The organism is Sphingomonas zeicaulis (assembly GCF_050433225.1).
Taxonomy (GTDB): Bacteria; Pseudomonadota; Alphaproteobacteria; order Sphingomonadales; family Sphingomonadaceae; genus Sphingomonas_D; species Sphingomonas_D zeicaulis.
Genome location: NZ_JBNPXQ010000001.1, coordinates 1539850 through 1597520, shown reverse-complemented (window position 1 = coordinate 1597520; position 57671 = coordinate 1539850). Strand labels below are relative to the sequence as shown.

Sequence of the window (57671 nt, the reverse complement as noted above, 5' to 3'; positions counted from 1 at the left end):
ATTTGCCGCGCCGAAGCCGCCGCCCACGCTGAAGCGCACGCGATCCAGCACCTTGGGTGTGTCGTACATCAGGTTGGCCATCACCGTCGTCACCGACTTGCGGCCCTGCAGCAGTTCGCGCTCCTGACCGTTGAGGATGAGCCGGCTGACCGAATTCTTGCTTGCGGCAATCTCCGCTTCTGCGCGGATGCGACCCCACGGGGCATCCTTCACCACGGCACCGAGCACGGCACCGCCAATGACGCCATCTTTCGTCGGCGATTCGATCACGCGGGGCAGGCCGGTAAGCGTCTCGCCGCGGAAGGTCTGGTCCTCACCGAAGCGATCGCCCACGAAGATCGCGCCGTAGATCTGCCCGTCCTCGGCGCGCGCAGGAGCGGCGGCCATGGTCGTGAGAACCACTGCAGAAAGGATGAAGTTGAGAAAGCGCATCGATAAACCCTTTTCTTGGTCGGCTGCCGCATGCTGCGGCTGCATCCTCAATCGATTGCGCACCCTTCAGTCATGTAACCGGAAACAGCCTATTGATTTCAGAAGAAATATTCACAGGCCCGTATCTATGCGGCTGTCTGCCGGATCGCGTCGGCATGTGCGAGCGCGGTCAGCGAACGCGTTCCAAGCCCTTGGCCGCCGTCGATCGAGAGGCACTGGCCGGTGATCCAGCCGGCCTGCGGCGATGCGAGGAACAGGATGGCCGAGGCGATCTCATCGGGTTCCGCAAGGCGGCCCCGGGGAATATCCGCCATCGTCGCCTCATAGACCTGCGGCACATGGTTGCGCACCACGTCCCAGATCGCCGTGTGTGTCGAACCCGGCACCGCGCAGTTGATACGAACACCGTCCTTCGCATGGCGCAGCGACGCGCTCGCGGTGAAATGCTCTATCGCCGCCTTCATCGTGCCATATGCCAGGCGCTGCGGATCGGGGCGGCGCGTTACAACCGAGGAGGTGAGCACGATCGCACCCGCCCGGCTGCGGCGAAGATAGGGAACGGCCTGCTCCACCACCCGAACGCTGCCCATCAGGTCGGTCTCGAAAGCCATGCTCCAATCAACCTCGGTCTCGCCGAGCGTGAAGCTCGATGCGCAGTTGATGACGGCATCTATCCCGCCCATCGCGTCCGCCGCGGCGGCCAGGAATTCGACGATCGCGGCACCCGAGCGAACATCGCAGCCGGGCAGGGCCAACTGGCAGTCCACCCCCTCCAGCACGCCCTCGGCACGTCCCGCGCTGGAGACGATTGCGCCGCGCGCGAGCAGCGCGGTGCGCACGGAACTGCCGATCCCACACGTGCCGCCAATCACGACTGTGCGCAGATCAGCCAAGTCTGGGGTGGCGGACGGTAAGAAAAGCATGGGCAAACTCCTGCGGCTGTCAGAAGCGCGGAAGGTGCCGGGCACGGGCTACGCGTCCATGTCCAAGGTGACGTGCCGCTGTTGCTGCCGTAATCAAGAAGACGAGCCTACCGCCGTAACCGCGCAGCGGCGTGACGTAGCACGCCGGTAGCCGCAGGCGCCGAGACGGGCAGGCCGACCAAGGAGAGTGACATGGACCTAGCCTCGCCCCTCGCCAGCGACGATCGCGATCTGGAAGTAGCGCTTCGCGACCTGCCGATCGACCGCATTGACGTTGCCCAGCCGCGCCTGTTCGAACTGGGTTTCGCCGAGCGCTATCTGCAGCGGCTGCGGCGTGAGGCGCCCGTCCATCATTGCCGCGACGGTTTCTTCGGATCCTATTGGTCGATCACGCGCCATGCCGATATTTCGGCGATCGAGCTCGATACCGAACGCTTCTCGTCGGATCATTTCAATGGCGGGATCACGATCCGCTCCTCGGCCACCGACGAGGAGTTTCTACCTTCCTTCATCTCGATGGACCCGCCCGCGCACACCGCGCAGCGCCGGGTGGTGGCCCCGGCCTTCGCTCCCAGGCAGGTCTCCCTGATCGCCGATCAGGTGCGCGTCTGGTCGCAGGAAATCCTGGATGGTCTCCCCGTCGGTGAGACCTTCGACTGGGCGGATCGCGTTTCGGTGGAACTCACCGCGCGCACGCTCGCCTGGCTGCTCGGCTACCCGCAGGAAAACGCACGCGACCTGATCCATTGGTCCAACGTGATGGTATCGATGCCTGGCGCCGGTGTGGTTGAGACGCAGGAGGAAAAGCTGCGCATCATGCGGGAGTGCTTCGGCACCTTCGAGGCGATGTGGCAAAGACGGCTCGCCGAACCCGGCGGCGATGACCTGATCTCGATGCTGGCCGGTGGCGCGGAGACCCGCGACATGGCCCGCCCTCTGTTCTACGGCAACATCGTGCTGCTGATCGTCGGCGGAAACGACACGACGCGCAATAGCCTGAGCGGCAGCGTCGTCGCGCTGGATCGCTACCCGCAAGAATTTGACAAGCTGCGCGCCGATCCTTCGCTGACGCGCAATCTGGCGAGCGAGATCATCCGTTGGCAGACGCCGCTCGCCCATATGCGCCGCACGACCACCTGCGACGTGGAAATCGATGGGCAGCGCATCCGGGCGGGCGAGAAGGTCGTGCTCTGGTATCTCTCCGCCAATCGTGACGAGACGGTGTTCGAAGAGGCCGATCGCTTCATCCTTGATCGACCCAATGCGCGCAGGCATCTGTCGTTCGGCACCGGCATCCACCGCTGCATCGGCGCGCGGCTGGCCGAACTGCAGGTGGAGATCCTGTGGCAGGAATTTCTTGGCCGATTCCGCACAATCGAATTGGCGGGAGAACCGCAGCGAACCTTCTCGACCTTCGTCAACGGCTACACCACCGTGCCGGTGCGCATACCCGCTGATGCCGTGATCAGGTGACCGCGCCCCGGACCCGGAACCGGGAATCATCCCACGTCCGGCTGTCCATCACGTCACCGAGGATCTCGACTGCCCGCCAGACATCCTCGAACCGCGTATAAAGCGGCGTAAATCCCATCCGCAGCACTTCGGGGGCACGGAAATCACCGACCACACCCCGCGCGATCAGCGCCTGACAGATTGCGAACGCATCGTCGTGCGCAAAGCTGACGTGGCTGCCGCGGCGGCAGGCCTCGCGCGGGGTGATCAGGGCGAAGCCGTGCCCCGCGCAACGCGTCTCGACGCCGACGATGAACATGTCGCACAGCGCCGCCGATTTGGCCTCAAGTTGCGCCATCGTCACGCCGTCGAAGCTAGCGATGCCGCATTCGAGCGCGGCCATCGCCACGATCGGCGGCGTGCCGCACAGGAAGCGGCGGATGTCGGGAGCGGGTGCGTAGGCATCGTCGAACGCGAAGGGCGCGGCGTGGCCCATCCAGCCTGACAGCGGCGATTGGAGCAGCGCCTGATGGCGCTCGGCGACGAAGAGGAACGCCGGCGCGCCTGGACCGCCGTTCAGATATTTATAGCCGCAGCCAACCGCGAGGTCGGCATTGCTGCCGTTGAGATCGACCGCGACAGCACCCGCACTGTGGCTGAGATCCCAGAGGGTGAGCGCCCCGCGCGCCTGCGCGGCGGCGGTGATCGCCGCCATGTCATGCCGATGGCCCGACTTGTAATGGACATGGGTGAGCAGCACGACCGCCGTGTCGTCGTCGATCGCATTGACCAGCGCTTCGGCCGGCACGGTGCGCAATTGGACACCCAATGTCGCGGCGACGCCGCTGGCGACATAAAGGTCGGTCGGGAAATTGCCCGGTTCCGACAGGATCGTGCGACGGCCCGGGCGGGCGCGGCAGGCGGCAACGGCGAGCTTGAAGATGTTGGAGGAGGTCGAGTCGGCCACGATCACCTCATGCGGCGCTGCGCCCACCAACGGCGCGATGCGCGTGCCGAGCCGCGCCGGAGCGTCGATCCAGCCATGCGTGTTCCAGCTCGCGATCAGATGCTCGCCCCATTGCCGGGTGACGAGGTCGGCGACCGCGCCGGCGGTGCGGCGGGGCAGCGCGCCCAGCGAATTGCCGTCCAGATAGATCAGCCCATCGGGCAGCGTGAAATCGGCGCGGCGGTCGCGCAGCGGATCGGCGGCGTCAAGCGCGCGCGCCTCGTCGAGTGTCGGAAACGCGGTCATGATGCTGCATAGGGCGGCGGGCCCCTGCGCGTCCATCATGCTCAGCGCGTCCGAAGATGCGCTTCCAGTGCTGCGATGAACGCGCGGACCTTGGCAGGTACGAAGCGCGTGGTCGGCTGCACTGCCCAGATCGCCAGCGGCGCGATCTGGGCGTCGACCAGCGGCACATGTACCATCCGGCCTTGCAGAACCTCGTCATGCGCATCCCACGCGGCGAGGCTGACAATGCCGAGCCCTTCCAGGCACGCGCGATGCAGCGCTTCGAACGAACTCGACGTGAAGCGGCCATGCACGCGCTGCCGCACCGGCTTGCCGTCGACCAGGAAGCGCCAGTGCGTCATGTCGGTGGCGCGCAGGCATTCATGCCCGGCAAGGTCCGCCAGCGTATGCGGCACCCCGAACCGTTCGATGTAGGCGGGCGAGGCATAGAGCCCGCGCGGACCATCCGCCAGCTTGCGCGCGATCAGCGTACTGTCCCGCATCGCCGCGATGCGGATGGCAAGGTCGACGCCTTGCGCCACGATATCGACGATGCTGTCGGTCAGCATCAGGTCGATGCGAACCGCCGGGTTGGCCGCAAGGAAGGCGGGGACCATCGGGGTCACTACCTTGCGTCCGAACGGCTGCGAGGTGGTTATGCGCAGCAGCCCGGATGCGCCCGCACTCGCGGGGCGGATGGCGCCCAGCGCCTCCGCCTCGTTTTCCAGCATTGCCTGCGCATAGGGTAGAAAGGCTTCACCCTCCGGCGTCAGCGCCAGCGCACGAGTGGTCCGATGGACGAGCCGCGTGCCCACTGCGGCTTCGAGCGCGGCCAAACGGCGCGATGCGACCATCGGCGTGATCACCAGCCGCCGCGCCGCGCCGGCAAGGCTGCCGCTGCGCACCGCCTCCACGAACACTGCGACCTCGCCAAGATCCATTATATCGCTTTCCGATATGCGGGCCTACCGATGTCGCCCACTACAGCGAAAAGCGTGATCGGCCTAGATGCGCATCAACACTTCTGACAGCGAGTTTCCTCCGATGACGCAGACCGTTCATTCCGACCCGCTTTTCCGTCCGCTCCAACTCGGCGCAATCGCCCTGGGCCACCGTGTCGTGATGCCGCCGCTCACCCGCCAGCGTTCGTTGCAGCCCGGCGACGTGCCGCACGCGATGAACGCGGTCTATTATGGCCAACGCGCCAGCGAAGGCGGCCTGATCATCACCGAGGCGACCAACATCACCGAGCAGGCGCGCGGCTATCCCGCGGCGCCGGGCATCCACAGCGCGGCGCAGATCGCCGGCTGGCGACTGGTGACCGAGGCGGTGCATGCCAAGGGCGGCCGCATCGTCCAGCAGCTCTGGCACACCGGCCGCATCTCGCACCCGACGATGCAGCCCGGAGGCACCCCCCCGGTCGCGCCGAGCGCCGTGCTGCCCGAGGGGCTCGCGCATATCGACGCCAGCGGCGACCCCGCCGACCTCGTCCTGCCGCACGCGCTGACCACCGACGAAATCGCCGGCATCGTCGCCGATTTCGCGCAGGCCGCGCGCAATGCTCGGGAGGCGGGGTTCGACGGCGTCGAGATTCATGGCGCCAATGGCTATCTGATCGACCAGTTCTTGCAGGATTCGAGCAACCGCCGCGAGGATGGTTATGGCGGCGCGATCGCTAACCGGGCGCGCTTCCTGCTCGAAGTGGTCGATGCGGTTGCCGTGGCCTGGTCACCCGACCGCGTCGGCGTGCGCCTTTCCCCGTGGGGCAGCTTCAACGGCATGGGCGACAGCGATCCCGCGAGCCTCTATGCGCATGTCGGCACCGAACTCGGCCGCCGCGGTCTTGCCTATCTCCATGTCGTCGAGCCGCGCGCCGACCAGACCAGCGACGTCAACGCGATCGATGCCTCCGCAGCCGATGCGGGCAAGCTGCTCAAGCGGAACTTCCCGGGTGCGGTGATCTCCGCCGGCGGCTATGTCGGCGACACCGCGCGTGCCGCGATCGAAGAGGGAAGCGCGGATGCGATTGCCTTCGGACGTTTGTTCATCTCCAATCCCGATCTGCCCCGGCGCCTTGCCGAGCAGGCGGCGATGAACCGCTACCACCGTCCGAGCTTCTATGGCGGCGATGAGCGCGGCTATATCGACTATCCGACGCTCGACGCGGTCGCCGAACCCGAACAGGTTGCCGCGTGAGCCGCGCCGGCACTGCCCCCATGCCGACCGCCGGCATGGAGCGCGGACTGACCTTCGCGATGGCCGCCGCGTGCGGCCTCGCGGTGGCCAATATCTATTACAACCAGCCGATGCTCGGCGTGATCGGGCACGAACTGGGTGACCGGCTGATCAACCTGGTGCCCACCGCAACCCAGTTGGGCTATGCGGCCGGCCTTTTTCTGTTGGTGCCGCTGGGCGACCTGCATGAGCGGCGGCGGCTGATCATGCTGCAATTCGGGCTGCTGGCCGTCGCGCTGGCCGCGGCGGCGCTCTCGCCAAGTGCTGCCGTCCTGATCCTGGCATCGCTGATCGTCGGCGCGGCGGCGACCGTCGCGCAGCAGATCGTGCCCTTCGCGGCGCATCTTGCCGCGCCCGAAAAGCGCGGCGCGACGGTGGGCGTCGTCATGTCCGGGCTGTTGTGCGGTATATTGCTCAGTCGCGCGATCGCGGGCCTTGTCGCGGTTCAGTTCGGCTGGCGTGCGATGTTCTGGCTGGCGGTGCCGGTCGCACTGGCGGCGGCGGCATGGATGGGATCGCGGCTGCCCCGCAGCGCGCCTGACACGCAATTCAGCTATCCGGCGCTGCTCGGTACGATGGTGTCGCTGTGGCGCGAATTCCCCGCTTTGCGGCTGGCGGCGATCACGCAAGCGCTGATGTTCGGCGCTTTTTCGGCGTTCTGGTCGATGCTGGCGTTGCACCTCGCCGAGCCGCGCTTCGGCTTCGGTGCCGACATCGCCGGCCTGTTCGGGGTGATCGGTGCGGTCGGCGTGCTCGCGGCGCCTGTCGCCGGGCGGATCGCCGACCAGCGTGGGCCGCACGGCGCGATTTTGATCGGCACGTTGCTCGCGCTTGGCTCCTGGGCCCTGCTGGGGCTCTGGACCTCGATCGTTGGGCTTGCGATCGGCGTGGTGCTGCTCGACTTCGCGGTGCATGCCTCGCTCGTCTCCAACCAGCACATCGTCTACGCGCTGCGCCCCGAGGCACGGGCGCGGATCAACACCCTGTTCATGGGCACGATGTTCCTGGGCGGAGCGGCCGGATCGGCCGCCGCCAGCCAGGCTTGGGCGCATGGCGGGTGGGGCGGGGTGGCCGCCCTCGGCGTCGTCTGCGCCGCAGGGGCGGCGGCGCTGCAACTGCTCGCGCGCCGCCCCGGCAGGCGTGTCGTCTAAAGCACCCAGCCGGCGGTCAGCGTGGTGACGTTGCCGGTGAACAGGATCGAGAAATCGCCGACGCCGTCACCATCGGTGTCGCCGAGCAAGGTCGTCTGGTTGGTGCCGGCATCGAACGCGGCGGTCAGTTGGCCCGCCACGCCGGTGAAGGCGCCGACCAGCGTGAATGCCTCGTTGCTCGCCCCGCTCGTCGCGTCGGCATCGACGCCGGCAAGGTCGAGTATGTCGCCCGCGGCATAGTCGGCAATCCGGTCGGCACCCGCGCCCGCCACGCTGTCCGACGCGGCGAGATAGACGAAGCGGTCATTGCCGCCACCGCCGGCCAGAACATCGGCGCCACCGGCACCGGTCAGCACATTGGCGCCGGTGCTGCCCGTCAGCGTATCGCCGAAGGCCGACCCGGTGACATTCTCGACATTGACGATCGTGTCGACGCCCTGGCCGCCGCCCACCGCCTGCGCCGTCGCGAGTGCGAGGTTGACCTTCACCCCCGCGCTGGTGACCGCATAGACGATCGTGTCGACATTGGTGCCGCCGTCGATCGCATCATTGCCGGTGCCGCCGGTGATGATGTCATTGCCCACACCGCCATTGATGCCGTCATTGCCACCCCCGCCATCGAGCGTGTCATTGCCGCTGCCGCCATCGATCTGATCGTTCCCCAAACCGCCGACGATGAGATTGGCCTGCGCGGAGCCGGTCAGCACATCGTCGAAGGCGGACCCGGTGAGGTTCTCGACCGAGATGAGGGTGTCGATGCCACCGCCGCCGGTATCCTGCGCCGTCGTCAGCAGCAGGCTGACCGTCACCGCTGCGGCGGTATTGGCATAGCTCGTTGCATCGGTGCCGGCGCCGCCATTGAGCGTATCGTTGCCGGCACCGCCCAGCAGCGTGTCGTTGCCAGCGTTGCCGGTCAGCACATTGTCGCCGGCATCGCCCGTCAACTGATCGTCATGAACCGATCCGGTGAGGTTCTCGAAGCCGGTGAGCGTATCGGTGTTCGCGCCCAGCGTGTTCTGCACGGTGGTGATCGCCAGGCTCACGCGCACCGCGGCGGTCGCGGTGCCATAGCTCGCCGTGTCGATGCCGGCGCCTCCGGACAGGATGTCATTGCCGACGCCGCCCTCGATCAGGTCGTCGCCATCGCCGCCGTTCAGCGCATTGCCCAGCGTGTTGCCGGTCAGCGTATCGGCGAACGCCGAACCGATGAGATGCTCGATGCGGGTCAAGGTATCGGTGCCCGCGCCCATCGTGCCCTGCGCGGTGGTGATCAATAGGTTGACGCGGACCCCGCCCGATGCGTCGGCATAGCTGGCGGTGTCCAGATTGAGGCCGCCATCCATCACATCATTGCCGGCGCCACCGATCAGCAGGTTGACGCCATCATTCCCCGTCAGCGTGTCATTGAACGCGGATCCAATCAGGTTTTCGATGCCGACCAGCCAATCGCCGCCCGCGCCGCCGCTGACGAATCCGGTCGCGATATTGGCGACGACATTGTAGCCGGCGCTCGCATAGCTCACCGTGTCGATCCCGTTGCCGCCGGAAATGATGTCATCGCCGAGGCCGCCTGCCAGTAGATCATCGCCATCGCCCCCCGTCAGCCAGTTGGCGGCATTGTTGCCGGTCAGCGTGTCGGCAAAGGCCGATCCGGTCAGATTGGCGATCGACACCAGGCTGTCATCGCCGGCGCCGCCCGTCGCGGTGTTAGTGACGAGACTGGCTACCACGGCTGCTGTTGCCTGCGCATAGGTGACGGTGTTGCTACCGGCGCCGCCGTCGAGGCTGTCGTCGCCCGCGCCGCCGTCGATCACGTCATCGCCAAGCCCGCCGCTGATCGTGTCATTGCCGTCACCGCCGACGATCGTGTCGTTGCCCGCCTCGCCGAAAAGGGTGTCGTTGCCAGCGCCACCGCTGATGCTGTCATTGCCGTCGCCGGCAGCGATGCGATTGACCCCGCCATCACCTTCCAGCGTGTCGCCGAATGCGGATCCGATCAAATTCTCGAAACCGGTCAGGCTGTCTGTACCGGCGCCGCCGGTCGCGGTGCCGGTAAGCAGGCTGACGATAACGCCCGCGGCCGCTCCGGCATAGGAGGCGGTATCGATGCCGCCTCCGCCGTCGAGCTGGTCGTTGCCGCCCGCACCCTCGATCAGATTGGCAACTGCGGTGCCGGTCAGCACATCGTTGAACGCCGAGCCGATCGCATTCTCGATGCTGTTCAGCGTATCAACGCCGGAGCCGCCAGTGTTCTGCGCGGCGGTCACCGCCAGCGCCACCGTCACGCCCGCCGCCGCGTCGAGATAGGAAACGGTGTCGACGCCATCATTGCCGCGCAATGCATCATTGCCGGCGCCGCCGATCAGCACATCGTCGCCATTGCCGCCGGTCAGCACGTCATTGCCCGCCGCGCCGTCGAGAACGTCGTTGCCATCCAGCCCGAGCAGCGATTGCACATCGGCACCGCCGGTGATCCGGTTGGCGAGCGCATTGCCCGTGCCGACGCGATAAGCGCCGCTGAACTCGAGATTTTCGAGACCGGCGGCGAGCGTGTACGACATCGCTCCCGCGCGCACCGTGTCGATGCCCGCGACTTCCGTGATCGCGTCGCCCGCATCTATGATGTAGATATCGTCGCCGAGACCGCCGATCAGCATGTCGGCGCCCGCTCCGCCATCGAGAACGTCATTGCCGTTTTCGCCGCGCAGGATGTTGGCGCCGGCATCGCCGATGAGGGTGTCGGCGAACCCGCTGCCGATGATGTTCTCGATGCCGACCAGCGTATCCACGCCCGAGCCCAGCGTGTTCTGCGCGCCGACGATCGCAAGGCTCACCGTCACGCCCGCACGATTTTCGGGGTCGCTATAGGCAGCGGTGTCGTTGCCGCTGCCGCCGTCAATCAGGTCGTCGCCCTCGCCGCCGTCGATCCAGTCGTCGCCGGCCTCGCCATACAGCAGATCATGCTCGCTGTAGCCGAAGCCGGGAAAGGGCGGGTAGCCCTCGCTCCAGATCGGGCGGACGTAGAACACCTGGCCATTGCCGTGCAGCACGTCATTGCCGTCGCCGCCCCGCAACGTGTCGTTCTCGCTTACCGGGTCGCTGCCGGGGAAGGGATAATAGTCGTACGGATCGTAGGGATCGAAATTCTCGCCATTGCCGAACAGTTCGTCGTTGCCGGCACCCCCATCGATCTGATCGTCGCCGAACCCGCCCCTTACCGTGTCCTCCAGGCTGCCGCCGATCGCGATGTCATTGCCGGCGTAAAGCAGCACACCATTGCCGAGATAGGCGTAGAGGGTGGAGGTGGCATATTCGCCGGCCGCGACGAAATCGCTTTCAAGGCTGCCTTCGATCGTGATCAGATCCTCGATATTGCTGACGGTCGCTCCGTTCAGTGTGCCGACGCCGCCTGACCAGAGCGCCCTGAAATCGAGATTGAGCACGCTGCCGCCGTCATAACTGACGCGAAGCTGGTCGAAGCCATTGCCACCATCGACCGTGACCGCGCCGCTATAGGCGTGGATGATATCGTTGCCGCCCAGGCCGTTGACCGTGTCGCCGTTCCGCCCGATCAGGGTATCGTTCCCCGCGGTGCCATTGATGACAGGCATCCTCTCCGCTCCCTCATGTCCGTGTCGTCAGACGATCGGGATCATGACCAACATCGATGTATCGATCATGACGACTGCCAATCGTCTACAACCGGTGCGCTGCTCTCGGCGGAATATCGGAAGCGATTATCGAAGCGAAGTCAATGAATGCTGTTGTTCACTATTGGCGGTACCCAATAGCGAAAGCATATTCGCATGTATTTCCAAGAGAATAAGTCTTTGCGCTCAACGCGCCGGACCATTCGGCCGCTGCGACCGCATTTCCGAACACGCGGTGCCGACATCGCCGAGTCGTCCACGCTTCCCGCAGAGGCGGGAGGCGTGGACGAGAATCTTATAGAGTAACGCCGCGCTTCCAGATCGCGATGCCGCGCTCGCCATTGGTCTCGTTGCGCGCGGGCGTGCCCGAAGCGATGGCGAGGATCGTGTCGAGCGCATCTTCGAACACCGCATCCATGCCGGCATCGAGCGCATCGCCCGCGTTGATGTCGATCCAGCGCGGCTTGGCGGCGGCAAGCGCACTGTTCGAGGCGACCTTCACCGTTGGCACCGGGCTGCCGAGCGGGGTCCCGCGGCCGGTGGAGAACAAGGTGATCGTCGCGCCGGCGGCGGCGAGCGCGGTGGTTGAGACCGCGTCATTGCCCGGCGCCTCGAGCACGGTCAGGCCGGTACGGGTCATGCGCTGGCCGTAATAGATGACGTCGGTCACCGGCACATGGCCGCCCTTCTGTACGGCGCCGAGCGACTTTTCCTCCAGGGTGGTGATGCCGCCGCGGATGTTGCCGGGGCTGGGATTTTCGGAGACCGGCTCGCCATGATCGGCGAAGTAGCGCTTGAAGCGGCCGACCAGCGCGGCGAGCGCATCGAAGGTCGGGCGGTCGACGCAGCGGTCCATCAGCACCTGCTCGGCGCCGAAGATCTCCGGAATCTCGGTCAGCAGCACATGGCCGCCCGCATCGCCCACCGCATCGGCGAGGCGGCCGATCAGCGGATTCGCGGTGACGCCGCTCAGGCCGTCCGAACCGCCGCACTTCACGCCGAGGCGCAGCGCCGAAAGCGGCACCGGCTCGCGCTGCTGGGCGGCGTGGCGAGCGAGTTCCTCGATCGCTTCCATGCCGCGTTCGATCTCGTCGTCGACGCCCTGCGCGGTGAACCAGCGGACATGGTCACGCCGCCCCTCCGGCAGCCGCTCGATCATGCTGGCGAGCTGGTTCGATTCGCAGCCGAGGCCGAGCAGCAGCACGCCGCCGGCATTGGGGTTGCAGGCGAGCGCCGCGAGGATCGCGCCGGTGCCTTCGAGGTCGTCGCCAAGCTGCGAGCAGCCGAACGGGTGCGGGAAGGCGTGGACGCCGTCGATCCCGTCGAAGCTCTGGCGTTCCGCCATCGCGGCCAGCTTGTCAGAGGTACGACCGACGCAGCCGACGGTCGGGATGATCCAGATCTCGTTGCGCGTGCCGACGCTGCCGTCCGCGCGACGATAGCCCATGAAGCTGCGTTGCGCGGGGGCGTGTGCCTCATGCTCGGCGGGCTGTTCGTATTTGTAGCTGCCATCGATGGCAAGCGACGTTGCGACATTATGGCTGTGGACATGATCGCCCGGCGCGATCGCCGAAACCGCATGGCCGATCGGGAAGCCATAGCGGATCGGCGATTCTCCGGCGGCGATCGGCACCAGCGCGATCTTGTGGCCGGATGGAATGTACTGTGCGGCGCGTACGGTGATCCCGCCGGCGGTGATTTCGTCGCCGGCGGAGATCGGAGACAGCGTCACGGCGACGCTGTCGGCAGGGTGAATGCGAACGGCAGTGGTCATGGTTCAGGATCGATCCCGATTACGCCACGCTGACGCGCCCGAGGCGCGGCGACAGCAGGTGGACGGTCAACAGGGCCAACATATAGGCAGCCGCGCACACCGCGAACAGGACCGAGTAGTTATTATTGGTCGCTTCGAGGATGTAGCCGGTGAAAATCGACATCGCCATGCCGCCGATCGCGCCCATGGTGCCGCCGATGCCGATCACGGAGCCCACTGCACTGCGCGGGAACACGTCGGACGGGAAGGTATAGAGGTTCGCCGAGAAGGCCTGGTGCGCGGCGGTGGCGATGCCGATGATCAGCACGGCCATCCAGACGCTGTCGATGCTCTGCGCGAAGAAGATCGGCAGCACGCACACGGCGGCAATCAGCATCGCGATTTTGCGGGCGTAGTTGACGCTGTAGCCGGCCTTGATCAGCCGCGACGAAAGCCAGCCGCCGGCGATGCTGCCGCCGTCGGAGATCAGATAGATCGCGGCGAGCGGCAGGCCGAAGGTCTTGAGATCCATATCGTAGCGCTCGAACAGATAGCCGGGCAGCCAGAACAGGAAGAACCACCAGATCGGGTCGATGAAGAACTTGCCCAGCGCGAACGCCCAGGTTTCCTTGATCGTCAGGATCTTGCCCCAGCCGATCTTCTCCACCGTGTCCTCCGGATCCTGGCGGATCCAGGCGAGTTCGGTGGCGCTGATCTTCGGATGCTCGCTGGGGTGGCGGTACAGCGCCCACCAGGCGATCAGCCACAAAATGCCGAAAATGCCGGTGACGTAGAAGGCGACGCGCCAGTCGAACCACAGCACCAGCAGCGGCACGAGCAGCGGGGTGATGATCGCGCCAACGTTGGCACCTGCGTTGAACAGACCGATGGCGAAGGCGCGCTCGCGCTGGGGGAACCAGTCGGCGACGGCACGGATGCCGGCGGGGAAGTTGCCCGATTCGCCGATGCCCAAGCCGAAGCGCGCCATGGCGAAGGTCGTGACGCTAGAGGCGAGGCCGTGCGCCATATGCGCGATCGTCCAGATGATGATCGCGACGGTATAGCCGACGCGCGCGCCGAGTACGTCGATGATCTTGCCGAAGCTCAGATAGCCGACCGCATAGGCGAGCTGGAAATAGAAGACGATGGTGGCGAAGTCGCTCTCGGTCCAGCCGAGATCCGCCTGCAACGTCGGCTTAAGTACGCCGATCATCTGTCGGTCGATATAATTGATCGCTGTCGCCGCAAACAGCAGCGCGACGACGACCCACCGATAGCGACCGACCTTGGTGGTCGCCTTATCCACGCTCTCCATTCTTATCCTCTCGCCTCGTCCAACCACGACTAGCGCGGCTGCTGCGCCCCGATCGTGCAGCCAATCTTTCCGAACCGCCCGAAGTCGGCTTCGACACGCTGGCCGACGGTGACCTTATGTACACCGGTAACCGCCCCCGTCGAGACCCATTGGCCCGGGGTGATCGGTAAACCGCGTCGCGCGAGGTTCTCGAACAGGAAGCGCACCGACCCGATCGTGCCGTCAACGAATGCGCTGGCCTTGCCGGTGCCGACCACGGTGCCGTCGATCGTTGTGGTCACCTCGACGTCCTCGAAGCCGCTGGCGCGCCAGTCGGTGATGGCGGGGCCGATCAACAGTCCGTTATTGTTGCCGAAATCGCTGATCGTGATCGCCGGACCATGATCGTTGATGCCGGGGAAGGGCGAACTGGCGATCTCGAAGCCGATATGCACGGCATCGATCAGCGCCGCGGCTTCTTCCAGCGTGAACTCGGTCTTGCCCGCTTCGGGGGTTGCGCTCACGCGAAGCAGGAACTCTGCCTCGGCAGCGCCGAAACCCGCCTCGAAGATCAGCGCCGGGCTGTCGTCACCGAGCTCGAAGATGGTGCTCGTGAAGATCGGTCCGGCGAGGTGGTGCGCGCCGCCTGTGCGGGCGACCCAGTCGCCCAGAATGCGGCCGACCTTCCAGCCACCGATCGTGCCGCCCATCCGCGGAATCGCTTGCGCCTGAATGGCATAGGCGTCGCTCAGCGATTGTGGCATTTCGCCCGGATAATTGGGCACCACGCCTGCGCTCAGCCGGGCGTCAACGAATTGATGGGCGATCCCCTCTGAGGTCACACCTGTTCTCCACTTGATGGTCGTGGCACACGTGGTAGGAGAAACCGGTGTCACTTACAAGACAACGCGGCAGCGATGATTGGGAGAGGATCGTTTGTGCCGCGCAACGTCGCGCGATAAGGTCAGCTATGGCGAACAAAGCACAAGACGAATCCGTCACTGCCAAGCTCACGATCAACGACATCGCGCGGATGGCGGGGGTGTCCAAGAAAACGGTCAGCCGCGTCATCAACCGTTCGCCCTTGCTCAACGAGCAGACGCGCGAGCGGGTCGAGGCGATCATCCGTGAGACCAACTATGTACCCAACCCGCAGGCGCGGGCGCTGGCACTGGGGCGCAACTTCCTGATCGGGATGGTCTATGACAACCCGAACCAGCAGATGATCCTCAGCATGCAGCGCGGTGTGCTCGAGGCGCTGCACGATACCGAATTCGAACTGATCGTGCGCCCGGTCGATCGCGGCTCCGCGCGGGTGATGGACGATATCCGCGGCTTCATCGTCCGCCAGCGCCTTTATGGCGTGATCATCCTGCCGCCACTGTCGGAGAATGACCAACTCGCGCAGCTCTGCGACAATGAGGGCTGTCGCTATGTCCGCGTCGGCTCCGCGGTGCTCGACGACAATGAGCATATGGTGGTGTCGAATGATCGCGACGCGGTGGCGGAGGCGGTGCGTCACCTGATCCAGCAGGGGCATCGCCGGATCGGGCTGATCGCCGGGCCGCACGGCTTCCGCTCGGCAAAGGAGCGGCGGGACGGTTTCGAGCTGGCGCTGGCGGAAGCCGGCATTTCGCTGCCCCGCAGTTTGATCGCCGACGGGCAATATACATTCGAATCGGGGATTTCGGCGTCGGAGAGCCTTTTTGACCTGTCGCCGCGACCGACCGCGATCTTCGCGAGCAATGACGAGATGGCGGCGGGGGTGCTTTATGCTGCGCGGCTTCGTGGCATCCAGGTGCCGGACGAATTGTCGATCATCGGCTTCGACGATACGCCAGTGACGACGCGGGTGTGGCCGCCGCTGTCAACGGTGCGTTGGCCGATCATGGCGATGGGCCGCGCGGCGGCGCTCAAGATCATTGGCGTGGCGATCGGCGAGGGGGGGCAGGTCAGCGAACCGTCCGCCTTCAGTTCCACATTGATCCGGCGCGCGTCGGTTGCGCCCCCTCTCGGCGGCTGATAAGCACAAGTCTGACACCGGTGTCCCGCACGCAATTCGTATTGGGAGGACGAGATGTTCGAGAAGACCTATCACGCGACGCACCCCGAGATGATGGAATGCGTCGACAATGAGAGCCTGCGCGAACGTTATCTCGTCTCCGAGATGTTCGCCACGGGTGAGGTCCGGCTGAACTATTCGCACAACGAGCGCTTCGTGATCGGCGGCGCGGTGCCGGCCGGCGGCAGCCTCAAGCTGCCCGACCAGACCGAACCGAAATCCGCCGAGGGTCATCCCTTCCTCGAACGCCGCGAGGCGGGCATCGTCAATATCGGCGGTACCGGCGTGGTAGCGGTGGACGGCGAGCGCTACGAACTGGGCAACAAGGAATGCCTCTACGTGCCGATGGGCTCGAAGGAGGTGATTTTCGAGGGCGCCGAGGCGCGCTTCTACATCGCCTCGCTGCCGGCGCATAAGGCCTGCCCGATCAAGAAGATCACGCTCGCCGAGGCCAACCCGCTGGCCCGCGGCGATCTCGCCAATTCGAATCAGCGCACGATCTACCAGCTCGTCATACCCGGTGTGTGCGAGAGCGCGCAGCTCCTTCTCGGCCTGACCGTGCTGGAAACCGGCAGTGTCTGGAACACGATGCCGCCGCACCTCCATGACCGCCGCAGCGAGATCTACCTCTATTTCGATCTCGAGGGCGGCGACCGCGTATTTCACTACATGGGTGAGCCGGACGCGATGCGCCACATCGTCATCCAGAACGAGGAAGCCGTAATCAGCCCGCCCTGGTCAGTTCATATGGGCTCGGGCACCAAGAGCTATGCCTTCATCTGGGCGATGGGCGGCGAGAATCTCGACTATACCGACATGAACGTGCTGGATATCTGCCAGCTTCAGTAACTTACCGTCATCCCGGGCTTGACCCGGGATCCCGCCTCTTCTTGCCCGCCCAACCGGAGCGAGCGAAGAGGCCGCGAAGGCAACGGGATCCCGGGTCAGGCCCGGGATGACGAAGATTGAAACTCCTCCCCTTCTGCAAAACGGATCCCTCCCCATGAGCACCATCTTCGACCTCAGCGGCACCGTAGCCATGGTAACCGGCGCCAACACCGGCATCGGCCAGGCGATCGCGGTGGCGCTGGCCGAAGCGGGGGCGGATATCGCGGCGGTGGGCCGCACGCCGGCGGAGGAGACCGTCGAGAAGGTGCGCGCGCTCGGCCGCCGCGCCGAGATCGTCTCCGCCGACCTCTCGACGATCGAGCCGGTCGGTCGCGTCGTCGCCGAAACCGTCGAGAAGCTGGGCGGGCTCGACATCCTCGTCAATAACGCCGGCATCATCCGCCGCGCCGACAGCGTCGATTTCACCGAGGCCGATTGGGATGCGGTGATCGACACCAACCTCAAGTCGGTCTTCTTCCTCAGCCAGGCGGCCGGACGCCACATGCTCGCCAAGGGCCGCGGCAAGATCATCAACATCGCCTCGATGCTGACCTTCCAGGGCGGCATCCGCGTGCCGAGCTACACCGCCTCGAAGAGCGGCGTCGGCGGCCTCACCAAGCTGCTCGCCAACGAATGGTCGGCCAAGGGCATCAACGTCAACGGCATCGCGCCGGGCTATATCGCCACCAACAACACCGCAGCACTTCAGGCCGACGAGACCCGCAACCGCCAGATCGTCGAGCGCATCCCCGCCGGCCGCTGGGGCAAGCCCTCCGACCTCGGCGGCGCCGCGGTGTTCCTCGCCTCGTCCGCGTCTGACTATGTCGACGGCCATATCCTGGCGGTCGACGGCGGCTGGCTGGCGCGCTGAGATGGCCCGCCCGCTCTTCTTCGGCGAACTGCTGATCCGCCTCTCGCCCCCGGGCAAGCAGTTGATCGTCCAGGGGCGCAGCCTCGACCTCCATGTCGGCGGCGCCGAGGCCAATGTCGCGATCGGCCTCGCCAGCCTCGGCCATGCCACGCGGATGGTGAGCCGGGTGCCCGACAATGCGCTGGGCGCGCTGGCGCTGTCGGTGCTGCGCGGCGCTGGAGTCGACTGCTCGACCGTCGCCACCGGCGGCGAGCGGATGGGCCTCTATTTCCTGACGCCGGGCGCCGGCCAGCGCGCCGCCGAAGTGGTCTATGACCGCGCCGGCAGCGCCTTCGCCACCGCAGAGCTGAGCGATTTCGACTGGGATGCCGCCTTCGCCGGCGCCACCCACCTCCACATGTCGGGCATCACCCCCGCACTCGGGCCGGCGTCGTCGGCGATGGCGATCGCCGCCGCGCGCGCCGCCAAGGATCGCGGCCTGACATTGATCTTCGACGGCAATTACCGCGCGCGCCTGTGGGAAGCGTGGGACAGTGACCCGCGCACGACATTGACCGAGCTGATCGGCATGGCCGACATCCTGTTCGGTAATCACCGCGACGTCGCCCTCCTGCTCGGCCGCGCCTTCTCCGGCGACGGCTCCGACCGCAGGCGGGAAGCCGCCGACGCCGCGTTCGAGGCGTTCCCGAACCTGCGCATCATCGCCTCCACCGCCCGCCAGGCCGACGACAGCGACCACAACCGCATCGCCGCCCGAATCGACGCCCGCGACCGCTTCGTCCAGACCGACGAAGTGGTGGTTTCCGGCATCGTCGACCGCATCGGCGCAGGCGATGCGTTCGCTGCGGGCGTGCTCCACGTGCTGCTCGACGACGAGGCGGATCTGGAGCGCGCGGCGGAAGCCGGGCTCGGGCTGACCGTACTCAAGCATGCGCTGCCTGGGGATGCTTCGTTCCATACCAAGGCGGACCTGCAGGCGTTTCTCGATGGGCATCGCGATGTCCGCCGCTGAAGGGATCAGCCGGCGGGCGGCGCTCGCCGGCGGTTCGCTCGCGGTCGCCGCGCTGGCGGCGGCGCCGGTCAGAGCGGCCACACGCAGCACCACCGTCACCACCACCCTCGGCCGCGTGCGCGGGACGGTGGAGAGCGGGCTGCACGTGTTCCTTGGCCTGCGCTACGGTCAGGACACCGCCACGCACCGCTTCCAGGCACCACGCGCGGCCGAACCCTGGTCCGGCGTGGTCGAGGCGACTGCCTTCGCCGCCTCCTGCCCGCAACAGGGCAAGCAGGATCGCAAGAGCGAGGATTGCCTGTTCCTCAACTTGTGGACGCCGGGGCCCGATGCCCGCGCGAAGCGGCCGGTGCTGGTCTATATCCATGGCGGCGCCTATTCGAACGGCAGCGTCATCGATCCGCTGAACTATGGTGACAGGCTGGCGGCGACCGGCGACGTCGTGGTCGTGACGATCAACCATCGGCTCAACGCGCTTGGCTATCTCTACCTCGCCCGGCTCGATCCGCGCTTCGCCGACAGCGGCAATGTCGGCCAGCTCGACCTCATCCTCGCGCTGCAATGGGTGCGGGACAATATCGCGGCGTTCGGCGGCGATCCGTCACGCGTGCTGGTGTTCGGCCAGTCGGGCGGCGGCGCCAAGATCGCGACGATGATGGGGATGCCCGCGGCGAAGGGCCTCTTCAGCCGCGCGATCACGATGAGCGGCCAGCAGGTGACCGCCTCCGGCCCGATGAACGCGACCAAGCGGACGGACGCCTATTTGAAGAAACTCGGCGTGTCGGCGAGCGACCTCTCACCGCTGCTGACGATGCCGGTCGACCGGCTGATCGCCGGACTCGAGGCGGAGGATCCGATCCTCGGCGGCGGCCTCTATATGGGGCCGGTGCTCGACATGAAGTGGCTGGACCGCCACCCGTTCTGGCCGGACGCCAACCCGCAGTCCAACGCGATCCCGATGATGCTCGGCAACACGCATGACGAGACGCGCGCCTTCATCGATCCCAAGGGCCCGAAGCTGCGGGGGCTCAACTGGGACAATCTCGCCGAACGGCTCGGGCCCGAGCTGAAGGTGGATCTGCTGCCCGAATGGGTGGTCGCGCAATATCGCCAGAAATTCCCCGACTGGAGCCCCGAGCGCATCCTCTACGCCGCGACGACTGCGGGGCGGAGCTGGCCGGGGCAGGTGATCGAGGCGCAGGCCCGCGCCCGCGCTGGCGCGCCGACCTGGGTCTATCAGGTCGATTTTTCGTCACCAGTGAAGCCCGAACGCGGCGCTCCGCACGGCATGGATATCCCGCTGGCGTTCGGCACGCTGGATGCCGAAGGCTCGCTGACCGGCACGGGCGAGGGCGCGCGGGCGGCCTCCAAGGCGGTGATGGACCGCTATCTGGCGTTCGCGCGAACCGGCGACCCCAATGGCGGCGCGCTCTCACCCTGGCCGCAGTATCGGCTGGAGGATCGGGCGACGATGATCTTCGATACGACCAGCCGGGTCGAGGCGGATCCGCGCGGCTGGGAACGGGCGCTGTTCGCGCGTGGGCCCTATATACAGCCGGGGATTTGAGGGCGGTCAGGTTTTCGAACCTGATCGCTTATGATCGCCTCTTATCTCCCAACGGTTCGCGACGGCCTTTCTTCTCCGTTCGTCTCGAGCGAAGTCGAGGACGAGTCACGTACGCCGGAGCCGGTGTCTCGACTTCGCTCGACACAAACGGTTGAAAGGGCAGGGTGCGCCCGCTCGGTGAGCGCCCCCTTTTTACTCTGCCGTCTTCACCACCGGATAGCTGATGATCAGGCTCAGCGGCTCTTTGCCAAGCTGGCGGATGCCCACCTGCGCGCCGGTGTAGAGATAGGCGGTCATGCCCGCAGTGACCCGCTTCTTCTCGCCGTCCGACTCCACCTCGCCCTCGCCGGATACCACATAATAGACCTCGTCATGCGCGATCGGGTGGATCCCGATCGCCGAGCCGACGTGAAGCACGCGCTTGCGAAACTCCATCGTCCGCGGCTGCGGCACCGCGTCGCTGATGCGATAGGCGGTGCTCATGCCGATCTTGCCGTGCGGGGTCGGTTCATCCCTCACAACGTCGCGCTCGTCGATCACCGCCATCGGCGGCGCCTTGACGGTCGCAGCCGGTGCGGGGTGGGCGCTACCCTCGGCCGCGTGCGACGCGGCGGGGGCCTGACGCATCTGGCGGTCGCGCGGCGACATATGTTCGGTCATGGCTTCCTTCTGCCCGGGATAGCGGCCCGAACGTGGCTCCATCGTGTCGATATCCCAGTCGGCCTCGACGAAGGGGGCGCGGGTCGGTTCCTGCTTGGGGTAGCCGCCGACTTCCTTCTCGCTGTCGATGATGCTGCCGCGCCCTTCCGCGACGAAGAACAGCACGCGCACGTCATGCGCATCGCGATCCCAGGGCCGGGCGCCGACCTGCGCCAGCACATGCGTTTCCACATCCTGTGCGGGCAGCACGTCCAGCCCGGTCCAGGCGACCGGCGGCGTCGCGGTCTCGATCAGCTTGGCGCGCGTCTCGCCATAGCGACCGAAGGCGGGCAGCGGCTTGCCGAAGCGGTCGACCGCCAGATTGTCCCGCCCATGATATTCGAGGTCGCCATCGCCGCCGAGCATCAGGAAGGGCAGCCCCGGCGCGGTTGAGGTGCCGCCGCGCAACACATTGCCGAGCGCCGTCAGCTTGCCCTTCTCATAGGGATGGCCCGCCCATTCGAGCGCCATCAGGTTGTAATGCACCGCGCGCTCGCCGGGATCGTAGATGATGTTGTTGACCAGTTCCGCCTGCACGCCACCCTTGAGCAGCGGATTGCGCTCGAGATTGTGCGCGTAGAGATTGCGGTAGATCAGGATACCGCTGGCATTGTCGTGGATCAGCGTGCCCTTGCTGTGCTCGCCCTTGGGGTGGCTGGAATTGGCAAGCCCTTCGGCCGCGAGATTGTAGGAGAATGTGATGTCGTGCGAGGTGCCCGCGCGCCATTGCTGCGGTCCGTCACCGGTGAAGCGCGGGCCCGACGCCGACATATTCTCGTCGACCGCCCAACTGAAGGTGCAATGGTCGATGATCACGTTGGACGCTGCGATCGTTGACAGCGAATCCGCTTCCCACCCGCTCATCGGCGGATCGCCATCGGCGCCGGTGCGCACGCGGATATGGCGCATCACCACATCGTGCGTGGCAATGTCGATGCCGGTGCGGATCAATGTGATGCCGGGAGAGGGAGCGGTCTGACCGGCGATCGTCACATAGGGCTCGACGATCTTCAGCGACTTGCGCTGCATGTCGATGACGCCGGCGACCTCGAACACGATGATCCGCGGCCCTTTGGTCTCCAGCGCCGCCTTGAAACTGCCCGGGCCATCGGCCGCCAATGTGGTGACGCGGATGATCTTGCCACCCCGACCGCCTGGCGTCTGCGCCGCCCAGCCGACCGCCCCAGGGAAGGCCGCTTTCCTGGCCTTGTCGGCGGCTTCAGTCCGTGCGGCGATGATCGCGGCCAGCATCAGGGCGGTGGCCGCGATGCAGCCCTGCATCGGCTTCATCATCGTTGATCTCCTCTCCCGGCATTTCTTGACATCAGGGTCATGAGCCTGCAAGTGAGATTTGACACCGGTGTCCAGAAAGCGTCAGCGAGATAAGTGCCGGTGATGCGGGTTCGGGAGGATGCGAATGATCGGGGTCGATCGGCGGACGGTAGTGGCAGGTGCGTTCGCTGTCGGGGCGGCGCCCGCTTTGGCGAAGGCTGCCGGGGCATTGCGCGATCATGATGCGATGATCCCGCTGTGGCCGGGGCGCCCGCCGGGCTCGCCCGCCACGCTGCCCGTCGAGGAGATCGTCGAACGCAGCACCGATCCCGCCTTGCGCGACCGTGCAATGACGAAGATCGCCCAGCCGCGCATGGCGCTGTTCCGGCCCGCGAAGCCGAATGGCGCCGCGGTGCTGATCACGCCCGGGGGTGGCTATAGCCGCGTCGTCATCGACAAGGAGGGCTATCAACTGGCGCCGCTGCTCGCCGATCGTGGGATCACCACCTTCGTGCTGTTCTACCGGCTCCCCGCCGATGGCTGGACAACGCGCCCGGATGCGCCGCTGGCGGACGCGCAGCGCGCGATGCGGCTGGTCCGCCACCGCGCGACCGAGTTCGGCATTGATCCGGCGCGGGTGGCGGCGATGGGATTTTCCGCAGGCGGCCATGTTTGCGCCGACCTCGCGGCGCGCTTTTCTGCGCCGGTCTATGCACCTGTCGACGCAGCTGACCGTCTGCCGGCACGGCCGATGCTGGCGGCGCCGATCTATCCGGTGGTGTCGATGAGCCTGCCGAACGCGCATTCCGGCTCACGCACCAACCTGCTGGGCGATGCGCCGACCGCCGAACTGGAACGCGCCCACTCGCCGGACCGCAACGTGCCGGCGGATGCACCGCCCTGCTTCCTCGTCCATGCCGAGGATGACGAGACCGTGCCAGTCGCCAACAGCCTGCTGTTGCGTCAGGCGCTGCGCGATCGCGGCATCCCGGTCGATACGCATTTGTTCGCTCAGGGCGGCCACGGCTTCGGCATTCGCCGGATCGCAGGCAAGCCGGCGGCGGCTTGGCCCGACCTCTATTTGTCCTGGGCGATGTCCCGGGGCCTCTTCGCTGCATAAGGGATTGAGAATGACCTTCACCCGTCGCGACATGATGGCGGCCGCATCGGCCGCTGCCGCCGGAACCGCCGCCACGCCACTGCTGGCGCAATCCGGCGCTGCCAGCGCTGGCGGTGCCAAGCCTGCCGCGAACTGGCGGCGCGGCTTCGACAATCAGCGCATCGCCGATCTGGGCAACGGCACCTTCCTCAACCCGATCATGGCGGGCGATCATCCCGATCCGTCGATCCTCAAGGACGGGAAGGATTATTACATGACCTTCTCGACCTTCGATTCCTATCCGGGCCTGATCATCTGGCACTCGCGCGACCTGGTGAACTGGACACCGCTGACCGCCGCGCTCACCCGCAACATCGGCTCGGTCTGGGCCCCAGAACTCTGCAAGCACAAGGGCCGTTACTACCTCTACGTGCCGGTCAAGGCGAACCCCAACACCAGCTATGTGCTGTGGGCGGACAAGATCACCGGGCCGTGGAGCGAGCCGATCGATCTCGTGCTGCCCAACCATATCGATCCCGGCCACGCGGTGGGCGAGGATGGATCGCGCTGGCTGTTCCTGTCGGGCGGGGACCGCATTCGTCTGAGTGACAATGGCCTCAAGACCGTTGGCGAAGTCGAGCATGTCTATGACCCGTGGCGCTATCCCGACACCTGGGATGTTGAGGGTTTCGCGCCCGAGGGGCCCAAGGTCACCCGCCGTGGCGAATATTTCTACCTGGTCACCGCGGTCGGCGGCACCGCCGGTCCGCCGACTGGCCATATGGTGATCGCCGCGCGTTCGCGCTCGATCAACGGCCCGTGGGAACATCATCCGCGCAATCCGCTGGTCCATACCGCGCAGATCTCGGAAAAATGGTGGTCGCGCGGCCATGCCACATTGGTCGAGGGGCCGGGCGGAGACTGGTGGTCGGTCTATCACGGCTTCGAGAACGGCTTCTGGACGCTCGGCCGCCAGACATTGCTCGATCCGGTCCGCTGGACCGACGATGGCTGGTTCGAGATGACCGGCGGGGATCTGTCGCAGCCGATCGTCAAGCCCAAGGGCGGCAGCGTCGTCGGGCCACACGGCCTGGCGCTGACGGATGATTTCAAGACGCTCGACCTCGGCCGCAAGTGGAACTTCTTCGCGCCTGGGCCAGACGAGGCGAAGCGCGCGACGGTGAAGAATGGCGCGCTGCTGCTGCAGGGATCCGGTGTCTCGCCGCGCGACAGTTCGCCGCTGGTGCTGATCGCTGGTGACCGCTCCTATCAGTTCGAATGCGATATCGAACTGGCGCCGGGCACCACCGCCGGCCTCGTGCTCTTCTACGACAAGATGCTTTATTGCGGGCTCGGCTTCGATGAGAAGCGCTTCGTGACGCATCAATATGGCATCGAGCGGGGCCGCCCGGCGAATAAATATGGCCGCAAAATGCGCATGCGCGTCACCAACCGCGAACACATCGTTTCCTATCATCTCAGCGCTGACGGCGGAAAGACGTGGGAGCGGTTCGATCGTGGCATGGAGGTGTCGGGTTATCACCACAATGTCCGCGGCGGCTTCCTGATGCTGCGGCCGGGGCTCTATGCGGCGGGGAACGGCACGGTGGCGTTCCGCAACTTCGTGTTCCGGGCGCTATAACGCCCCGACGTCATTCCATTTTCGTTCGGTTGCCGACCGCAACTTTCACTTGCGGTCGGCGGCCAGCTATCCAAAAGGCAGCCTCGAGCGGGAAAGGGCCGGCGATGATCGGCTCTCGATGGGATTGAGGATGCGCGTTGAGACCGCCCGTGGCTCTACGCAACGAAGCTGAAGGATGGCGATGAGCGAGCAGAACGACGTCTATATCGTTGCCGGCGTGCGCACGGCGATCGGTGATTTCGGTGGCAGCCTGAAGGATTTCGCGCCCGCCGAACTCGGCAAGCGCGTGATCGCCGAGGCGATCGATCGCGCGGGGCTGGTGCCGGCGGACGTGCAGCATGTCGTGATGGGGCAGGTGATCGCGACCACTCCCAAGGATGCCTATCTCGCGCGCGTTGCCGCGGTGAACGCCGGCATCCCAGTCGAGGCGCCGGCGCTGACGCTCAACCGGTTGTGCGGCTCGGGCGTGCAGGCGGTGGTTTCCGCCGCGCAGATGCTGGCGCTCGGCGAGTGCGAGGTCGCGGTTGCCGGCGGTGCGGAGGTGATGAGCCGTTCGCCGCACCATGTGTCCTCGGCGCGCTTCGGGCAGAAGATGGGCGCGATCGAGATGGTCGACGTGATGATCGAGGTGCTGAGTGACCCGTTCGAGGGCTTTCACATGGGCATCACCGCGGAGAATGTCGCCGAGCGCCACGGCATCGACCGCGCCGAACAGGATGCCGCCGCCGCCGAGAGCCACCGCCGCGCTGCGCAGGCGCAGTCGGAAGGGCGTTTCGACAGCCAGATCCTGCCGATCGAGGTGAAGGAGCGGAAGGGCACGTGGCTGTTCGCGGCCGACGAGCATGTCCGCGCCGAAACCACCGCGGAAAGCCTCGCCGCGCTTCGGCCGGCATTCCGCAAGGATGGCAGCGTCACCGCGGGCAATGCCAGCGGCATCAATGATGGCGCGGCGGCGCTGGTGCTGGCGAGCGGCAAGGCGGTCGAGGCGCGCGGGCTCAAGCCGATGGCGCGGATCCTCGGCTGGGGCCATGCCGGCGTCGAGCCGGCGGTGATGGGCATTGGCCCGGTCAAGGCGGTGCCGATCGCGCTGGAGCGCGCTGGGCTGACGCTCGACCAGATCGACGTCATCGAATCCAACGAGGCGTTCGCGGCGCAGGCCTGTGCGGTCGCGAAGGGGCTGGGCTTCGATCCTGACAAGGTCAATCCCAACGGCTCGGGCATCTCGCTCGGTCATCCGATCGGCGCGACCGGCGCGATCCTGACGGTGAAGGCGATCTACGAGCTTGAGCGTGTCGGCGGCCGCTATGGCCTCGTGACGATGTGCATCGGCGGCGGGCAGGGTATCGCCCTGGTCATCGAGCGCCCGCAAGCGTGACGCACGCGCGGCGCGCGGTCGATCAGTGCGATCGCGCGCCGAGCAGTGCCAGTCCAAAGCTCACGAAGATCGCGCCGCAGACGCGGTTGAACAGGCGGTTGAGCGACGGCCGCGTCAGATAGCGCGCGATGCCGCGCCCGCCGACGCCATAGACCATGTACCAGAAGGTCTCGATCACCGCGAAGGACGCGACGAGGATCACGAACTGCGGCACCTGCGGCGCGCTGCGATCGATGAACTGCGGCAGGAAGGCCGCCGCGAACAGCAGCAGCTTGGGGTTGCTGATGCTGATCAGGAAACCGCCGCGGAACAGCGCGAACGGCGACATCGTCGGCGTCAGCCCCGACGTGTCGGGGCCATCGCCGGCGGGGGCGCGCCACGCCTTGATGCCCAGATAGAGAAGATAGGCGACGCCAGCGTAGCGCAGCACCTCGAACAAGGTCGGCGCGGCCGCGAGGATCGTGGCGAGTCCGGCGGCGGAAGCGATCAGCACCACAACCACCGCGGTGAGGCACCCCATCATCGCCGCGACGCTCCGCCGGAACCCGAACGAAACGCTGCGGGTGAGGACGTGAAGCATGTTCGGGCCCGGCGTGCCCGACAGGGCGAACACCGCTGCGCAGAACAGCAACCATGTCTCTATCTTCATGAACCACTCCGCTCGGCCGCCACCCGCGACGCGGCGGCGCACCTAGCAGAATGGTTCTCGCCTGTCAGCCGCGGCCTATTTCGCGGGCTCGACGACGTCTTTGCGCGCGATCGCCAGCGGATCGGCTTCGCCCGCGAACGCCGCGCGCAGGAAGCCGAACATGCGGCGCCGCAGGTCGACGCCATGCCAGGGCTCGGTGCTGGGCAGCGCGCGGAAATTGCCGCCGGTTTCGCCATGGCCCTCGCGCGGATAGACGGCGAGCGCGACCGGCGCGTCATATTGCTTCAGCGCGCGATACATCTCCAGCGACTGGCCGAGCGGGTCGGTCACGTCCTCGGTGCCCTGCAGCAGCAGGAAGGGCGTCTTGGCGTTCTTCGCATAGGCGATCGGGCTCTGCCGCCACGCGTCCTCGAAATTGTCCCAGGGGCGGCCATAATACCAGCGGTCGTACCAGGTGCCGCGTTCGGTGCCATATTCGCTGAACTGGTTGATCACCGGCGCGCCGGAGACGATCGCCTTGAACCGGTCGGTCTTACCGACGACGAACCCCGCCATCTCGCCGCCATAGCTATAGCCGATCAGTGCCATCCGCCCGGCGTCGATCGGATGCTCCTTCAACAGCTTGTCGACGCCCGTCATCACATCGCGATAGTCGGCGCCGCCAAGGTCGTTCTTGTTGGCGGCGGTGAACTTGGCGCCATAGCCGGTGCTGCCGCGGATATTGGGCTGCATTACCGCCCAGCCTTCGGCGACGAGCATCTGGATCAGCGCCGAATAATCGTCCTGGAAGCGGCCGGCGGGGCCGCCATGGATGCTGACGACGAGCGGCACCTTGGTGCCCGCCGGCACCTTGGGCATGTAGAGCGCCGCCTCGATCGTCAGCCCCTCATTTTCCCAGCGCACGATCTGCGACGGCACCTTGGCCCAGTGCGCAGGAACCAGCGCCGGCGTTTCGAGGCGGGCAGGGGCGATGCCCGGCCGCTTCGTCAGATAGACGCCGGTCGGATCGGTCGCGCTTGAAGAGAGCATCGCCCAGGCGGTCTGCTTCTGGTTGGTGACGAGCCCGCTGGTCACCGGCTTGCCGTTGTCGAGCCACGTCACCTTGCCGGTGCGCGTCGAAAGCCGGGCGAGGCGCGACTGGAAATGCGTCGCGATCGTCATCATCAGGTCGCCGTCGGGCAGCACGGTAAAGCTGCTCGGGATGGCGCCGTCGAACCCGCGGGTCAGGTTGCGCGCTTCACCGGTGGCGAGATCCTTGACGATCAGGTCGTTGCAGCGCGGCGGCGCATCGTCCGCGCACTGCTCGGTATAGACGATGCGGCTGCGGCCGGGGAGGTAGGCGGCGTCGGCCGCGGTTTCTGGCAGGTCCAACTTCGTCGATCGGAGTTCTGCCGGCGTGATCCGCCAGATCGTCGTCTCGGGGCCGCGCTCGTCCGAATCCGGATCGGTCGCGACGAGCATGTCGGCGCTGTCATAGGACCAGTGAACGTCTTGGAAGGTCCCCGAAAGCGGCACCGCGCGGATCGCGGCGGTGACCGGATCGATCAGGTAGAGGCGGGTGCGGTCGTCCGCCTCGCCATGGCTGTAGCCATCGTCCTTGCGCTCCTTGCGCGCCTTTACCGCCGCGGCTTCGGGCTCGTCGGCCCACAGCGCGAGATAGCGGCCATCGGGCGACCAGGCATAGCCGCCAACCGCAAGCGCCTCGCTGTCGGCAGGCTTGGCGCCGCCCCAGGATGCGGTGGTCGCACCCGCCTTGGAGCGGACGATCTGCAGCCGCTCGGGCTCGCCACCAGAGAGGGGCAGGCGGAATAGCGACTTGGTGCCGTCGCGCGAGGCGAGGAAAGTGACCGAGGCCCCGTCCGGTGCGAACATTGCCGCCGTCTCGCCGCCGCGATCGGCCGCGCGTGCGAAGGTAAGCTGGCGCGGGCGGGCACCCTCTGCCAACAGCCAAAGATGCGGCTGGCCGCCATTGGCTGTCGTGTCGGTGATCCCCGCGATCACCGACTTGCCGTCGGGGGACAGGGCGAGGCCTCGGATCGCGCGGACCTGGGTGCGGACCTCCTCGTTCATCGCGAAGGCGCTGACCGCTGGCACCGCGGGTGATTGCGCCATCGCGCTGCCGGCGAGTGCGACGACTGCGATCGAGATCGAAGCCGATCTCCCGATCATACGCCGCCGCACGATGCTCTGGATTCTTGACATTGACCCCCCTTATGGCTGCGACCCGATGGGCTCGATCATCCGACCCGACCATGGCGCGGCGACATTGCTAATGTCTATACAAAAAATTGCGCCTGTTGTGCTGCCATATTCCGACAAATCATTCAGTCTATGAAATAATATATCATTATATCTTCAAGATCATTCCGGCAATTTTGACACGCCTATTGCCTTTTTCCTGATTGGATGTTGCAACGCGGCGAATCTTTGATAGCTATGTCTATACAAATGAAAGCGCCTAGCGAGGCGTGGCACCTGGGGGAGGTGCGTCGGGGTCGACAACAAGGGGGTTGAAAATGAAAACACGGTTGCTCCGGGCGAGCGCTCTTGCGGGTGCGCTGTTCATGGTTCCCGGAATCGCGCTGGCACAAGCCGAGCCGGCGCAGGGCGAGGCCGATGCGACGCTGACCAGCGCGTCACCGGGCGGTGCCGCGGATGATGGCGAGATCGTCGTCACCGGCTCGCGTATCCGCCGCGCCGATTTTGATGCGCTTGAGCCGACCACGGTCGTTTCCTCCGAATATCTCAACGTCCGCGGTCTCACCAACGTCGCGGATGCGCTCAACGAGCAGCCCGGCTTCGGCGTGCCGCAAAGCGCGGATGGTGTCCAAGGCACCTACGGCGTCAGCCAGAATTTTGTGAACAAGTTCGGCCTCGGCACCGCGCGCACGCTGACCATCGTCAACGGCCGCCGCTTCGTGTCGACCAATGCGCCGACCGTGCTCGGCAACCCCGCCGGCCTCCAAGTCGATCTCAACGTGATCCCGTCGCTGATGGTCGAGCGCGTCGAGAATGTCTCGATCGGTGGTGCGCCGGTCTATGGCTCGGATGCGATCGCCGGCACCGTCAACGTCATCCTCAAGAAGCATTATGAGGGCGTCGAGGCACAGGCGCTGTCGGGCATTTCCGATCATGGCGACAATTTCCGCCTCAACCTCTCGGGCATCGCCGGCTTCAAATTCGGCGGCGGCCGCGGCCATGTGCTGGTCGGCGCCAGCTTCGATCGCAGCGACGGCCTCAAGGCGACCGATCGCGCGCGGGCCGACCGCGATCTGAGTTTCCAGACCAACCCGACCGCGGGCAGCGCTCAAACCCGCATTCCAGGCCGCACCCCGGGCAATGACGGCCGCATCAACGACATTCCGTACAACACCGGCCCCGCGGACGGCATTCCGAACACCGTGCTGATCGGCAACACGCGCATCTTCGCGGAATCGGTCAACGGCCTGATCCTGCCGGTGAACCCGACAACCGGCGGTTTCGTCACCTACAATCCGTTGGATGGCAGCACCGCGGGTTTCGGCGCGGGCGGGCAGAACCGGCTGCAGTTCAACGGCAACGGCAACATCGTGCCCTTCGATCCGGGCATGCCGTTCGGTAACACCTATGGCAGCGGCGGCGACGGCTTCAACCTGGCCGACACGCGCGCGCTGACCAACGACCTCGAACGTACCACGGTCAACCTCGTCGCAGACTATGAATTGACCGACTCGATCACGGCCTTCGTCGAGGGCACCTATTATCACGGCGTTGGCCGCGAGGTGGTCGACCAGCCCGTTTACAACTCGCCGCTCTTCCCCGGCGGTCCGAACAGCGCGCTGCTGTTCAACGTCAACGATCCGCGGTTGACGGACCAGGCCCGTTCGGTGCTCGCGAGCTATGGCGTCAACGGCAATTTCTACCTCGCGCGCAACTTCGTCGACATCACCAACAGCCGCGCCAGTTCCGAGACTGACGTCTATCGCGGCGTGTTCGGGCTGACCGGCGATTTCTCGATGTTCGGCAAGAGCTTCAACTGGGAAGCGTCGGTCAACTATGGCCGCACCGAGGGCTTCTTCCACCAGACGCTGATCGACCAGCAGAACTTCGTCAACGCGATCAACAACTGCAATCCCACCCCGCTGGTGAACGCCGCGCCGGGCGGCGTGACGCCGATCGCGGACTCGGCCTGCGCGCCGATCGATCCGTTCGGTCCGGGCCGGGTGACGCAGGCGGCGATCGACTATGTCAGCTATTACAGCACCTCGAAGTCCGTGCTCGAACAGCAGGTCTACAACATCAACTTCGGCTCGTCCGAACTGATCAAGCTGTGGTCCGGCAGTGTCGGCTTCAACCTCGGCTATGAGCATCGCCGCGAATATGGCCGTTTCTCCCCGGACGACTTCCTGGCGGCGGGCCGTGGCCGCACGGCCGCGGTGATCGGCAACGAAGGCAGCTTCGATACCGACGAGGTGTTCGGCGAACTGCTCGTGCCTTTGGTCTCGCCCGACAACAATGTCCCGCTGATCGAGAGCCTGACCGTCGAGGGCCGTGGCCGCTACGTCAACAACTCGGTCAATGGCGGCTTCTGGGCCTATACCGCCGGTGGCCGCTGGCGGCCGATCCGCGACATCGAGTTCCGCGGCAACTACACGCGCTCTCTGCGCTCGCCCTCGATCGTCGAACTGTTCACGCCGCAGACCAATGCCAGCACCTTCTTCCCCGATCCCTGCGATCGCGTGAACATCTCCAGCGGCACCAACCCGGCGGTCCGCCAGCGCAATTGCCAGGCCTTCTTCGACTCCTACGGCATCAATGGATCCACCTACGACAGTTTAGCGCGCACCTCGGCGGTGCCCCAGCGCACGGGCGGCAATCCGGATCTGCAGAACGAAGTGGCTGACAGCTACACCTTCGGTGCCGTCATCCGTCCGCGCTTTATCCCGCGCCTGCAGATCGCGGTGGACTGGAACCATATCAAGGTGAAGGGCAACATCGCCTCGCTCACCGCCGCGAACATCGCCGAGGGGTGCTACGACAACGCGAACTTCAACCTTGCCGATCCGGACAATGGCAACAGCTTCTGCCAGCAATTTACCCGCGTGCGCAGCAGCAATCCGGAAGAGAATGGCCAGATCCGGTCGAACCCGGCGAACCCTGGCATCCGCACCGGCTTCGTCAACGGCGACTATATCCTGTTCGAGGGTCTGACTGCGCAGGCCGATTATGTGCTGCCGCTGAGCGGGATCGGTGTGAACGGCCGCCTCGCGCTGAGCGGCGCCTTCTTCTATCTCGACAAGCTGGAAAGCTCGAACAACGGCGTCACCGTCGATCCGGTCGTGACCGAGGTCGGCACCCCGCGCTACAGCGGCCAGTTCAACGTGAGCTTCGCGAGCGACGGCGGCTTCGGGTTGAGCGTGCAGGGCAATTACACCGGCAAGTCGAAATATGATGCGCTGTTCAACGTCGACAGCCGCGACGTCCTCGTTCTAGACGACCAGTGGCTGTTCAACCTCGGCCTGTCGCAGGTGATCAACGAGCGGATGACGATGCGCCTCGCGGTCACCAACCTATTCGACAAGGCGCCGCCATTTCCCTACGACGCGGTGCAAAGCTATGACCTGCTCGGTCGTCGCTATGCGATGTCGGTCAATATGAAGTTCTGATGACAAGTCTCTGGGCGGCAAGGCGAAACATCCTGCCGCCCAGTCGTTTTGCGACGGACTTTCAAATTTCGTCCACCTGCTTTAGCCCTGCCTGCACTGGTGGGGAGCGGCGTTGCGCGTGGCGATCGATCTCAAGACGGTTGAACAACTAATCCGTACCGCGTGATGGCGGACCTGCGCGATCACGGCAACAAATGCACCTGCCCGTCACGCAAATTCCCCCGCAAGCATGTGCCGGCGCTATGGAACGAGGATATCGCGGAGGAATGAGCGGCATCGCACGACGGACCGCGATCGGCGGCGGCCTCGCGATGGCGCTGCTGGGCCGGGCGCCGGCGATCGGGAAAACGACGGGGACGGGTAAGGCGATGTACGGGCTGATCGGCAAGATGAAGACGAAGCCCGGTCAGCGCGATGCGCTCGCGGCGATCCTGTTGGAGGGCACCGGGGCGATGCCGGGGTGCCTCAGCTATATCGTGGCGACCGATCCGGCCGATGCCGACGCGCTGTGGATTACCGAAGTGTGGGATGGCGCCGAAAGCCACAAGGCATCGCTGGCGCTTCCGGCGGTGAAGGATGCGATCATGCGCGGTCAGCCGATGATCGCGGGGTTCGAAAGCAGCGTGGAAACCGTGCCGCTGGGTGGGGTGGGGTTGTTGAAGGGCTGAGTCGGGGGCGGGACGCGTCTCTTCCGGATCGGCGCGATCGCGTTCACACATCGGTTGGAACTGCGCGAAAAGCCCTCTCCCGTACTTCGCGGGAGAGAGCTATTTGCGCGGTTCCAGCTGAGATGTGTGAATGCCCTTCCGGATCACCGGAAGAGGCGCCGGCGCGTCAGGCCTCGCCGAAGCTGCCGGTTTCCGGATCGAGCAAGTGCAGCGTGCCGTCCGCGATCGCGAACCAAGCGCCGTGGATCTTCAATTTGCCAGCCGCCTCGCGCTCCGGAATGAAGGGGAAGGTGCGCAGGTTGGCGATGCTGACCTTCACCGCCTCATGTTCCAGTGCGCTGCGGCCCTCGGGTGTGTCGCCATGCGATTCCAGCACCTTTTCGCGGGCGCCGTCGAGCAGGTCGATCCAGTGTGCGATGAAACCGCCTTCACCTGGCTGCGCGCCCTCGAAGGTGGCGGAGAGCGCCGCGCGGCAGCCGCCGCACGCGCCATGGCCGAGCACGACGATCTCGGGCACTTCGAGCTGGGTGACCGCGAATTCGACCGCGGCGGAAACGCCGTGGCGCCCACCATCATTCTCGAAGGGCGGCACAAGGTTGGCGATGTTGCGCACGGTGAAGAGTTCGCCCGGCGCGGCATCGAAGATCACCGCGGGTTCGACGCGGCTGTCGGAGCAGGCGATGACCATCACCTTGGGGCTCTGGCCCTCGGCCAGTTCGGCCCAGCGCGCGCGTTCGCGGCGCCAGCCCGTCGCCCGGAAGCGCTGATAGCCAACGATCATCTCGGCATAGTCCATAGCGACGGCTCCTCTCCTCGGCTCTTGCGGTTAAGGCGGCGGGCAGGGGGTGGCAAGTGGCGGCACACATCGCTATCTGCAGCGGCATGAGCGAAGCCGATCCCGTGAACCTCCCGCAGCCCGCCCCCCGTCAGCGCAAGCCCGACTGGATCCGGGTGAAAGCGCCGGTGGGCGCTGCCTATTCGGAAACCCGCCAGCTGATGCGGCGCCTGAACCTCGCCACCGTGTGCGAGGAAGCAGCCTGCCCGAACATCGGCGAGTGCTGGACGAAGAAACACGCGACGGTGATGATCCTGGGTGACGTCTGCACGCGCGCCTGCGCGTTCTGCAACGTGAAGACCGGCATGCCGCGCAAGGTGGATCCGCTCGAGCCCGAGCATGTCGCGACCGCAGCGGCCGAACTCGGCCTCGAACATATCGTCATCACCTCGGTCGATCGCGACGATCTGCCGGATGGTGGCGCCAGCCAGTTCGTCAAGGTGATCGAGGCGCTTCGCCGTAACACCCCCAAGACCACGATCGAGATCCTGACGCCCGATTTCCGCAACAAGGCGGAGGCCGCGGTGGAGGCTATCGTCGCGGCGCGACCGGACGTCTACAACCACAATCTCGAAACCGTGCCGAGGCTCTATCCGACGATCCGGCCGGGCGCGCGCTATTATGCGTCGCTGCGCCTGCTGGAGAGCATCAAGCGCCACGATCCGTCGATCTTCACCAAGTCCGGCATCATGGTCGGGCTCGGCGAGCAGCGGCTGGAAGTCCATCAGGTGATGGACGACATGCGTTCGGCCGACATCGATTTCCTGACGATGGGCCAATATCTCCAGCCGACGCCCAAGCATGCGAAGGTCGAGGATTTCGTCAGCCCACAGGTGTTCAACGCCTATGCCGCGATCGCCCGCGCCAAGGGCTTCCTGCTGGTCGCCGCCTCGCCGCTGACCCGCTCGAGCTATCACGCCGGCGATGATTTCGCGAAGCTGCGCACCGCGCGCGAGGCGAAGCTTGCCAAAGCATAGCGAAACCCGCGCGCTGCCCTATACGCCGGAGCAGCTCTACGAACTGGTCGCCGACGTCGCCCGTTACGGCGATTTCCTGCCGTGGGTGGTCGCCGTCCGCGTCCGTTCGAACAGCGAGACCGAGATGGTCGCGGACCTTGTCGTCGGCTTCAAGGCGCTGCGCGAGAAGTTCACCTCACGGGTGGCGAAGCATCGACCCGATGCGATCACCGTCGACTATGTCGAAGGGCCGCTGAAGCATCTGCGCAACGAATGGCGCTTCCGCCCCGACGGGCAGGGCGGCACTTTGGTCGATTTCTCGGTCGATTTCGCGTTCAAGAACCGGTTGTTCGAGATGCTCGCGGGCCAGGTGTTCGACAAGGCGCTGCGCAAGATGACCGACGCGTTCGAGGCGCGTGCCGCCGTTCTCTATGGCCAGAACGGTCAGAGTTCGGATGCGGGCGGCACGACGACGGCGGGTTCGGCCGGCATCAGCAATTCGAGCGCGCACAACGCCGCCTGAAGGCGGATGCCGCCGCGGCCATTATTGTCGAACACGCGCTTGTCGGCGACGACCGCGTTGGGATCGCCATCGCGCTCGGCGCGGGCGAACACCACGGTGCCGACCGGCTTCTTCTCGGTGCCGCCATCGGGGCCGGCGATGCCGGTGATCGCCACCGCGACATCGGCCCCGCTCTTCTTGATCGCGCCCTGCGCCATTGCCCAGGCGACCGCGATCGACACCGCGCCGAACGTCTCCAGCACATCCAGGCTGATGCCGAGCGCGCCGAGCTTCGCCTCGTCGGCATAGGTCACGAAGCCGGCCTCGAACACGTCCGACGAACCGGGAATCTCGGTCAGCGCGGCGGAGACGAGCCCGCCGGTGCAGCTTTCCGCCATCGCGATGCGGCGCCCGGCCGCGCGGTTCGCCTCGACCACCTTGCGTGCCGCCTCGACGAGTTCGACGGGCAGGATCGTATCGCGCTGTTCACTCACTTTGTGCTTCCCGATATCATTGTCACTGTTGGCCCGCCGGGCAGGTCGGCAGGCGCATGGTCTTGTCGCCCGCCAGCCCGATTTCTAGCAGCAGCGCGACCATCTTTCCCATATTGGCGGTCGGCAGCGGCGCGATCGCTTCGGCGAAGCGATTGATCTTGCCGCAATCCTGAGGCTTCAATTCTTCTGCCAGACTCGCGGCAAAGCCAGTTTCGACCAACTGACGCATGACATTGTCGTCGATCGCGTTGAAATCGACGCCGGCATCGCCCTCGCCATTGGCGATCTTCGCCATCGCCGCCTTGGCGAGCGGCCAGGTCGGTTCCGCCGCATCGCGATAGGTGCGGATCAGCGCGCGGCCGGAGGTCTGCAGGTAAGCGCCGATCGGCAAGGTGGTAGCGCACACCGACATCGACTTGTCGAGGAAGGCCGGCACCATATGCAGCGCCAGCGCCTCCATCTCGGGCTCGGTGATGCACGCCGCCGCCTGCGCGGTGCCGGACACGGCGAGCGCCAATGCCGCGCTCGCAGAGCCGAGCGTCCGCAATACCATTCTCATCATAGGATGGATCCCCCGATGCGGACCGATGCGATGGCCTGGGCGGCGATTCCCTCGCCGCGCCCGGTGAAACCCAGTCCTTCGGTCGTCGTCGCCTTGACACTAACCTGCGTGGTTTCGATCATCAACAAGGCGGCGATGCGGGCGCGGATCGCCTCGCGATGCGGGCCGACCTTGGGGCGTTCGCAGATGATCGTCACATCGACATGATCGATCATGCCACCGCGCGCGGCGACGAGCGAGGCGGCATGTTCGAGGAAGCGGTAGGAGGGGGCACCGCGCCATTGCGGATCGCTGGGCGGGAAGTGGCTGCCGATATCGCCAGCGCCGATCGCGCCAAGGATCGCATCGACCAGCGCATGCAGCGCGACATCGGCATCGCTGTGGCCGGCGAGGCCGTGGCTATGCGGGATCAGCACGCCGCCCAGCCACAATTCGCGGTCGAGCGCGAAGCGATGGACGTCGAACCCCATGCCGGTTCGGGTGATCATCGTGGGGGCGAGGCGATGTTCGGCGGCGGCGAAATCGCCGGGGTGGGTGAGCTTCTCGAGCATCGGATCGCCTTCCACGGTCGCGACATCATGGCCGGCCGCGCGCGCGACCTGCGCATCGTCGGTGGCTTCGCGATCGTCCGGCCACAGCGCATGAGCGGCGGTGATCGCCGGCTGGCGGAACGCCTGGGGGGTCTGCACCCGCGCCAGCCCGTCGCGCGGCACCGGGCCGCCAAGGCGCGTGCCGTCGCTCATCGCGAGGCTGTCGACCACCGGCAGCACGGGCACGGCGCCGTCATGCGTTTCCAGCGCGGTGATCAGCCGGTCGATGACCGCCGCCGGCACCAGCGGCCGCGCGGCATCATGGATGAGGACGATGTCATGATCCACGACAGCGGCGAGCCCGGCGCACACCGAAGCGCGGCGGGTGGCCCCGCCTTCGATGCGACGCGGCGCCGCGTGGCCAGCGAAGGCGCGATCGAACAGATCCTCCTGGCCGGGGCCGGTCACGACGATGACGGTCTCGATCGCGGGATGCGCGGCCAGCGCCTGCGCCGCACGAACGACCACCGGCACCCCGGCGAGGTTGCGATATTGCTTGGGGACATCCCCGCCTGCGCGGGCACCCCGGCCGGCGGCGACGACAATGCCGGCGATGCGTGGAGAAGTCTGCATGGCGGCGGCGCTTTAGGGGAATAAGATGCGGGCGGGAAGGGCGGTGCGCGGCGCGTGCGTCTGCCTTGCCGCCGCCGCAATCCGCCGCTATGCGATTTGCCTGATTTTTAGGCAGGCGTGATGAAGAAACTGGCACCCATTCGGATTGGCACCGTCGAGATCGCAGAGCCCGTGTTGCTCGCGCCGATGACCGGCGTCACCGACATGCCGTTCCGCCGTCTCGTCCGCCGCTATGGCTCGGGCCTCAACGTCACCGAGATGATCGCCAGCCAGGCGATGATCCGGGAAACGCGCCAGTCGCTGCAGAAGGCGGCGTGGCACCGCGAGGAAGAGCCGATCTCGATGCAGCTTGCCGGCTGTTCGCCGGTGGAGATGGCGGAAGCGGCCAAGCTCAACGAGGATCGCGGCGCTGCGATCATCGACATCAACATGGGTTGCCCGGTGAAGAAGGTCGTCAATGGCGACGCCGGATCGGCACTGATGCGTGACCTGAAGACCGCCGCGGCGATCATCGACGCGACGGTGAAGGCGGTCTCGGTGCCGGTGACGCTCAAGATGCGCATGGGCTGGTGCCATGACAGCCTCAACGCCCCCGAACTCGCGCGCATTGCCGAGGATCTGGGCGTCAAGCTGATCACCGTCCATGGCCGCACCCGCAACCAGATGTACAAGGGCAGCGCCGACTGGGCGTTCATCGCCAAGGTGAAGGATGCGGTGTCGCTGCCCGTCATCGCCAATGGCGATATCTGCTCGATCGAGGACGCGATGACCGCGCTTGAGCAATCGCGCGCGGACGGCGTGATGATCGGGCGTGGCGCCTATGGCAAGCCATGGCTGCTCGGCCAGGTGATGCGCTATCTGCGCACCGGCGAACGCGTGGCCGATCCCTCGATCGAGGAGCAATATCATCTGATCGTCGAGCATTATCATGCGATGATCGAGCATTATGGCGAGATGACCGGCGTCAACATGGCGCGCAAGCATATCGGCTGGTACACGCGCGGCCTCCATGGCTCCGCCGACTTCCGCAACAAGGTGAACTTCATCGCCGAGCCCGATCGGGTGCTGGCGATGCTGCGCGAATTCTACGATCCGTGGCTCTCCCGGGCAGCGGCCTGATCCGCTTTGGCCGTCGCGCGCCCGCGCGCGACGATGCCCCGCAGCCGGGGGAGCTGTTGTTTGCGCTACCGGAGGCGATGCTGCTCGTCGATCCCGACGATCTCGTCGTCAGTGTCAACGCGGCTGCCGAGAATCTGCTCAACCTGTCCAGCGCGGCGATGGTCGGGCGCACGGTCGACGACGCCTTCGCGATCCCGGCCGAATATCGCGAGCTCCCCGCCGGGCGAGAGACCTCGGGGTTCGCCGCCTATGACCTCGCGATCGAAACGCCACGCGGGCAGCGGTTTCGCGCCGATTTCATCGTCGTACCGATCGTCGATCGCGCCGGCTGGCGGATGATGCTGATCCATGTCGGTGCCGCCGCGCACCGCATGGGCCACCGGCTGGAGCGCAGCGGCGGAACGATGACCGCGATCGCCGCCGCCGCGATGCTGGCGCATGAGATCAAGAACCCGCTGTCGGGCATCAGCGGCGCCGCGCAACTGCTCGAATCGAGCCTCCCCGAAGGCGAGCGCGCGCTGACCCGGCTGATCCGGAGCGAGGTGGATCGCATCGCCCAATTGATCGACCGGATGGAGGATTTCACCGACACGCGGCCGATGGAGCGCAAGGCGGAGAACATCTACGCGATCCTCGAACATGCCCGTGACCTCGCCTGCCAAGGTGTGGCCCGCGATGTCGACCTGCGCGAGGTCTATGATCCTTCGCTGCCGCCGGTGCTGGTCAATCGCGATGCGTTGATCCAGGTGCTGCTCAACCTCATCAAGAATGCCGCCGAAGCGATCGAGGGGCAGTCGCGTCCGGCGGGCGCGGGCAGGGGAGCGATCACGCTGACCACCGCTTATCGCCACGGCGTCTCGGTGTCGGTGAGCGAGGGCGGGCGGCGGTTGTCGCTGCCGATCGAGTTGTGCGTGATTGACGATGGCCCGGGGGCACCGCCGGAGATCGTCGACCATCTGTTCGATCCGTTCGTATCGTCGAAGCGCAGCGGACGGGGCTTGGGATTGACGCTGGTCGACAAGCTCGTCCGCGACATGGGGGGAATCGTCCAGCACGAACGGCTGAGCGATCCGGGACGCACGGTATTCCGGCTGCTGCTGCCGCGTGCCAAGGCTGGGGAGAAATAGATGGAGAGGGCCAGTGGGGGCCGGATCCTGGTGGCGGACGATGATGCCGCGATCTGTACGGTGGTGGGGGAGGCGCTGCGTCGCCAGCAGCATGAGGTGTTGACGGTCGGATCGATCGCGGCGCTGCGCGCGGCGATGCCCGAGTTCGCGCCCGACGTGCTGGTAACCGACGTGATCATGCCGGACGGCAATGGGTTGGACGTGGTGCCCGAACTGCTCGCGGATGCGCCGGGCCTGCCGATCATCGTGCTTTCGGCGCAGAACACGCTGACGACGGCGGTGCGCGCGACCGAGCAGGGCGCGTTCGAATATCTGCCCAAGCCCTTTGATCTTGAGGAGCTTTGCCGGGCGGTGGCCGACGGGGTGCGCAGCCGGCGTAGCGCCGGCCCCGCCCGCGAGGCGGACCGGATCGACGAGAGCCTGCCGCTGATCGGCCGGTCGGCGCCGATGCAGGAGGTCTACCGCACGATCGCGCGGGTCGTCGCCAACGACCTGACCGTGCTGGTGCTGGGCGAGTCGGGCACCGGCAAGGAACTGGTCGCGCACGCGATCCACGATCTTGGCCGGCGGCGGCATGCGCCGTTCGTGGCCGTCAACATGGCGGCGATCCCGCGCGAGCTGATCGAAAGCGAATTGTTCGGGCACGAACGCGGCGCGTTCACCGGCGCGCATGGCCGTGCGGCAGGCCGTTTCGAGCAGGCGCAGGGCGGCACATTGTTCCTCGACGAGATCGGTGACATGCCGATGGACGCGCAGACGCGGCTGCTGCGCGTGCTCCAGTCCGGCGAATTCACCACGGTCGGCGGCACCCGGCTGATCCGCGCCGACGTGCGCATCATCGCGGCGACGCACAAGCATCTGCCCGAGATGATCGCGGAGAAGATGTTCCGCGAGGATCTGTATTACCGGCTGGCGGTGGTGCCGATTGCCTTGCCTGCGCTGCGCCAGCGCGGGGGCGATATCGGCGAACTCGCGCAGCACTTCCTCGATCGCGCAGCGCAGGAAGGGCTGCCGCGCAAATATCTCGATGGCGGCGCGGTGCTGCGGCTGGAGCAGCATGACTGGCCGGGCAATGTGCGCGAGCTGGAAAATCTCATGCGGCGCCTGGCGGTGCTGGCGCGAGAGGATGTCGTCAGCGCGGTGCTGGTCGAACAGCAGCTCGCCGGCGGCCCGCGGGTGGAGGAGGAGCGGCTGTCCGGGGGGGCGGAGACGCTCGCCGGCGCGGTCGAGGCGCATCTCGCGCGTTATTTCGCCGCGTTTGGCCGCGATCTGCCGCCCGATGGCCTCTATGACCGGATCATTGCCGAGATCGAGGGGCCGTTGCTGGAAATCACGCTGGGCGCGGTGAAGGGCAACCAGCTCAAGGCCGCGAAGCTGCTCGGCATCAACCGCAATACGCTGCGAAAAAAGCTCAACGACCATCAGCTCGAGACACGCCGTCTGCGCCAAGGTGGCTGAATTCGCTCCATTCTGCGACCAGCTGTGTTTGCTGTGCAACGAAACTGTTGTACGGCTGCAACGATGAATGCCGCACGCAGCGCGTCCAAAGGCCTGACCCGCCTGCGACGCAAGGTCGCGATCCTGCTTGGCCGCCGCCGGCTGATGCCGGCTGTGGAGGTGATCGCGCTGGTCCTTGCGGTGGCGATCGGCGTTGCCAGCTATTTCATCATCGGTGGCGAACGGTCTCCGCAGAAGCTGCTGACGCCTCCGCTGGTCGCGCTGCTGCTGGTCGCCAATCTGGTGCCGGCGATCGCGCTGCTCGTACTGCTTGGCCGGCGGGTGGCGCATGGCCGTGCGGCCCGCTCACCCATCGGCGGACATGGCCGGCTGCACGTGCGGCTGGTCGCCCTGTTCTCGGTGATCGCGGCCGTGCCGACCCTGCTGGTGGTGATCTTCGCGTCGCTGCTGTTCCAGTATGGCGTCGAATTCTGGTTTTCGGACCGGGCGCGCGGCATGCTGGAGAATGCCAGCGAGTTGGTGCAGGGCTATTATCAGGAGCAGCGCTCGCAGGTGGCCGCCGAGACGCAGACGATGGCGAGCGACCTGCGCGACTATTTGGGGCAGGCGGCCTATGACAGCCCCGACTTCATCGGCGGCTATGCCTTCCAGATGGCCACGCGCCACCTGAACGAATCCGCGATCGTCAGCATCGGCGCGAACGGGCAGCCGGTCACACTGGCAATGGTCAATCCCGATGCGCGCGACGTGGAGCAGCGGGTCTCGTCGGCGGTCGTGGGCACGTTGCGCGCCGGTACACCGGTGGTGATCAGCGAGACCAAGGATCGCGTCGAGGCGGTCGCACGGCTGTTTCCCGACCGCGACATCTATCTCTATGCTTCGCGCCGCTACGACGCCGAGGTGCTCGCGCGCGCGAGCGGCGTGCTGCGCGATTACAACGCGCTGCTCGATCGCAGCCGCGCATTGCAGCTTCAGTTCAACGCCGCCTTGCTGGTGATCTCGCTGCTGATCGTGGGCGCGGCGGTGTGGATCGCCTTGCAGGTGGCGGACCGGCTGGTGCGCCCGGTGGGCGAACTTGTCGACGCGGCGCGTCGGGTCGCGGCCGGCGAGCTCTCCGCGCGCGTCGCTTCGCCGCGCACGCAGGACGAGGTCGGCACACTCGCCACCGCGTTCAACCGGATGACGCGACGGCTGGAGGAGCAGACCGGCGCGCTCGTGGCCGCCAACGACCAGCTCGACAGCCGTCGCGCGTTCATCGAGGCGGTGCTCTCCAGCGTCTCCGCCGGGGTGATTTCGGTGGACAAGGCTGGCGTGATCAGCCTGATCAACCTGACCGCGGCAACCTTCCTCGGCACCGGCGGCGAGAGCCCGGTGGGGCAGCCGCTGGCGAGCGTCGCGCCGGAGCTGGACGCGCTGATCGATTGCGGCGAGCGCGAGTCGATCGTCCAGCTTGCCAGCGGCGGCGAGCAGCGGACGCTGGCAGTGAAGGTGGTGCGCGACGAGCAGGGCCATGTGCTGACCTTCGACGACATCACCCAGCAATTGCTCGACCAGCGCCGCGCCGCCTGGTCGGACGTGGCGCGCCGCATCGCGCACGAGATCAAGAACCCGCTGACGCCGATCCAGCTCGCCGCCGAACGGCTCCGCCGCCGCTATGCGAAGGAAATCGAGAGCGACAAGCCGACCTTCGAGCGGCTGACCGACACGATCGTTCGCCAGGTGGGCGACCTGCGGCGGATGGTCGACGAATTCTCGTCCTTCGCGCGGATGCCCAAGCCGGTGTTCAAAGTGGAGGGGCTGATCGACATCGCCCGGCAGGCGCTGTTCCTGCACGAGGTGGCGCACCCCACCGTCCGTTTCACGCTGGACGCGCCGGATCCGTCGCTCGAGATCGTCAGCGATCGCCGGCAGCTCGGCCAGGCGCTGACCAACATCGTCAAGAATGCGGTGGAGGCGATCGAGTCGCGTGGCGAGGCGACGGGCGAGCCCGGCTTCGTCGCGATGACGGTCGAATCGCAGCCTGACGGGCTGATCCGCATCGCACTGGCCGACAACGGCATCGGCCTGCCCGCCGAGCGCGACCGGCTGGTCGAGCCCTATATGACGACGCGCGCGCGCGGCACCGGGCTCGGCCTCGCGATCGTCAAGAAGATCGTCGAGGAACATTGCGGCACGATTTCGTTCGGCGACCGGCCGGGCGGCGGCACGATCGTGACGATCCTGCTCGATCCTGCGATGCTCGCCAATCTCGACCTTGGCGACGCACCCGCGTCCGCCGCCAATGACGGCGATGCGTCGCCGATGACGCTTACCAGAATGAGGAATGATTGATGGCGCTTGACGTGCTGATCGTCGACGATGAACGCGACATCCGCGAGCTGGTGGCCGGTGTGCTCGAGGATGAGGGCTACACCGCGCGCGCCGCGGCGGATAGCGACTCGGCACTGGCGGCCATCGACGATCGCCGGCCATCGCTGGTGCTGCTCGATGTCTGGCTGCAGGGCTCACGGCTTGACGGGCTCGACCTGCTCGACGAGATCAAGCGGCGTGACAGCTCGCTGCCGGTGCTGGTGATTTCTGGCCATGGCAATATCGACACGGCCGTCGCCGCGATCCGCCGCGGGGCCGCCGATTTCATCGAGAAGCCGTTTGAGGCGGAGAAGCTGCTCCACCTCGTCAGCCGCGCCACCGAAACTGAGCGGCTGCGGCGCGAGGTCGCGTCGCTCAAGGCGCAGGTGGGGCAGGAAGAGGAGCTGACCGGCGCATCGTCCGCGATCAACGGCGTGCGTGCGACCTTGAAGCGTGTCGCCGCAACCGGCAGCCGCGTGCTCGTCACCGGCCCGGCAGGCGTCGGCAAGGAGGTCGCGGCGCGGCTGCTCCATATGTGGAGCCCGCGCGCCAACGCCCCGTTCGTCGTCGTCAGCGCGGCGCGGATGACGCCCGAGCGCGTCGAGGAGGAATTGTTCGGCGTAGAGGAGGGCGGCGAGATGGTCCGCGCCGGCATGCTCGAACAGGCGCATGGCGGCACCTTGTTCCTCGACGAGATCGCGGACATGCCGCTGGCGACGCAGGGGCGCATCCTGCGCGTGCTGACCGACCAGAGCTTCACCCGCGTCGGCGGGCAGCGCATCGTGAAGGTCGATGTGCGCGTCGTTTCCGCGACGTCGCGCGTGCTTGGCGAACTGATCGCCGCGGGGCGCTTCCGCGAGGATCTCTATTATCGCCTGAACGTGGTGCCGGTGCACCTGCCGCCTCTGGCCGAACGGCGCGAGGACATTCCCTCGCTCGTCGACCATTTCGTCGCGCGCTACGCCAGCGAGCGGCGCGTGCCGACGCCCCAGGTGGCTCCCGATGCGGTCGCGGCGCTGCAGGCATTCGACTGGCCGGGCAACGTCCGCCAGCTCCGCAACATCGTCGAACGCACGATCATCCTCGCGCCCGGCGACCGGATCGGCCGTATCGACATGGACATGCTGCCGCCCGAGATCCTGGGCGATCAGCCCGCCGTCGGCGCGGGCGGCGGCGTGGGTTCGATCATGGGCGCACCGCTGCGCGAGGCGCGCGAGACGTTCGAGCGCGAATATCTGCGCGTCCAGATCCGGCGCTTCTCGGGCAATATCTCGCGCACCGCGAGCTTCATCGGCATGGAGCGCTCCGCGCTGCACCGCAAGCTCAAGATCCTCGGCATTTCGGACAGCCGCGACGAGGAAGAGTGAGGCAGGGGCCGCCGGGCGCGCCCTGACAGCGATCAGAAGACTTTCATGCTCACCATCTTCTGGAATTCTTGCCGCATGCCTTGCTGCTGCTGGCGTTGCAGGGCCTGCTGCGTGTTGGCAGCGGCATCGATGGATCGGGTGAGGCGATTGAACTCGTTATAGTCGGCTTCATTCAGGAACATGAACTGCCCGCCCTTGCTGGACCACCGACGACGCGCCAGCACATCGCAGACGCTTTTCCAGTTCCTGATCAGCTCGCCCTCAAGCTTCGAAATCTCGTTCACGCTGGGCGAGGCCTGGCTGATCCCTGTCGCCAGGCCGCTCAGAAAGTCGGGGCGCAGCCGCGGCGGAATATTGGTCAGTTCGGGATCGTTGCGTATCGACGCGACAAGGCGCGCGTTGCTCTCGCCGTGCCGTGCGAATGCCGCTTCGAGCTCGGTAAGGCGCTCACAATGATCGATCGTCGAGCCCTTTGGTGAAACCGCCGCCGGGGAGCCGAGATCGTTGAGGCCGGATTGATCGACGGCGTCGAGATAGTGGCGCTGATTGGCAAGCAGGGCTTGATAGAGCTTCCTGGTCATGCGTGACATCGGGCCGTTCGGTGCCGGCAGCTTCACATCCGCCTTGGGATCGCCGTCCGGCGTGGCGGCGAGGGCGATGGCGGCAACCGCCCGAACGTCCCGCTGCATCGCGAGGCCCTCCATGGCGAAATGAATGAGCCCGACGCCGAGCGAGGTCGGGCCGATCAGCGCGAATGCGGCGATCGTCCAGCCGATCGGCGCATGACGCAGCAGGACCATGCGCAGCAGCACCCATATGGCGGTGCCGAGGCCAAGGACGCCGCCCAGCAGAACGAGCGGCTGGGCGCTTTCACTCCGCAACAGCAGCAGAGTGGCGGCGATCGTGACGATCATGCCTGCCGCGATCGCGAGCAGCAACTGCCACGGGGCCGGGCCCTCCGGCTCCTCATAATATCCGCCGAATTCATGCTGATATGTCATGTAGCGATACCCCCCGGCTCGCATGTCCCCGATAGCGATAAACCCTGACCGCGCCGGCGGTTCAAGCCCGGTTCGCCGCAACCAACCATTGCGGAGCGAATTCCTTCGTTGAATCCTGAGCCCTATCCTCTACATTCATGCTGCACCCGCGAACCGCGCGGGGGCTGACGACGTCCGTTCGAACAAGGCGGCGATTGCAGGCCACGACCTGCCAACAATCGGAGCTAAATATGGCCGACAAGATCAACAACCTTCAGGATATTTTCCTCAACACCCTGCGCAAATCCAAGACACCGGTGACGATGTTTCTGGTAAAGGGCGTGAAACTGCAGGGTATCATCACCTGGTTCGACAATTTCTCGGTGCTGCTCAGGCGCGACGGTCAGTCGCAGCTGATCTACAAGCATGCGATTTCGACGGTGATGCCGGCGCATCCGCTGGATCTGGCGCCCATCGAGAAGGCCTTCGCGGAAAATGAGCGCAAGGCACAGCTTCTCCAGGAGATCTTCCTCAACGCCGTCCGTCGCTCGGGCGATCCGGTGACGATGTTCCTCGTCAACGGCGTCATGCTGCAGGGCGCGATCGTGGCCTATGACCTGTTCTGCATGCTGCTGCAGCGTGACGGCATGGCGCAACTGGTCTACAAGCACGCGGTTTCCACGGTTCAGCCGGCACATCCGCTGAACCTGGCAGGCGAGACGGATCAGGACGAAGATTGAGCGGCTTTAGACGCGAAGAAGACGAGTTCCGCCGCGGCGCGAAAGCGGTCGTCGCCTATCCCGACATGGGGAAGGGCGGTGACCGCGACGTCGAGGCGCGCCTCGAAGAGGCGGCCGGGCTTGCGGAGGCGATCGGCATCGATGTGGTCGACCGTATCGCCTACCGCGTGCGCCAGCCGCGGCCCGCGACCTTGTTCGGGGCCGGTCAGGTCGAGGCGCTCGCAACGGTTGCCCGAGCGCACGAGGCCGAACTCGTCGTCGTCGACGGTGCGGTCACGCCCGTCCAGCAGCGCAACCTGGAAGAGGAACTCAAGACCAAGGTCATCGACCGCACGGGTCTGATCCTCGAGATTTTCGGCGAACGCGCCGCGACCGCCGAAGGGCGGTTGCAGGTGGAACTCGCGCATCTCGACTATCAGGCCGGCCGCCTTGTGCGCAGCTGGACCCACCTTGAGCGCCAGCGCGGCGGCTTCGGCTTCCTCGGCGGCCCGGGTGAAACGCAGATCGAGGCCGACCGGCGGATGATCCGTGACCGGATGGCCAAGCTCCGGCGCGAACTGGAGCAGGTCAGCCGCACGCGCGGGTTGCACCGCGAGCGGCGCCGGCGGGCGCCATGGCCGGTGGTCGGGCTGGTCGGCTATACCAATGCCGGCAAGTCGACCCTGTTCAACAGGCTGACCGGCGCGGGGGTGATGGCGGAGGATCTGCTGTTCGCCACGCTGGATCCGACGATGCGGCAAATCACGCTGCCGGGGCTCGATAAGGCGATCCTCTCAGACACCGTGGGGTTCGTTTCGGATCTGCCGACGCAACTGGTCGCGGCGTTCCGGGCGACGCTGGAGGAGGTCACCTCCGCTGACCTGATCGTCCATGTCCGCGACATCGCGCATCCCGACAGCGACGCGCAGGCCGCCGACGTCGAGCAGGTGCTCGCCGAGATCGGCGTGAGCGGCGAGGGTGCCGCGCCGCGGATTGAGGCGTGGAACAAGGTGGATCTGCTCGATCCGGAGGCGCAGGCGGCGCTGGAAGCCGAAGCCGCGCGGCGCGACGACGTCGCACTGATCTCGGCGCAGACGGGCGAGGGTGTCGAGGCGCTGCGTCGGATGATGTCGACGCGCCTGACGTCCACCAGCCGCGTACGCCACATCGATCTGCCGATCGCCGATGGCGCCGCCGCCGCCTGGCTCCACGCGCATGGTGAAGTGCTGACGCAGGACGCGGATGGCGAGACGATCCATCTCGACGTGCGGCTGTCCGAAGCGGACTGGGCGCGATTCCAGTCACGAGAGGCGTGAGCGCTTTTCCTCCCCCAGCTTTGCTCCGGGAGGAAAGTATCGATGCACCCACTGTTGCCAGGCGCCCCCTCACCATTTCCCGCAAGCGGGAGGGGAGAAGGGCTCAACCCCGTCTGATCTCCTGATCGTCTCCGGCGACGATCTCCACGATCATGTCGCCGGCTTCCACGGCCTGCGCACCGGGCTCCCAGAAACCGATCGGCAGCCCGCGCCGATAAAGGCGCACGCCAAGACCGGTGCCGATCGCGCGCAGCGGGCGGCCGATGTCGTTGGCAGTCGCCTCGCGCTCGTTGAGCTGGACGCGGCCGTTCGCCGCGGCAAGATCGGCCATATACTCGGCGATGTGCGCGCCGTGCGTCGATCCGGCGAGCAACAGGCCCGCGAAGCTTGCCGGGTTGATGACGATGTTCGCGCCCGCCTGCCGAGCCGGCAGCTCATTGTCCTCGTTGCGCACGGCGATGCTGATCGGCAGTTGCGGCGCGAGATGTCGCGCGGTCAGCAGGATCAGGATCGAGGTGTCGTCGCGCCCGGCGGAGATGATCATGCCCCGGGCCCGCTCGACCTTCGCGGCCTGCAAGGTGATGTCCCGCGTCGCATCCGCCTCCAGCACCGAACAGCCGACGAGTTCGGCGTGGTGGATGCGGTCGGCGCGCGAGTCGATGACGACGATCTGTTCGGCTGGCGTGCCACGCGCGATCAGTTCGCGCACGGCCTCAGCGCCGCTCGAACCATAACCGGCAACGATCACATGATCGTTCAGGTTGCGCTGGATCATGGCCATGCGCCATCGCTCCCACGTGCGTTTGAGGACGAAATCATAAGCGGTTCCCAGGAAGATGAGCCAGATGAAGACGCGGATCGGGGTGACGACGAAGGTGTCGAACATCCGCGCCCGATCGGTCACCGGGACGATATCGCCGAAGCCCACGGTGGTGACCGTGATCATCGTGAAATAGAGTACGTCGCCGAAGCTGATCGCGCCGTCGACATTGTCCTTGAGGCCGCCGCGATCGAACCAGTGCACGGTCAGCACGATGCCGATCAGCCCCAGCACCGCAGCCGCGCGCCAGCCGAGCGCCAGCCAGATCGGTATGTCCGAACGGCGCCTGAGCGGCTTCATCTGATCGACGCTCAGGCGATGCCGACGGATCATTGCCTGGGCAGTTCACGCAGCGGATCGACGGGCGTGCGATTGTGGCGGATCTCGAAATGGAGCTGCGGTTCGCGCGCCGACCCGGTCTCTCCGGCATAGCCGATCACGTCCCCACGCTTCACCGCCTGCCCGCGCACCACAGCAATGCGCTCGGCATGGCCATAGGCGGTGATCCAGCCGTCGCCGTGGCGGATCAGCACGAGCCCGCCATAGATGGCGATCTCGGCACCGGCATAGGCGACGACGCCGTTCGCCGCCGCACGGATCGGCGCGCCGCGGGTCGTTGCGATCTTGATGCCCTGGTTGATACGCCCGCCGGCACCGGGCCCGAAGCGGGTCAGGATCCGCCCGGTCAGCGGCCATTCGAAGCGGCCGTTGAACCGGCCGGGCTCGGCGACCGGCCTTGTCGAGGGAACCGCGACAGAGGGGCTGCGCGCGGGCGGCGGCGGTGGCGGTTCATCCTCGGAAGTTGCGGGTTCGGCACCGGTGGCGATGTCGCCTATGTCGATCGAGAAGGCGGCTGCGCGCTCCTCCATGCTCATCGCGGCGACCTCGGCATTGTCGGGCAGCGCCAGCAACATGCCGGTGCGCAGCGCATAAGGCGGCTCCAGCGCGTTGAGATCGATGATCCGATTCCAGTCGACATGATAGGCGAGCGCAATCGCAATGCCCGTCTGCCCTTCGCGGACACGGTGATAGCGACCAGCGGGTATGCGCAGCCGCTGTCCCGGACGGATCAGGAAGGGCGGCTCCAGCCGGTTGGCGCGGGCAATGGCTTCGGAGCCGGCGCCGGTCTTGATCGCGATCGCGCGCAGCGTGTCTCCCGCGACGACGCGGTAGCTGCCGGCCGGGATCGTGCGCGCATCGGCGACGACGCGCTGCGCTTCCCAGCTCGGCTCTGCGGCGGAGGGCGGCTGCGGTGGCAGCTGCACGGATTCGGTGGCCGGCGGACGATTGTCGGGTTGCGGCGCGGGCGGCGCGGCGGGAGCGGGGGCACGGCCCTGCGGAATGCAACCGGCGAGCACAGCGCCGCAGGCGAGGAGCAAAGCGACGCGGGGCAGGTGGCCACTGAAGGTTCGCATGCGCCTGTTATCGCCGCGCTTCGATCGCATCCGCCTTCCCTGACCGTCAGCGCGAGGGCGCCGCCCGGCGAGCACCATTGCCAACCCGAGGCCGCCGGTCAAACGCGGAGGTCATGCCGCAGGCGAAAGCCGGTCGATTCCACCCATATAAGGGATGAGCACCGCCGGCACGGTGACGCTGCCATCGGCCTGTTGATAGTTTTCCAGCACGGCGACGAGCGTGCGCCCCACCGCAAGTCCCGAACCATTGAGCGTGTGGAGGAAGCGCGTGCCTTTCTCTCCCTCGGGACGATAGCGTGCATTCATCCGCCGCGCCTGGAAATCGCCGCAGTTGGAAACGCTGCTGATCTCGCGATAGGCCTGCTGGCCCGGCAGCCAGACTTCGAGATCGAAGGTCTTGCGTGCCGAAAAGCCCATGTCGCCGGAGCATAGCAGCATGCGGCGATAGGGTAGTTCGAGCGCCTGCAATATGCCTTCGGCGGCGGCGAGCATATGCTCATGCTCGGCGGCGGATTGCTCGGGGGTGCAGATCGCGACCAGCTCGACCTTCTCGAACTGGTGCTGGCGGATCAGCCCGCGCGTGTCGCGCCCGGCAGAACCCGCTTCCGAGCGGAAACATTGGGTGAGCGCGGTGAAGCGCAGCGGCAGTTCGGCGGTGTCGAGGATGCGTTCGCGCACCAGGTTGGTCAGGCTGACCTCGGCAGTGGGGATCAGCCAGCGGCCATCGGTGGTGCGGAACAGATCCTCGGCGAATTTGGGAAGCTGGCCGGTGCCGAACATCGCCTCGTCCCGCACGAGCAGCGGCGGCGCGACCTCGACATAATGGTTCGAGACCGTCTGCCGATCGAGCATGAACTGGCCGAGCGCACGGTGGAGGCGCGCCATCGGCCCCCGCAGCGCGGCAAAGCGCGTGCCCGAGATCGCCGCCGCACCCTCGAAGTCGAGGCCGAGCGCAGGCGCAAAATCGGCATGTTCGCGCGGCGCGAAATCGAACACGCGCGGCGTGCCCCAGCGGAACTGCTCGACATTGCCGGCTTCGTCCGCCCCATCGGGGACTTCGTCCGCGGGCAGGTTCGGCAGCGCTGCCAGGGCGGCGGAGAGCGCTTCGCCTTCAGCGGCAGCCGCGGCCTCGATTCGCGGCAGATCCTCCTTGAGCGCGCCGACCTCGGCCATCAGCGATGCCGCGGTCTCCTCATCCTTGCGTGCCTTGGCCTGGCCGATGAGCTTCGAGGCTTCGTTGCGCCGTGCCTGAGCGGTCTGCGCCTGGGTCAGCAGGCTGCGATGCGCTTCGTCGCGCTGAAGCAGCGCGTCGGCGGCAGCAGCCAGCCCGCGGCGGGCAAGCGCCGCGTCAAAAACGGCCGGATTCTCACGGATCATGCGGATGTCGTGCATGGCGCGCCTATGACGGGCGTGCTCCGTCCACGCAACCCCGCAGCGCCCTGACGCGTTCTCATCGGCAGGCACGCACAGAAAGAAGAAGGAGGTCGCTGATGCAGATTGCCCATGATTGCTATGTTGTCGTCGCCGATGGGCGGAAGGCGCTGTACCTCCGCAACGAAGGCGATGCGGTGCATCTCAACCTCGAGGTCGTTCGCGCGGACGAGCAGGAACTGCTCGCCGATCGCGACATCAAGAGCGATGCGCCGGGCACGTCCCTTTCAAGCGTGGGGCATAGCCGGGATACGATGCAGGAAACCGACTTCCATCAGCAGGAGGAGGATCGGTTCGCCGCGGATGCAGCCGAGCGGCTGAAGCGTTGGGCGCTGGATGGCCGCTTCGAGTCGCTGGTCGTCGTGGCGCCCCCGAAGACATTGGCGGTGCTGCGCAGCAATTATCATGTCGAGGTCGAACGGCGCCTGCAGGGCGAACTTGCGAAGGATCTGACCGGCCATCCGGTGGACCGGATCGAGGCGATCCTGCTGGCGGCTTGACGCGCGCGCCCTAGAACAAAGCGGGCCCTATCGAATTCATGCCTGCGTAACATTGTTCCGGCTATCCGCGCCTTCGAAGAGGCGGGATGGCCGGGAGGCAGCCGCAGATCGGCTTTCGACGAAACTTCAAGATGATCGCGTCGCTTGTGTGCGATCGGGTGGCTGTCTATAGGCGCCGCAGGGCTGGCAATTCGCGGCGCTTACGACCTGCGGGCCGTTCGGGCGGAGAGTTTTATGGCGACTGCGGTGGATACGTTTGACGACGGCGACAAAGGCAGCGACCATGCTGCCGGTGGGGCAGCCGACGATTATCGTCCTAGTGCGGACGAGCCGTTCATGAATGAACGGCAGCAGAACTATTTTAGAAACAAGCTGATTTCCTGGAAGGAAAACATCCTCCGGGAGGCCAAGGGCACCCTTGCCCAGCTCCAGACCGATTCATTGCGTGAGGCGGACATCACCGACCGCGCATCGAGCGAGACGGACTGGTCGATCGAGCTCCGCACGCGCGATCGGCAGCGCAAGCTGATCTCCAAGATTGACGCGGCGCTGCGGCGGATTGACGAAGGCGAATATGGCTATTGTGAGGTGACCGGCGAACCCATTTCGCTGGGACGCCTTGAAGCCCGCCCAATCGCGACGATGACGGTCGAGGCGCAGGAGCGCCACGAGCGGAACGAGAAGGTGTCGCGCGACGAGTAGATGAAAGGATCAAGCCCCTGGTCCGGAGCGATCATGATCTGGTCGTGAGGATGGAGCAGGGGTTGCTCCGACTGCGGCCGGCCGGTGTTGCCGGCCGTCCGCGTGGGGTGGAAGGGGACGGTCAGTGACCGATCAGCTCTTCCTTGATCCTGAGTTTCTGTTTTTTAAGCGACGCTATCGCCGCACTGTCGGGGGCCGGCCGGCGCAGCTCTTCAGCGAGTCGCGCGTCCAATCCAGCATGTTTCGCTTCAAGTGCCGCAAAATGCGCGCTTTCCATTGAGCGTCTCCCTCTTCGCTGTGAACGACTACAGAAGTAGAACATGATTCGATGGCGATGTCTCCCTCGTTGGAGACATCGATTCGATGGGTTGCGGTCGTATGGGCGATGACGTGATCGCGAGCAGGACGGGGCGTGCAAAGCGATGGATGAACAGGAGCTCAGACGGCGCATCGGCATGCTGCGTGTGGAGCATCGTGACCTCGATGCGGCGATTGCCGCGCTCATGGCGAATCCGGCGGCGGACCAGATCCAGCTCGCACGGCTGAAGAAGCGCAAGCTGCGGCTGCGCGACGAAATCGCTGCGCTCGAGGATCAGCTTGTGCCCGATATCATCGCCTGAGCTCCGTCTATGGGATCGAAAACCAGACGCTGGCCAGAAGCCGCCCCGATCGACGCACTGGACCGTGAGGCAGCTCTGCTCGCAGAGGCCGCCAGCCGCTATTTCGATCATGACGGACGGGCCGATTGCGCGCGACTGGATCCTGCCGATCGCGTGATCTTTTCGTGCGAGGCGTTGCGCATCCGTACGCGGCTGCTCGACATCTCCGCCTGGCTGGTCACCTGCCGGGATGTGATGACCGCGGACCGGGATGCCGCACCCTGCCATCCGGCGCGCCATCGGCTGGCCGAGCTGTCAGCGGGGGACGGCGGCGCCATTGGCCGTCTGCCGACCGCCGCGCAGATGTTGATCGGCGCCAGCATCGATCTGCATGATCGCATCCGCCGGCTGGATCGTGGCGATGACGAGGATGATGGCCGCCGCCTGTCGGTCGGCCCCGCGCGGCGATTGATCGAGCGCTTGCAGCAGGCCTTTTGAACGGGCCGGTGCGGCCTGGCAGCGCTATCCCCGGAAGCGTGTATCCAGAGAGGCCTTGGCCGCGCGATATTCCGCTTCGAGCCGATCGACCCGGGCCGCGATGCTTTCCACCGCGTCCACCGCGCCGATCCCCTGGCCGGAACCCCAGATATCGCGCCAGGCCTTGGCTTCCTGATTGCCCCCCGAGGCGAAGTTCATCGTCCGGATGTCGCCGCTGGGCAGATTGTCCGGATCGAGCCCCGCCGCGGCAATCGAGCCGCGGATATAGTTGCCGTGAACGCCGGTGAAGAGATCGGTATAAACGATGTCCGCGGCGCGACCGTCGACGATCGACTGCTTGTAGGCCGCGGCCGCGTTGGCCTCTTCCGTCGCGATGAAGGCGGAGCCGATATAAGCGAGGTCGGCGCCCGCCGCCTGTGCAGCGAGGATCGCGGTGCCGGTGGCGATCGCGCCCGATAGCGCCAGCGGCCCATCGAACCACTGCCGGATCTCCTGCAGCAGCGCGAAGGGGGACAGCGTGCCCGCATGCCCGCCCGCACCCGCGGCGACGGCGATGAGCCCGTCCGCGCCCTTTTCGATCGCCTTGCGTGCGAAACGATCGTCGATCACGTCATGCAGGGTCAGCCCACCCCAGCCATGTACCGCGGCGTTCAGATCCTCGCGTGCACCGAGCGACGTGATGATGATCGGCACCTGCCAGCGCGCGCAGGTCGCCAGGTCCTGCTCCAGCCGGTCGTTTGAGCGATGGACGATCTGGTTGACTGCGAAGGGTGCCGCCGGGCGATCGGGATTGTCGCGGTTCCACGCCGACAATTCCTCGGTGATGCGATGCAGCCATTCGTCGAGCATGGTCTGCGGGCGGGCGTTGAGCGCAGGAAAGGAGCCGACGATTCCCGCCTTGCACTGCGCGATCACAAGATCGGGCGTGGAGATGATGAACATCGGCGAGCCGATGACCGGCAGCCGGAGGCGATCGAACAACGGGGAAGGCAAGGTCATGTCACCGGTGATAGGCGGCTTGCAGGGGCTGTCCAGTGCCATGCAGCGGACGCTACGGCAGGCGGGCCCCGCCGGTACCGGACGGAGAACGGCGCAGTGCCGGGCACCCGAATCGCCTTGGGACTATCTTTCTGGGATTCAATCGCAGGCGCAGTGCAGTTTCCAGCCGAGCCAGGCGGAAACGATGCACATCGCCGCCACGACGAGCAGTTGCTCCGCGGGCGGCAGGCCGAAGATGCTCATCAGGATCGCGCAAACCGAACCGATCACCATCGCGCCCGAATTGACGATGTTGTTGGCGGCGACGGTGCGCGCGGTCTCAGCCTTCGAGACGGTGGTGGTGAGGAAGGCATAGAGCGGCACGACGAACATGCCGCCAGCGATCGCAACGCCGAGAAGCGCGACGATCATCAGCGGCGCCCCGCTGTGCGCGAGGAAGCCGCGCCAATCATAGAGCTGCCCCTCGGGCAGCCCAGCCCAGCTCTTCGCCACGGCGAACAGCAGGACGACGAACAGCCCCATCACGATCACCGATCCCGGGGAATAGCGCGCCGAAACCTCCCCCTTGAGCATGCGATTGATGATCACCGAGCCGATCGCGACGCCGACCGAGAAGATGGCAAGGAACACGCTGGCGACGGTCTCGTCGGCCGTCAGCACATTCTTCACCAGCGGCGGGAATTCCACGATGAGCACCGCGCCGATCGCCCAGAAAAAGCTGATCGAGCAGATCGCGAGGAACAGCCGCGGGATGTGCATGGTGTTGGAGACGAGGCGGATCGACGCGCGGATGAAGTGGAAATCGAGCTTCTCGATCTCGCCGACCGGCGGTGCCGGCGGTACCTGCCGCCCGCTGAACCATCCGATGCCGGCGACGATCAGCACGAGGAGCGCGGTGATGCGCGGATCATCCGCCACGAAGCCGGCGGTGATCGTGCCACCGAGGATGGCGAGGTAGGTGCCGGCCTCGACCAGCCCGGTGCCACCCAGCACCTCGTCACTTTCCAGATGCTGCGGCAGGATCGCGTATTTGATCGGGCCGAAGAAGGTGGAGTGGATGCCCATCGCGAGCACCGCGGCCAGCATCATCGGGATCGCCAGCGTCGGCGTCTCATGCAGCAGCAGGCCGCCGGCGCCCAGCAGCATGATGAAGAGCTCCGCAGTCTTCACGATGCGGATGATCGCAGCCTTGTCGCGCATGTCGGCAAGCTGGCCGGAGAGCGCAGACAGCAGGAAGAAGGGCAGGATGAACAGGCCGGTCGCGACGGCGCTGAACAGCGTCTGCGTCTGCGGGTCTTCGAGAATCTTGTAGGTGGCGAGCAGCACCATCGCCGTCTTGAAGAGATTGTCGTTGAAGGCCCCCAGCATCTGGGTGACGAACAGCGGCAGGAAACGACGGTGGGCAAGCAGCCCGACTGACATCTTCATGGGAAGGGATTGGTTCTCGCCGGGATGCTTAGCGGCGCTGCATAGACTGGTAATGTGACAGGTTCAATCTGCACGGTGCCGGAGGGGGCGCCAGGCGGCACCGCGAGGATCTATGCCGCACGGGCGATTTCAAACCGCCATCATATTGGGCTAAGGCGTGCCAACGCCATGCTGACGCTACCTAACATCCTCACCCTGTCTCGCATCTTCACGGTGCCGCTGCTCGTCGCCCTGCTGTGGTTTCCGGGATGGGAACTGGGCTATGCGCTGGGCTTCGCGCTCTACTGCCTGATGGGAATCACCGACTATTTCGACGGTTATCTGGCGCGTGCGCAGGGGGCCGTTTCGAAGCTGGGCATCTTCCTCGATCCGATCGCGGACAAGATCATGGTCGCCGCGGTCATCCTTATGCTGGCGGGAACGCGGCATGACCCGGCTTCGATCCAGGGCATCCACCTGATTCCCGCGATCGTCATCCTGGTGCGCGAGATCGCGGTGTCGGGGCTTCGCGAATTCCTGGCAGGTCTGAAGGTTTCGGTGCCGGTATCGCAGCTCGCCAAATGGAAAACGACGCTACAACTCGTCGCACTCGGCGCGCTGATCCTCGCCGGTGCGCTGCCCTATTGGGTGTGGATCAAGGATGTCGGCCTCGTCTGCCTGTGGGGCGCGGCCTTGCTGACCCTGATCACGGGGTGGGACTATCTGCGCGTTGGCATCAGGCATATGGATTGAGCGATGGCGGTGACGTTGCTCTATTTCGCC

50 protein-coding genes and 1 pseudogene (2 of these 51 only partly in view) are annotated in these 57671 nt (G+C 66.1%); 28 read left to right on the top strand and 23 right to left on the bottom strand.

Translation table 11 applies throughout. The features are described 5' to 3' along the window. Together FHS96_RS07525 and FHS96_RS07520 are read right to left on the bottom strand one after the other, a co-directional pair. Positions 1-432, bottom strand: the 5' portion of a protein-coding gene (locus FHS96_RS07525) for an outer membrane protein (protein WP_429588849.1). Its footprint begins 270 nt before the window's first position; the window shows 432 of its 702 coding nt (coding positions 1-432); the start codon lies at positions 430-432; the stop codon falls past the left edge of the window. Positions 433-557: 125 nt separating this feature from the next. Further along, entirely contained in the window at positions 558-1400 is an 843-nt protein-coding gene (locus tag FHS96_RS07520; protein WP_429588848.1) for an SDR family NAD(P)-dependent oxidoreductase, read from the bottom strand. 147 nt (positions 1401-1547) lie between these two features. Here FHS96_RS07520 and FHS96_RS07515 point away from each other — a divergent pair, with 147 nt between their 5' ends. After that, a complete protein-coding gene (locus tag FHS96_RS07515; RefSeq protein WP_429588847.1) occupies positions 1548-2828 on the top strand; it encodes a cytochrome P450 in 1281 nt (426 codons plus the stop codon). Here FHS96_RS07515 and kynU read toward each other — a convergent pair. Continuing rightward, positions 2821-4059 carry a kynureninase gene (gene kynU, locus FHS96_RS07510; protein WP_429588846.1) on the bottom strand — a complete coding sequence of 413 codons (1239 nt, stop codon included), beginning with the start codon at positions 4057-4059 and terminating at the stop codon, positions 2821-2823. The two genes, FHS96_RS07515 and kynU, sit on opposite strands and share 8 nt — an antisense overlap. 41 nt (positions 4060-4100) lie before the next feature. Beyond that, positions 4101-4979 (bottom strand): LysR family transcriptional regulator, encoded by an 879-nt coding sequence (locus FHS96_RS07505; RefSeq protein WP_429588845.1) that lies wholly within the window; start codon positions 4977-4979, stop codon positions 4101-4103. Positions 4980-5082: 103 nt separating this feature from the next. Here FHS96_RS07505 and FHS96_RS07500 point away from each other — a divergent pair, with 103 nt between their 5' ends. Next, the gene (locus FHS96_RS07500; protein WP_429588844.1) at positions 5083-6234 is read left to right on the top strand and encodes an alkene reductase; all 1152 of its coding nucleotides are present in this window, start codon (positions 5083-5085) and stop codon (positions 6232-6234) included. Beyond that, the gene (locus tag FHS96_RS07495) at positions 6231-7424 is read left to right on the top strand and encodes an MFS transporter (RefSeq protein WP_429588843.1); all 1194 of its coding nucleotides are present in this window, start codon (positions 6231-6233) and stop codon (positions 7422-7424) included. Before FHS96_RS07500 ends, FHS96_RS07495 begins: the two co-directional genes overlap by 4 nt. On the opposite strand, the gene FHS96_RS07490 is transcribed toward FHS96_RS07495, so the two are convergent. From FHS96_RS07490 to FHS96_RS07475, 4 genes are all read right to left on the bottom strand, one after another. Next, complete coding sequence (locus FHS96_RS07490) at positions 7421-11035, bottom strand: beta strand repeat-containing protein (RefSeq protein WP_429588842.1); 3615 nt, start codon at positions 11033-11035, stop codon at positions 7421-7423. The genes FHS96_RS07495 and FHS96_RS07490 overlap by 4 nt on opposite strands. 334 nt (positions 11036-11369) lie before the next feature. After that, a complete protein-coding gene (locus FHS96_RS07485; protein WP_429588841.1) occupies positions 11370-12848 on the bottom strand; it encodes a UxaA family hydrolase in 1479 nt (492 codons plus the stop codon). A 19-nt stretch (positions 12849-12867) separates the two neighbouring features. After that, positions 12868-14142, bottom strand: coding sequence for an MFS transporter (locus FHS96_RS07480; protein ID WP_429588840.1), 1275 nt, complete (start codon positions 14140-14142; stop codon positions 12868-12870). Positions 14143-14171: 29 nt separating this feature from the next. Continuing rightward, positions 14172-14963, bottom strand: a complete 792-nt coding sequence (locus FHS96_RS07475) for a 2-keto-4-pentenoate hydratase (RefSeq protein ID WP_429588839.1) — start codon at positions 14961-14963, stop codon at positions 14172-14174. Between the two features lie 128 nt (positions 14964-15091). Here FHS96_RS07475 and FHS96_RS07470 point away from each other — a divergent pair, with 128 nt between their 5' ends. The 5 genes from FHS96_RS07470 (at position 15092) to FHS96_RS07450 (ending at position 20521) form a co-directional block, all read left to right on the top strand. Then, the gene (locus tag FHS96_RS07470) at positions 15092-16144 is read left to right on the top strand and encodes a LacI family DNA-binding transcriptional regulator (RefSeq protein WP_429588838.1); all 1053 of its coding nucleotides are present in this window, start codon (positions 15092-15094) and stop codon (positions 16142-16144) included. A 54-nt stretch (positions 16145-16198) separates the two neighbouring features. Beyond that, positions 16199-17032, top strand: a complete 834-nt coding sequence (gene kduI / locus FHS96_RS07465) for a 5-dehydro-4-deoxy-D-glucuronate isomerase (RefSeq protein WP_429588837.1) — start codon at positions 16199-16201, stop codon at positions 17030-17032. Positions 17033-17186: 154 nt separating this feature from the next. Continuing rightward, positions 17187-17942 carry a 2-dehydro-3-deoxy-D-gluconate 5-dehydrogenase KduD gene (gene kduD / locus FHS96_RS07460; RefSeq protein WP_429588836.1) on the top strand — a complete coding sequence of 252 codons (756 nt, stop codon included), beginning with the start codon at positions 17187-17189 and terminating at the stop codon, positions 17940-17942. Position 17943: 1 nt separating this feature from the next. Continuing rightward, positions 17944-18954 carry a PfkB family carbohydrate kinase gene (locus FHS96_RS07455; RefSeq protein ID WP_429588835.1) on the top strand — a complete coding sequence of 337 codons (1011 nt, stop codon included), beginning with the start codon at positions 17944-17946 and terminating at the stop codon, positions 18952-18954. Next, positions 18941-20521 carry a carboxylesterase/lipase family protein gene (locus tag FHS96_RS07450; RefSeq protein WP_429589683.1) on the top strand — a complete coding sequence of 527 codons (1581 nt, stop codon included), beginning with the start codon at positions 18941-18943 and terminating at the stop codon, positions 20519-20521. Before FHS96_RS07455 ends, FHS96_RS07450 begins: the two co-directional genes overlap by 14 nt. Before the next feature lie 192 nt (positions 20522-20713). On the opposite strand, the gene FHS96_RS07445 is transcribed toward FHS96_RS07450, so the two are convergent. Further along, positions 20714-21067, bottom strand: a complete 354-nt coding sequence (locus FHS96_RS07445) for a cupin domain-containing protein (protein WP_429589680.1) — start codon at positions 21065-21067, stop codon at positions 20714-20716. A gap of 66 nt (positions 21068-21133) precedes the next feature. Further along, a pseudogene (locus FHS96_RS07440) lies at positions 21134-22471 on the bottom strand (pectate lyase family protein); the annotation flags it as partial. 160 nt (positions 22472-22631) lie between these two features. On the opposite strand from FHS96_RS07440, the gene FHS96_RS07435 reads away from it, so the two are divergent. The 3 genes from FHS96_RS07435 (at position 22632) to bktB (ending at position 26608) form a co-directional block, all read left to right on the top strand. Next, complete coding sequence (locus tag FHS96_RS07435; RefSeq protein ID WP_429588834.1) at positions 22632-23612, top strand: alpha/beta hydrolase; 981 nt, start codon at positions 22632-22634, stop codon at positions 23610-23612. A gap of 10 nt (positions 23613-23622) precedes the next feature. Further along, complete coding sequence (locus FHS96_RS07430; RefSeq protein WP_429588833.1) at positions 23623-25233, top strand: family 43 glycosylhydrolase; 1611 nt, start codon at positions 23623-23625, stop codon at positions 25231-25233. A 181-nt stretch (positions 25234-25414) separates the two neighbouring features. Next, positions 25415-26608 carry a beta-ketothiolase BktB gene (gene bktB, locus FHS96_RS07425; protein WP_429588832.1) on the top strand — a complete coding sequence of 398 codons (1194 nt, stop codon included), beginning with the start codon at positions 25415-25417 and terminating at the stop codon, positions 26606-26608. 22 nt (positions 26609-26630) lie between these two features. Here bktB and FHS96_RS07420 read toward each other — a convergent pair whose 3' ends face one another. Further along, positions 26631-27257 (bottom strand): LysE family translocator, encoded by a 627-nt coding sequence (locus FHS96_RS07420; RefSeq protein WP_429588831.1) that lies wholly within the window; start codon positions 27255-27257, stop codon positions 26631-26633. A 75-nt stretch (positions 27258-27332) separates the two neighbouring features. Next, positions 27333-29426 (bottom strand): prolyl oligopeptidase family serine peptidase, encoded by a 2094-nt coding sequence (locus FHS96_RS07415; RefSeq protein ID WP_429588830.1) that lies wholly within the window; start codon positions 29424-29426, stop codon positions 27333-27335. Between the two features lie 347 nt (positions 29427-29773). Here FHS96_RS07415 and FHS96_RS07410 point away from each other — a divergent pair, with 347 nt between their 5' ends. Together FHS96_RS07410 and FHS96_RS07405 are read left to right on the top strand one after the other, a co-directional pair. Beyond that, positions 29774-32902, top strand: coding sequence for a TonB-dependent receptor domain-containing protein (locus FHS96_RS07410; RefSeq protein ID WP_429588829.1), 3129 nt, complete (start codon positions 29774-29776; stop codon positions 32900-32902). Between the two features lie 266 nt (positions 32903-33168). Continuing rightward, positions 33169-33570, top strand: coding sequence for a putative quinol monooxygenase (locus FHS96_RS07405; RefSeq protein ID WP_429588828.1), 402 nt, complete (start codon positions 33169-33171; stop codon positions 33568-33570). Between the two features lie 166 nt (positions 33571-33736). Here the strand turns inward: FHS96_RS07405 and FHS96_RS07400 are convergent, their stop codons facing one another. Next, the gene (locus FHS96_RS07400; RefSeq protein WP_429588827.1) at positions 33737-34366 is read right to left on the bottom strand and encodes a carbonic anhydrase; all 630 of its coding nucleotides are present in this window, start codon (positions 34364-34366) and stop codon (positions 33737-33739) included. An 86-nt stretch (positions 34367-34452) separates the two neighbouring features. Between FHS96_RS07400 and lipA the strand changes: the two genes are divergently transcribed. Then, on the top strand, positions 34453-35382 hold the full coding sequence (gene lipA / locus FHS96_RS07395) for a lipoyl synthase (protein ID WP_429588826.1): 930 nt from the start codon (positions 34453-34455) through the stop codon (positions 35380-35382). Then, complete coding sequence (locus tag FHS96_RS07390; protein ID WP_429588825.1) at positions 35369-35884, top strand: type II toxin-antitoxin system RatA family toxin; 516 nt, start codon at positions 35369-35371, stop codon at positions 35882-35884. Before lipA ends, FHS96_RS07390 begins: the two co-directional genes overlap by 14 nt. Here the strand turns inward: FHS96_RS07390 and FHS96_RS07385 are convergent. From FHS96_RS07385 to FHS96_RS07375, 3 genes are read right to left on the bottom strand one after another with little or no spacing between them, the layout of a single operon-like run. Further along, positions 35806-36357 carry a CinA family protein gene (locus tag FHS96_RS07385; protein WP_429588824.1) on the bottom strand — a complete coding sequence of 184 codons (552 nt, stop codon included), beginning with the start codon at positions 36355-36357 and terminating at the stop codon, positions 35806-35808. The two genes, FHS96_RS07390 and FHS96_RS07385, sit on opposite strands and share 79 nt — an antisense overlap. Before the next feature lie 22 nt (positions 36358-36379). After that, positions 36380-36919 carry a hypothetical protein gene (locus FHS96_RS07380; RefSeq protein WP_429588823.1) on the bottom strand — a complete coding sequence of 180 codons (540 nt, stop codon included), beginning with the start codon at positions 36917-36919 and terminating at the stop codon, positions 36380-36382. After that, positions 36916-38082, bottom strand: coding sequence for a bifunctional 2-C-methyl-D-erythritol 4-phosphate cytidylyltransferase/2-C-methyl-D-erythritol 2,4-cyclodiphosphate synthase (locus FHS96_RS07375; RefSeq protein ID WP_429588822.1), 1167 nt, complete (start codon positions 38080-38082; stop codon positions 36916-36918). The genes FHS96_RS07380 and FHS96_RS07375 overlap by 4 nt, the downstream gene beginning before the upstream one ends. Positions 38083-38202: 120 nt before the next feature. Here FHS96_RS07375 and dusB point away from each other — a divergent pair, with 120 nt between their 5' ends. The 5 genes from dusB to ntrX all read left to right on the top strand — a co-directional run bounded on the left by dusB (position 38203) and on the right by ntrX (position 45502). Next, positions 38203-39201 (top strand): tRNA dihydrouridine synthase DusB, encoded by a 999-nt coding sequence (dusB, locus tag FHS96_RS07370; RefSeq protein ID WP_429588821.1) that lies wholly within the window; start codon positions 38203-38205, stop codon positions 39199-39201. Beyond that, positions 39177-40328 carry a two-component system sensor histidine kinase NtrB gene (locus FHS96_RS07365; RefSeq protein WP_429588820.1) on the top strand — a complete coding sequence of 384 codons (1152 nt, stop codon included), beginning with the start codon at positions 39177-39179 and terminating at the stop codon, positions 40326-40328. Before dusB ends, FHS96_RS07365 begins: the two co-directional genes overlap by 25 nt. Continuing rightward, positions 40329-41786, top strand: a complete 1458-nt coding sequence (ntrC, locus tag FHS96_RS07360) for a nitrogen regulation protein NR(I) (RefSeq protein WP_429588819.1) — start codon at positions 40329-40331, stop codon at positions 41784-41786. 63 nt (positions 41787-41849) lie between these two features. Beyond that, positions 41850-44117, top strand: coding sequence for a sensor histidine kinase (locus FHS96_RS07355; protein ID WP_429588818.1), 2268 nt, complete (start codon positions 41850-41852; stop codon positions 44115-44117). Further along, positions 44117-45502: a nitrogen assimilation response regulator NtrX gene (gene ntrX / locus FHS96_RS07350; protein WP_429588817.1), complete on the top strand. Its 1386-nt coding sequence runs from the start codon at positions 44117-44119 to the stop codon at positions 45500-45502. Before FHS96_RS07355 ends, ntrX begins: the two co-directional genes overlap by 1 nt. A gap of 32 nt (positions 45503-45534) precedes the next feature. Here ntrX and FHS96_RS07345 read toward each other — a convergent pair whose 3' ends face one another. Then, positions 45535-46416 carry a hypothetical protein gene (locus FHS96_RS07345; RefSeq protein ID WP_429588816.1) on the bottom strand — a complete coding sequence of 294 codons (882 nt, stop codon included), beginning with the start codon at positions 46414-46416 and terminating at the stop codon, positions 45535-45537. 317 nt (positions 46417-46733) lie between these two features. On the opposite strand from FHS96_RS07345, the gene hfq reads away from it, so the two are divergent. After that, a complete protein-coding gene (hfq, locus tag FHS96_RS07340) occupies positions 46734-47222 on the top strand; it encodes an RNA chaperone Hfq (RefSeq protein WP_025292027.1) in 489 nt (162 codons plus the stop codon). Beyond that, complete coding sequence (hflX, locus tag FHS96_RS07335; protein WP_429588815.1) at positions 47219-48517, top strand: GTPase HflX; 1299 nt, start codon at positions 47219-47221, stop codon at positions 48515-48517. Before hfq ends, hflX begins: the two co-directional genes overlap by 4 nt. A gap of 103 nt (positions 48518-48620) precedes the next feature. Here the strand turns inward: hflX and FHS96_RS07330 are convergent, their stop codons facing one another. From FHS96_RS07330 to serS, 3 genes are all read right to left on the bottom strand, one after another. Continuing rightward, positions 48621-49637, bottom strand: a complete 1017-nt coding sequence (locus FHS96_RS07330) for a potassium channel family protein (RefSeq protein WP_429588814.1) — start codon at positions 49635-49637, stop codon at positions 48621-48623. A 29-nt stretch (positions 49638-49666) separates the two neighbouring features. After that, positions 49667-50752 carry a peptidoglycan DD-metalloendopeptidase family protein gene (locus FHS96_RS07325; protein ID WP_429588813.1) on the bottom strand — a complete coding sequence of 362 codons (1086 nt, stop codon included), beginning with the start codon at positions 50750-50752 and terminating at the stop codon, positions 49667-49669. A gap of 111 nt (positions 50753-50863) precedes the next feature. Next, positions 50864-52144: a serine--tRNA ligase gene (gene serS, locus FHS96_RS07320; RefSeq protein WP_429588812.1), complete on the bottom strand. Its 1281-nt coding sequence runs from the start codon at positions 52142-52144 to the stop codon at positions 50864-50866. A 98-nt stretch (positions 52145-52242) separates the two neighbouring features. Between serS and FHS96_RS07315 the strand changes: the two genes are divergently transcribed. Next, on the top strand, positions 52243-52683 hold the full coding sequence (locus FHS96_RS07315) for a host attachment family protein (protein ID WP_429588811.1): 441 nt from the start codon (positions 52243-52245) through the stop codon (positions 52681-52683). A 234-nt stretch (positions 52684-52917) separates the two neighbouring features. Next, positions 52918-53385: an RNA polymerase-binding protein DksA gene (dksA, locus tag FHS96_RS07310; RefSeq protein WP_429588810.1), complete on the top strand. Its 468-nt coding sequence runs from the start codon at positions 52918-52920 to the stop codon at positions 53383-53385. Positions 53386-53506: 121 nt separating this feature from the next. Here the strand turns inward: dksA and FHS96_RS07305 are convergent, their stop codons facing one another. After that, positions 53507-53662 carry a YdcH family protein gene (locus FHS96_RS07305; protein WP_429588809.1) on the bottom strand — a complete coding sequence of 52 codons (156 nt, stop codon included), beginning with the start codon at positions 53660-53662 and terminating at the stop codon, positions 53507-53509. Positions 53663-53807: 145 nt separating this feature from the next. On the opposite strand from FHS96_RS07305, the gene FHS96_RS07300 reads away from it, so the two are divergent. Beyond that, on the top strand, positions 53808-54005 hold the full coding sequence (locus FHS96_RS07300; RefSeq protein WP_429588808.1) for a YdcH family protein: 198 nt from the start codon (positions 53808-53810) through the stop codon (positions 54003-54005). A gap of 9 nt (positions 54006-54014) precedes the next feature. After that, positions 54015-54482: a DUF1465 family protein gene (locus FHS96_RS07295; protein WP_429588807.1), complete on the top strand. Its 468-nt coding sequence runs from the start codon at positions 54015-54017 to the stop codon at positions 54480-54482. A 24-nt stretch (positions 54483-54506) separates the two neighbouring features. Here the strand turns inward: FHS96_RS07295 and FHS96_RS07290 are convergent, their stop codons facing one another. Next, entirely contained in the window at positions 54507-55481 is a 975-nt protein-coding gene (locus FHS96_RS07290) for an NAD(P)H-dependent flavin oxidoreductase (protein ID WP_429589678.1), read from the bottom strand. Between the two features lie 138 nt (positions 55482-55619). Beyond that, the gene (locus FHS96_RS07285) at positions 55620-56909 is read right to left on the bottom strand and encodes an MFS transporter (RefSeq protein ID WP_429588806.1); all 1290 of its coding nucleotides are present in this window, start codon (positions 56907-56909) and stop codon (positions 55620-55622) included. A gap of 168 nt (positions 56910-57077) precedes the next feature. Here FHS96_RS07285 and pgsA point away from each other — a divergent pair, with 168 nt between their 5' ends. Together pgsA and moaD are read left to right on the top strand one after the other, a co-directional pair. After that, positions 57078-57641, top strand: a complete 564-nt coding sequence (gene pgsA, locus FHS96_RS07280) for a CDP-diacylglycerol--glycerol-3-phosphate 3-phosphatidyltransferase (protein WP_429588805.1) — start codon at positions 57078-57080, stop codon at positions 57639-57641. Between the two features lie 3 nt (positions 57642-57644). Beyond that, on the top strand, positions 57645-57671 hold the 5' end (the start) of the coding sequence (gene moaD / locus FHS96_RS07275; protein ID WP_429588804.1) for a molybdopterin converting factor subunit 1. It continues 231 nt past the right edge of the window; only the first 27 of its 258 coding nucleotides appear in the window; it begins with the start codon at positions 57645-57647; the stop codon falls past the right edge of the window.

Coding starts and splice junctions, on each gene's coding strand:
- FHS96_RS07505 (WP_429588845.1), bottom strand. CDS start 4,979: ATGGATCTTGGCGAGGTCGCAGTGTTCGTGGAGGCGGTGCGCAGCGGC.
- hfq (WP_025292027.1), top strand. CDS start 46,734: ATGGCCGACAAGATCAACAACCTTCAGGATATTTTCCTCAACACCCTG.
- FHS96_RS07500 (WP_429588844.1), top strand. CDS start 5,083: ATGACGCAGACCGTTCATTCCGACCCGCTTTTCCGTCCGCTCCAACTC.
- FHS96_RS07330 (WP_429588814.1), bottom strand. CDS start 49,637: ATGAAGCCGCTCAGGCGCCGTTCGGACATACCGATCTGGCTGGCGCTC.
- FHS96_RS07515 (WP_429588847.1), top strand. CDS start 1,548: ATGGACCTAGCCTCGCCCCTCGCCAGCGACGATCGCGATCTGGAAGTA.
- kduD (WP_429588836.1), top strand. CDS start 17,187: ATGAGCACCATCTTCGACCTCAGCGGCACCGTAGCCATGGTAACCGGC.
- FHS96_RS07305 (WP_429588809.1), bottom strand. CDS start 53,662: ATGGAAAGCGCGCATTTTGCGGCACTTGAAGCGAAACATGCTGGATTG.
- FHS96_RS07420 (WP_429588831.1), bottom strand. CDS start 27,257: ATGAAGATAGAGACATGGTTGCTGTTCTGCGCAGCGGTGTTCGCCCTG.
- FHS96_RS07295 (WP_429588807.1), top strand. CDS start 54,015: ATGGGATCGAAAACCAGACGCTGGCCAGAAGCCGCCCCGATCGACGCA.
- FHS96_RS07380 (WP_429588823.1), bottom strand. CDS start 36,919: ATGATGAGAATGGTATTGCGGACGCTCGGCTCTGCGAGCGCGGCATTG.
- FHS96_RS07415 (WP_429588830.1), bottom strand. CDS start 29,426: ATGATCGGGAGATCGGCTTCGATCTCGATCGCAGTCGTCGCACTCGCC.
- FHS96_RS07355 (WP_429588818.1), top strand. CDS start 41,850: ATGAATGCCGCACGCAGCGCGTCCAAAGGCCTGACCCGCCTGCGACGC.
- FHS96_RS07455 (WP_429588835.1), top strand. CDS start 17,944: ATGGCCCGCCCGCTCTTCTTCGGCGAACTGCTGATCCGCCTCTCGCCC.
- FHS96_RS07290 (WP_429589678.1), bottom strand. CDS start 55,481: ATGACCTTGCCTTCCCCGTTGTTCGATCGCCTCCGGCTGCCGGTCATC.
- FHS96_RS07405 (WP_429588828.1), top strand. CDS start 33,169: ATGAGCGGCATCGCACGACGGACCGCGATCGGCGGCGGCCTCGCGATG.
- lipA (WP_429588826.1), top strand. CDS start 34,453: ATGAGCGAAGCCGATCCCGTGAACCTCCCGCAGCCCGCCCCCCGTCAG.
- FHS96_RS07285 (WP_429588806.1), bottom strand. CDS start 56,909: ATGAAGATGTCAGTCGGGCTGCTTGCCCACCGTCGTTTCCTGCCGCTG.
- serS (WP_429588812.1), bottom strand. CDS start 52,144: ATGCACGACATCCGCATGATCCGTGAGAATCCGGCCGTTTTTGACGCG.
- FHS96_RS07400 (WP_429588827.1), bottom strand. CDS start 34,366: ATGGACTATGCCGAGATGATCGTTGGCTATCAGCGCTTCCGGGCGACG.
- FHS96_RS07375 (WP_429588822.1), bottom strand. CDS start 38,082: ATGCAGACTTCTCCACGCATCGCCGGCATTGTCGTCGCCGCCGGCCGG.
- ntrC (WP_429588819.1), top strand. CDS start 40,329: ATGGAGAGGGCCAGTGGGGGCCGGATCCTGGTGGCGGACGATGATGCC.
- FHS96_RS07445 (WP_429589680.1), bottom strand. CDS start 21,067: ATGGCGGTGATCGACGAGCGCGACGTTGTGAGGGATGAACCGACCCCG.
- kynU (WP_429588846.1), bottom strand. CDS start 4,059: ATGACCGCGTTTCCGACACTCGACGAGGCGCGCGCGCTTGACGCCGCC.
- FHS96_RS07345 (WP_429588816.1), bottom strand. CDS start 46,416: ATGATCGTCACGATCGCCGCCACTCTGCTGCTGTTGCGGAGTGAAAGC.
- FHS96_RS07485 (WP_429588841.1), bottom strand. CDS start 12,848: ATGACCACTGCCGTTCGCATTCACCCTGCCGACAGCGTCGCCGTGACG.
- FHS96_RS07450 (WP_429589683.1), top strand. CDS start 18,941: ATGTCCGCCGCTGAAGGGATCAGCCGGCGGGCGGCGCTCGCCGGCGGT.
- FHS96_RS07410 (WP_429588829.1), top strand. CDS start 29,774: ATGAAAACACGGTTGCTCCGGGCGAGCGCTCTTGCGGGTGCGCTGTTC.
- dusB (WP_429588821.1), top strand. CDS start 38,203: ATGAAGAAACTGGCACCCATTCGGATTGGCACCGTCGAGATCGCAGAG.
- pgsA (WP_429588805.1), top strand. CDS start 57,078: ATGCTGACGCTACCTAACATCCTCACCCTGTCTCGCATCTTCACGGTG.
- FHS96_RS07325 (WP_429588813.1), bottom strand. CDS start 50,752: ATGCGAACCTTCAGTGGCCACCTGCCCCGCGTCGCTTTGCTCCTCGCC.
- FHS96_RS07315 (WP_429588811.1), top strand. CDS start 52,243: ATGCAGATTGCCCATGATTGCTATGTTGTCGTCGCCGATGGGCGGAAG.
- FHS96_RS07470 (WP_429588838.1), top strand. CDS start 15,092: ATGGCGAACAAAGCACAAGACGAATCCGTCACTGCCAAGCTCACGATC.
- FHS96_RS07480 (WP_429588840.1), bottom strand. CDS start 14,142: ATGGAGAGCGTGGATAAGGCGACCACCAAGGTCGGTCGCTATCGGTGG.
- ntrX (WP_429588817.1), top strand. CDS start 44,117: ATGGCGCTTGACGTGCTGATCGTCGACGATGAACGCGACATCCGCGAG.
- dksA (WP_429588810.1), top strand. CDS start 52,918: ATGGCGACTGCGGTGGATACGTTTGACGACGGCGACAAAGGCAGCGAC.
- kduI (WP_429588837.1), top strand. CDS start 16,199: ATGTTCGAGAAGACCTATCACGCGACGCACCCCGAGATGATGGAATGC.
- FHS96_RS07430 (WP_429588833.1), top strand. CDS start 23,623: ATGACCTTCACCCGTCGCGACATGATGGCGGCCGCATCGGCCGCTGCC.
- FHS96_RS07490 (WP_429588842.1), bottom strand. CDS start 11,035: ATGCCTGTCATCAATGGCACCGCGGGGAACGATACCCTGATCGGGCGG.
- bktB (WP_429588832.1), top strand. CDS start 25,415: ATGAGCGAGCAGAACGACGTCTATATCGTTGCCGGCGTGCGCACGGCG.
- FHS96_RS07300 (WP_429588808.1), top strand. CDS start 53,808: ATGGATGAACAGGAGCTCAGACGGCGCATCGGCATGCTGCGTGTGGAG.
- FHS96_RS07435 (WP_429588834.1), top strand. CDS start 22,632: ATGCGAATGATCGGGGTCGATCGGCGGACGGTAGTGGCAGGTGCGTTC.